Source organism: Cellulomonas sp. P1_C4 (genome assembly GCF_056406355.1).
In genome coordinates, this window is the sequence record NZ_JBFUAI010000017.1 from 57,672 (window position 1) to 106,354 (window position 48,683).

The following is a 48,683-nucleotide window of genomic DNA, read 5'->3' on the forward strand; positions in this document are numbered from 1 at the left end:
TGAGCGCGCCAACGGGCGGCGCCCCGGTGCCGCCCGCGGCCGGCTCGACCGCGGAGGCCCGGGAGCCCGTCGAGGACTGGCTGGCCCAGCGGATTGCCGACGCCCTGCCGGGCGAGCAACCCGAGGCACTGCTCCACGTCTTGCGCACGCTCGGCCGGTGGGACCGGCGCGCCTACGAGGCGGTGGCCGGGCTCTCGACGCCGCTGCTCGACGAGCCGATGCGGATCGTGGCCCAGGTGGCCAACCACTCCAAGCCCTGGATCGCGACCGCGGCGCTCCTCGCGGCCGTTGGCGGGCGCAGGCAGCGGACCGCCGCTCTGGCGGGTGTGGCGGCCATCGCTGCCACGTCCTTCGTCGTGAACCAGCCGATGAAGCGCATCGGGGCCCGACTCCGACCGGACCGGCACGCGCTGCGCGTGCCGGCGCCGCGGTGGGTGCCGATGCCGACGTCGACGTCCTTCCCGTCCGGGCACTCTGCGTCCGCCGCCGCGTTCGCCGCCGCCGTCGGGCAGGTCCTGCCCGAGCTGCGAATCCCGTTGCGCGTCGCCGCCGCCACCGTCGCACTGTCGCGCGTCTACACCGGCGTCCACTACCCCGGCGACGTTCTGGTCGGCGCCGTGACCGGCGCGGTCGTCGGCCGCTCCGCTGCGCGCCTCGTCCTGAAAGTGACCGAGCCGAGCTGAGGGCCACCGACCGCCGAGGTCCCGGCACCAAGGAGGGACGCGGTCGGCTCGATGGGGGCCGCCGCCGCTGCCCTGCACCGCCCCGTCAGGCGGACGCAGTGACGGGCGCCTCGGCGATCATGGTGATCTCCGTGATCAGACCATCGACGAGCGTGAGCACGTCGATCACCCGGATCGAGACGCGCTGGCCCGTCGGCGGGAGCACGCCGACGGGCGTCGCCAGGGGGCCGACGTGCCGCCCCTCGAGGCGGAAGGCAACGGCGACCTTCGAGCCGGCGTCGCTCACCTCGAGGACCTCGCGATGCACGTCGTCGAGGGCGCGCTGGAGCGCCGCAGCGGCGTGCACCAGGTCGCCGACGGTCAGCAGCGCGCCGTTGACCCGGACCGGGTCGGCGTAGAGCTCGCGAAACGCGTCCGCCGCCCGCGCGGGATCGGCGTGCGGTCGGGACCACAGGTCGAGCAACGCCGCCGGCTCGAAGCTCATGACCGGATCGCCGGGACGCGCAGCGCCCGCAAGACGGTGCGGACGGCCGCCGCGAGGCGGGAGGTCCGCCAGTCGACGGCGGGCAGGTCGTGCTGATGGGTGTCGTGCGTGGCGGCCCACAGCGGGAACTCGTGCGCATACATGTCGGACTCCTCTCCGTGCGCCGCATCTCGGCGCTGCCCACACGCTCGCGCCGGACGCCTGCAGGAACACTGCTGCCGAATTCGGTATCTGCAGGTTTTCTGCAGGCCCCCGTCAAAGGTGGCCTTGCACGCTCGGGCCACCGACCGAAGGGGCCCGACCATGACCGCCGCACCGCTCATCGACACCCGCCCGCTGACCCGACCGCAGGCGCCCGGCTGGCTCCCGCCGGCGGCGCTCGCGCTGGTCGCGGCGCTGTGGGGCGTGACGTTCACGGTGGCCGACGACGCGTCGACGACGATGCCGGCCGCCGACCTGGTGGTCTGGCGCTTCGGCCTCGCCTCCGTGATCCTGACGCTGTGCACCCGCGCGGCGCCGGCCCTGCCGCCGCTGCTGCGCGGGCGCGGGATCGTCCTCGGCGCGCTGCTCGGTGCCGGATTCCTCCTGCAGGCGTGGGCGCTGACGTTCACCGATGCGCTGACGTCCGGCTTCCTGACCAGCCTGCTCGTCGTCGTCGCACCGCTCGCCGCCTGGCTGATCTACCGCGAGCGGCTCGGCCGCGCGACCTGGGCCGGAGTCGGGCTCGCGACCGCCGGCGTCGCGGTGCTGAGCCTGCACAGCACCGGGCTCGGCCCCGGCGAGCTGCTGACGCTCGCCTCCGCGGCGACCTGGGGCGTGCATGTCGTGCTGCTCTCCCGCTGGTCCGTGCCGGGTCACGCCCTGCGGCTGGCGCGCGTCCAGACGGCCACGGTGGCGGCGCTGGCCATCCTCGTCGTGACCCTGCGCTCGTGCCTGAGCGGACGCACGTCCGTGCCAGCGGCTCCGCCGGACCTGGCGTCGTGGGGCAGCGTCCTGTTCCTCGCTGTCCTGGCGACCGCCGCCGCGATGGTGCTGCTCAGCTGGGCGCAGTCGAGGCTCAGCGGCACCCGGGCCGCGGTCATCCTCACCCTCGAACCGGCGATGGCCGGGGTGACCGCCGTCCTCACCGGAGCCGCGCTGACGGGTCGGATCGTGCTGGGGGCGGCGCTGCTGCTGGGCGCCATGTACGTGGTCGAGCTCGGGGGCCGGCGATGAACGACCTCGTCGAGCGGCTGGGCGGCACCGAAGCAGTGCACGCCGCCGTGGACGATCTGTACCGGCGGATCCTCGCCGACCCCGCGCTGGCGCCCTACTTCGACGGCGTCGACCTGGACCGCCAACGCGGCCACATGACCGACGTCCTGGTCGTGGTGCTTGGCGGCCACCTGCGGCCGGACCGGCTGACGGGTGTGCACGCGCACCTGCACCTCACCGACGACGTCTTCGACCGGACGGCCGGACACCTGCTCGACACCCTCGCCACTCTGGGGGTCGATCCCGCGGCCATCGACGACGTCATCGCCCAGGTCGCGGCCCTGCGGTCGAAGGTCCTCGGCTCGTGAGCCGCGTGCAAGGTTCCTGCAGGGAACCGGCAACCGGCACCGCACAGCATCAACACCACCGAGCGGCCCACACCGCCGCCCCCACCGAAAGAGGAGTCATCGTGACTGTCGTCACCCCCCAGCTCATCACCACCCCGAAGGCGTCCACCGCCGGCACGCGCCTGGTCCGTGTCGCCACGGTCAGCGCCGTTGCAGCCGGCGCGGCGATCGTCGTCGCCGGCCTGCTCGACCCCGGCTACAGCGCGCGCAGCGAGGCGATCAGCGCGCTCGCGTCGCAGGAGTCCCACTCGGCCGCGCTCATGATCGGTGGGTTCGTCCTCATGGCGACCACCCTGCTCGCGTCCGGCGCGTTCCTGTTCTCGCGGCTCCGGGGCAAGGGAGCGCGGACGGCGTCCGTGCTCATCCTCGTCTCGGGCCTGCTCACGCTGGTCGCCGGGTTCAACCGGCAGGACTGCTCGAACCTGCAGGCGGCCTGCCTGGCTCGCGAGGAGGCCGAGACGGTGTCCTCGCAGCACGTCATCCACAACCTGGTGTCGATCCCGATCTTCCTGTTCCTGATCGTCGCCACGTTCTTCCTCGCGGCGGGTCTGCGCCGGTGGGGTCGGGACGCGCGTCTCGCCCGCGCCACCCTGCTCGCGGGGTTTGCCGGGCTCGCACTGGCCGTCTGGTTCGGCTCCGGGGCGTACGGCTCCAACGGCGGGCTCGTCGAGTGCGCCCTGGTCCTCGTGACCTTCGGCTGGCCGGCCCTCGTGGCCAACCGGGTGCTCAGCCGCGACGCGGTGGCGAGCTGAGCGCGTGCCCGTCCGGGACCAGCTCCGCGACGCGCGCGAACGCGTCGGCGGAGTCCAGGGCGCGGCCCGCGTCGTAGGTCGCCGTCAGGCCGTCGTCAGCGATCCGTTGGGTGATCTCGCGCAGGTAACCGGCCGTGTCGAGCGGGTCCATGAGCTCCGGCGCGTACCCGATGTCCCTACCCTGGCGGTGGGCGATCCCCGCCAGCTCCGCCGCGGAGCGCACGTCTCCGCGGCGGAGCAGCACGTAGGCGGCGCTCACCACGCCGACCACCCAGGACGTCAGGTCGCGGTCGGCGACGGAGTTGCCGATGACGCGGGCCACCGCGGCCCGCGTCGGCTCGGTGACGTCGCCGGCCGCGATCCCGGCCTTGGCCACGACCCACTCGCACGCCACCACGCACCACGAGTACCCGCAGTCCTCCGCGACGGCGACACCTTCGGCGGCCCGCGCCCGGGCCTCGTCCAGGTCGCCGGCCCGCAGGTGCCCGGTGCTCAGCGCCAGCAGGGCGTCGGCGGCCCGTTGCGGCGACTCGACTCCGCGGGCCAGCACCAGGGCTGTCCGGGCGTCCTGCAGCGCCTTCGCCACCTGGCCGAGATTCGCCTCGAAGAACGCGATGGTGGACAGCGCGTAGCTCTTGGCCTGGGCGTCGAGCGTGCCCGCGGCCAGCTCGGCGGCCGTGCCCAGCTCGCCCACCAGGCCCGCGTAGTCCCCGGCCAGGTAGCGGAGCAGCACGACGCCGACAGACCTGCCGATGAGCAGGCGGTCGGGCACGTCCTGTGGAGCAGCGGGCGCGTCGCCGAGCGCTCGGAGGCCCTCGACCACGTGCCCGCGCCGGTACCAGAACCACAGCATTCCCACGGCGATGCGCAGGCGGGGATGGTCAGGCTCGTCGGCGCTCCAGGAGAGCGCGGCGCGGATGGTGTCCTTGTCCTGCTCCAGCCGGTGCATCCATTGCCGGCTCCGCGGCCCGCGGAGCTCGGCGTCGGTCTGGTCGGCGAGGGTCGCGGCCCAGGCGACGATCTGCCGACGAACCGCCCRCGTGCGCTCGTCGGAGCGCTGGAGCGCCGCGTACTGCCGCAGCGTCTCGAGGATCCGGTAGCGACGCGGCGAGCCGTCGAGGGCCGTGACCAGCGACTTGTCGATGAGCGAGAGCAACGTCGACAGCACGCTCCGACCGCCGGCCACCGCGGTGGCGCCCTCCAGGTCGAACGACCCTTCGAACACGGACAGCACCTCGAAGAGCGCCTTCTCGTCGGGGGTCAGCGCGTCGTGAGACCAGGCGACCGCCGCCGTCATGCTGGCGTGGCGCTGGTTCGCACGGCCCCCGCTGAGCAGGGCGAACCGGTCCCCCAGCTGGTCGGCAAGCTGGTCGACCGACAGCGCGCGGCACTGCGCCGCGGCCAGCTCGATGGCCAGGGGCAGGTCGTCGAGGCCACGGCACACCCGGGCCAGCGTGGCCCGCTCGTGCGGGTCCGGCCGCCAGCCGGGCACCACGGCCGTCGCGCGCTCCACGAAGTGCTGCTCGGCATCCACGCTCGCCAGCGCCCGCAGCTCCAGCACCAGCTCGCCGGGAACGCGCAGCGTCTGCCGGCTCGTCGCCAGCACCCGGACGTCCGGGCACCGCTCGAGCACCGCCGTGACCAGCCTTGCGACCTCGGGCGCGATCTGCTCGCAGTTGTCCAGGACCAGCAACAGGCGCCGCTCGGCCAGGACGTCGGCCAGCCCGGCCGCATCGTGCGCGCCGGTGATCGCCAGCGCGGTCACGACCGTCTCCAGCAGCAGCGAGCCGTCCTCCAGGCCGGCCAGGTCGACGAACCACGGACCGTCCGCGTCGCCCCGAGCGCGAGCCGCCTCGAGCACGAGCCGGGTCTTGCCGATGCCGCCCGGTCCGACCACCGTGACGAGCCTGCTGCGATCGAGCGCCGTCGCGACCTGCGCGAGCTCGTCGCCGCGCCCGATCAGGGCGGTGACCGGCTGGGGCAGCGTCCGGTTGCGTGCCGACGGCGCGGGCCGCGCGACGGCCTCCCCCGGCAGGTCGAGCGACGGGTCGTGCTGGAGCACCTGGGCGTGCAGCGTGCGCAGCGAGCGGCCCGGCTCGACGCCCAGCTCGTCGTCGAGCCGGCGGCGCACCTGGTCGTACGCCGCGAGCGCCTCGGCCTGGCGCCCGTCGCGGTAGAGCGCCAGGATCAGCACGGCGTGCAGGCTCTCCCGGAACGGGTGCAGCTCGACGAGCGCGCTCGCCGCGGTGGCGACCGTGGCCGCGTCCCCCAGGCTGAGCAGCGCGGACAGCCGAGCCTCCCGCGCCAGGAGCACCAGCTCCGCCAGCCGCGCGGCCTCGGCCACCGCCGCGTCTCCGAGCGACTCGACGACATCCGCCAGGGGCGCACCCGACACCAGCGCCAGCGCCTCGTCCAGGATCCGGAGCGCCGCGCCAGGGTCCGTCGCCATGCCGGCCCGCGCGTCGGCCAGCAGTCGCGCGAACCGGCGGGCGTCGACGGCGTCGTCGGCGACCTCGAGCAGGTAGCCCGGCGCCCTGCGGACGACCCGAGGACGCGGTGCCTCGTCGTCCGCCGGCACGCCCAGGTCCTCGCCCAGGCTTCGCCGCAGCCGRGAAATGTAGACCTGCAGGGTGGACGACGCCGATTCGGGCGCGTCGTCGCCCCACAGCTCGACGACCAGCCGGTCCGTTGACACGACGTGCCCCGACGACATCGCGAGCACCGCGAACACGGCCCGCTGCTTCGGGGAGCCGAGCGCGACGTCCTGGCCGCCGACCGTCGCGGCCACCGGCCCGAGGATCCGGATGAGGGTGGTCGGCGCAGGCGATGGTGCGGCCCTGCCCTGCGACCGCGCGCCCATGAGCCGGAGCCTGACCTACCGTGTCTGACCGGTCAAGGACTCCGCGCGCCACGGCGCCGTGGGAGCGAGTCCCGATTGCCCGTCGCGGGCGCGCCGAGCACCATAGCGAGGCACGACATCACGAAGACGCGCACTTGGCCGCACAGTCGCGACGCGACCAGGGATAAGTCGTGGGTGCGGCAGCGCACGCCGTAGCGTCGGACAACGTCGAGGTCCACGAGAAGAACAGCTTGCGTGGTCGCACCTGATCATCCGGGGACCTCGACGCCATCACCCCGGTACTCGTTCACCGTTGAGCCGATACCCCCACCGGAACTTCGAAGAGCCACAACTGGGACGCTTCTCATCGAGCGTGCCCGAAGGAGACCTCATGGCCGAACTTCCCCGCTTGGAGCGAGCAGGCACCCACACGCGGCTGGTCGTGGACGGCTCACCGTTCCTCTGCGTGGGCGGCGAGCTGCGCAACTCCAGCGCTTCTGATCCCGTGTACATGGCACCCGTCTGGCGCGCTATCGAGAGGTCCGGAGTGAACTCGATCATCGCTCCCGTGGGGTGGGATCAGGTGGAGCCGTCCGAGGGTGAGTTCGACTTCAGCGTCGTCGACGAACTGCTCTCAGGTGCGCGCTCGGCCGGCGTCCGCCTCGTCCTCATCTGGTTCGGTGCCTACAAGAACGCGTTGTCCACCTACGCACCGACGTGGGTTCGCCAGGACTCCGCCCGATTCGAGCGAGCCGACCGGGGACCGTCCCCCATGCGGGCTCCCTTCACCTACTCGGGCTCGATGCCTCGCCCCACCCTGTCGGTGTTCTCCGGGCCTCTGCGTGAAGCGGACGAGGCGGCCTATGGAGCGTTGATGGAGCACATCGCCCGGGTGGACGAGGATCACACCGTCATCATGATGCAGGTGGAGAACGAGGTAGGGCTCCTGGGGTCGAGCCGCGACCGGTCCTCCTCCGCACAGCTCGCGTGGCTGTCGCCCGTTCCCGAGGCCCTCGTCGAGGCCGTGGCGAGCCAACCGACCGCCTTCGACGACGACGTCGTCGATCTGTTCGGTCGCTCGCGCCCGGGCGGCGCATCGTGGCAGGAGCGATTCGGCGACGACGATCCGGTGGCCGATGAGGTCTTCATGGCGTGGGGGTTCGCCAGCTATGTCGGCGCCCTGGCCGAGAAGGGCAAGCGGATCAAGGCCCTGCCCGCTTTCGCGAACGCCTGGCTGGGTCCCCAACCAGGTCAGGACATGCCCGGCCAATATCCCAGCGGCGGTCCGACCGCACGAATGAGCGGGGTGTGGCGCGTCGCCGGACCGGCCCTCGATTTCTTGTCCCCCGACATCTACATCTCCGACAGCGAGTCGGTCATGCGCGCATACACGTCTGCCACTAACCCGCTCTTCATCCCCGAGGCGCGCGTCCTGACCGGTGACGCATTCCGCGCGTTCGGCGCATTCAACGCCATGGGTTATCACGTCTTCGGAATCGACGACGTCCGTGAAGACAGTCAGCTCTATGACGCATTCCGGAAGCTTCKCGCACTCGCCCCGCAGATCCTCGAAGCCCAGCGGGACGGTCGCGTGATGGGATTCGCGCYGGATTCGGRGACGGATTCCGCCACCGCCCGGCTCGGGTSGACMACCGTCACGKTGCGAAGCGCRCCSAAGCTCCTCGCTGACATGCTGCTCGATGCGGGTGTCCGRCTGCCCGAGCCAGCCCCGCTTCCCGACGAGACTCTGCCGACCGCCCACGCRCCCTCCCCCGCAGACTCGCGTCCGTTCGGAATCGTCCTGCAGACCGGAGATCTCCAATACATCGCACTGGGACGGCAGGCGATGATCGACTTCGGTCGGGAGGAATCCTTGCTCGAGATCGACAGCGTGCGGGAGCTTCGCCTGCACGACGGCGCCTGGGCCGAGGGCCGCATCCTCAACGGAGACGAACGACTGATGATCCTCGGCCCACACGGAGTGTCGGCCGTGAAGATCACGCTGATCGAGCGGTGAGTGCGCTTCGGCACGACGTGGTGAAGCTGAGGCGCTGGACATCGTCGAGGTCCTCGAGCTGAACAGGTTGCCTGGTCGCTGCTGATCCTTAGGACCCCGACGAGATCCACCCGTGCACTCGGCTCACGGGCGAGCCGTGACCCTCAGCGGAAGCCCGACGGAGGCCAGATTCGAAGCACCGCGAAACCTCGGTCGATCGACGCCGGCGGGCAGGTGACTGCCTGCATCCTCACCCCGCACGCTGACGCCGGCGCGGCGAGTCGGCGGCGAGGTGCAGCAGTTGCCTGCCGGTGTCGATCTCGGGAACCCTCGCGCTTCATCCCTGCGACCGGGCACAGTAAGGGGGTCCGACGACACCCGGAGGAGAGCGATGATGACCGCGACGTGGATGGTGCTCCTGTACGGCGACGAGGGGTTCTGGTCGACGGCGACACCGGAGATCAAGGACCAGATCATGGGCGAGCACCGCGCGTACGCGGCCGCCTGTTCCGAGCGGGGCCACAAGATTCTCGGCGCCTCCGAGCTCGGCTTCTCATCGAAGGCGTACAGCACACATCGCGCCGACGACGGCACCATCGACATCATGCGGGGGCCGTACAGCGAGACCGCTGAGTACCTGAGTGGCTACTACGTCGTCGAGACGGACGACCCCTGCGGGCTGGCCCGGCTCACGAGCGACATCCTCGTGACCGACGGCGAAGGCGGCGTCGAGGTGAGGCCTGTGGTCCAGCACTCGTGAAGTTCGTCGTCCTGGCGTTCGGGCCTGCTCGCACGTCGGCGACCTCCGGGCGCTCKAGCGAGCTGAGCCGGTCGTCAGCCTCATAGTTCCCTCATAGTCCCGTCGTCATTGACGTTCCTGAGGTAATACATGCAACGCTCTCGGTCGCTCCACCTCTAATTCTCTCGCAAACGCTGCATCGGCCCCCGGCCCCTCCCCACGAGCACGCCGCGACGCAGAGCGCGAGGCCGACCAGCGCGGCGCCAGCACGCAGCGCTGGGAGACGAGGTGATCGCGACGCACCTGTTCCAGGTCGACGCCGAAACGCTCGGCGACCGCCGCCCACTCCTCACGCTGTGGGTCGCTCATCGGCCGGCCGTGACCCGTTCGAGGGTCGCGCGCATCCGCTGCCGACCCGCGATGTCCTCAAGGACCTCGAGGTTGCACTCGGCCCAAAGCGCGCCGATCGCGTCCTGAGCATCGACGTCCTGCCCTCGAGGATCGGCACGGGCAAGGTCGAGGACGGTCTGCTCCGGCGTCGTAGCAAGCGCCGGGCCGAGGTCAGTCTCGACAAGAACCGCATCGAGTGCCTCGACGTCGCACATGACGAACCGGATCACGCCTTCGCGATCCGCGAACCGCAGTGGCCGACGTTGGGTCGGCACCGCGACGTACCCGGCACCGCACGCGAACTCAATTCCTGCGCCGATTCCGAGTGTTGCCGGGGGGCAGCTGCGGCCGCGATCCCCACGCGCGTGTCGTGCATTCGCGGCCGCTCCACTCGATGTATCGCCGGTGACAGCCAACCCCGGCAGGGCTATACCTGGACGTGGCAGCGCCCCGGGCACATCGACTCAGCGACCGCCCAGGCGCACAGACGCGCGAGCCTGAGATCGCGCGCGGATCCAATCAGATCCCTCCCGAACGGAGTTCCCGCATGCGCGCCGACCACGTTTCACACACTGGGCGAATGATTCCGATTGCCACGGTGCAAGGTTCGCCGCGACTATCCCCGGCCGTCGGTTCCGGCGGCTCGTCGTGGTCACCGTCGGCGCTCTCCTCGTCATTTTGTCGCTCGCCGCACCCGCCGCAGCCAAAGAATCCGTTGACCCGGGCACATTGAACCCGCCCCCGCCGGAGTCCTTCAACGCCAGTTGCTTCCGCACCGGCAGCCACATCTCCTGCAGCCTCGCGTTCAGTGACCCGGACGTCATCGACGAGCCGTCTGGCATCGTGTGCGACGGCACCGAGCTCCTCGTGGCTCAGTCACGGTCGGTGGTTGGGAAACGGCTGTACGACGCCGACGGGAGCTTGCTGCAACGGCACTTCCGTGAGTACCTCGACGGCACGTTCACCAATCCCGACACCGGCCTGGCCGCCTTGTGGAGCCAGCACGACACAGTGGTTCACAACCTGGGGACCCCTGGAGACGTCGCGTCGGGCACCACGGCGATCAGCGGCTTGGGCACGCGGGCCTGGCTCCCCGGCGGAGGGACGATCCTCACCGACGCCGGGACGACGCTCATCGACTCCGCCACCGACGAGCCGGTGAAGTTGTCTGCACATCACCCGTTCGACGAGTACTTCCGCCTCGGCGATGAGTCCGCCCTGGCGCCACTCTGCGCGGCGCTCAGCTGATCGGTCGCGTACGTCGACCTCCGTGTCGAACGGCGTAGTGTCCGAAGCATGTCGCGCGGCAAGGGGATGCGTGATGTCGAACTCGACGACGGTGGACCGGGGGCCGGCGACGAGCAGGCGCGTGCGCGCGGAGACCCAGGACATGGACAGCGCGAGTCGGGTTCAGTCGTCGCTGCCGGCGGTGGGGTCGGACCGGCGCTGTGGGCTCGTCGCCGATGGCTGCTCCTCGGGTGCGCGCTGGCACTGCTCGCCGCGGTCGTGGTCGTCGTCGGCGTCCGGGCCCGCGCTAAGGATGCTCACCTCGCCGCCGTGGCGGGCGTGCTCGAGCCGATGGACTCCTCGCTGCGGGAGGTGTGGACCCAGCCGGGCGGCTGGGGGCATCCGGCGGTGCACGGCCCCGACTTGATGGTCAGCCTCTTCGGCAACCCCCGCGAGGGCTTCCGGCTGGTCGGGAACGACATCGTGACGGGCGAGCAGCGGTGGGACGTCGCGCTTCCCGAGGTCGCCAGCGAGCTGGACGTCGGATGTCGAGCTCTTGGTCCCGACGTTCAAGGGCTGATCTCGGTGTTCCACGCCCGCTCGGGACCGCGCGCGGTGAGCTCGCACATCGTCTGCCGCTTGGTTGCCCCCGCCGCCCCAGGGACCGAGCTCCCGGCGCACGGCCCCGGATCCGAGGCCCGCTTGGTGGTGCTCGACGCGCAGACCGGGGAGAGGGTCAGCGATCGGAGCCTCGAGTACGGGTTCGGCACCGTGGAGACGCTCGGCTCCGACATCCTGGTGACCACCGTGCTCTCGGACGGACGCGTGCAGGTGACACGCGAGGACCCGCTGACCGGTCGGGTGCGGTGGACCGCCCGGAGCGAGCAACCGCTGCCCGGCGCCGGGTTTGGACGGGGGCCACAGGCACCCGAGACGAGGACTGAGCACGGCGTCATCGTGGTGAGCGGTCTCATGGCGATGGCCCTGTCCGAGGACGGTGAGGTCCTAGGTGAGTGGCCGGAGGAGGGCGGCCAGCGCCCGGTGGAGCTCACCGTGCTCGCCGACGGCCGATTCGTGGTGGGCACCCCGGACGATCAGGGCACCGTCCCGTACGGCACCGTCTCGGCCTCCGATGCCGGGGATGGTTTCCCGATCGACGGTCCTCTGCTCAGGCTCGCCGTCGACGACGGCTCGGCGAGCGACCTGCTGCTGACCACCAGCGCGAGCGCCGCCGAGGTCGTCGCGCTCGACGCCCGGACCGGTGAGCTCCGATGGAGCGCGGAGGCGACGCCTGAGGACTGGGAACTCCTGCTGGACGACCGCCTGATCACCACCTTCGGGGACGACCTCGTCGCGGTGGACACCCGCACCGGCAAACGCCTGTGGACCGCTCCGGACGATCTACGGGTCCGTCGTCCCCTGCTCACCGATGGTCACGTCGTCCTCTTCGCGACCGGGTACGACGACCAGGAGCCGATCCTCACGGCGGTCGACATCACCGACGGGCGTGTGCTCTGGACGGCTCCGGGGCCACCGGGCACCGTGGCGTTCTTCGAGATCGGCCGCCGCCTCATCGCCCTGCAGCAGGAGCAGATGACCCGCCTGGGCTGATGCACGCCAGCGGCGAGCGAGCGCGACGCCAGCGAACACGCGACCACTGCGCTCGGCATAACCTAATCGGATGTCTGGGCACGTCCGATCATCGTTCGAACCCGACCACCTCCCAGACCACACCAGGTCGCCGCGGCCGGCGCCGGCGCGCGCAGCATCAGACCCAACCACGCTGAGATCCGAAGATCCCCTGGTCCCGCCACGGCAGATCGACGACGAAAGGCCGACGGCACGGAGCGACCAGTACGCGACCGGAGTCGGCGGCTGAGCACCGAATGGCTCTGGGGGGTTGCACCTCTAGGCGCAAGAAGCGCTATCGGAGCGCTAGTGAGGCTACGGCCTGTTCCACTTGGGACGGTTTGAATCCGGCGTTGGTGAGGGACTCCCGGAGGTCCTGGACCGTGAAGTCAGGCAAGCTCGAAAGCACGTCCCAGGTAGACGTTGCTGCCTGGCGCGCTTGGGCGTCCCAGTCGACCTTGAGCCCGTCGACGACTTCCGCCCAGTCCTGATCTGCGCGGCGAAAGGCAGGCAGGCCCGACACTCGGTTGATCAGGCCGGTTCTCGAGATTCCCTCACCCAAGCCGAGCTCGTACCGGGCGGCGGCGTCCGGAGTGCCGGCGACGAGGCCGATCGCAAAGTCGACCTGCTCGGCGGTGAACTTCGCAGCGACCAACCGGTCCCGCAGCTCGGGAATGGTAGTTCCGTAGTCCAGCATGTCGTTCGCGGTGCGGTATGCATGGTCATTCCAACCGGCCCCGCCATTGAGTGAGTCGAGCGCGGCAGAAGCAACCGCGGCGTCGAATCCGTGGCGATCGACCATGAATTCGAGGGCACCCTGCCGCGACGCATCAAGGAGGTCGATGTAGTCGCTCGCTGCGGTCAGTGCCTCAGCCTCCCATTGGCTGGGGTCGATTGCGGCGACGGCTTGTGAAGCCTGGGACCAGTTGAACCCGTCGACGTTAACCAGGTGGGGTTCGAGCTCAGCCCCGGACCAGAAAGGCCGCCAGTCGATCGAGATGTTCCACTCCCCGTCGGCACCCTGCGTGGCGTCGACACCGAGGGCCGCGTCGAGCCCGGATGCGGTGAAGTCGTCGATTACGGGCGTGAGCGTCGACTCGAGCTCTGCGACGCCGGGGCTGTGCTCGGTGCCGTTCAGGTGGCTAGCCGCTGCCGCTAGGGCCTGCGCGTCCCAGTCGACCTGTCGGCGATATACGGCAGCCTCGGCACGCTGCGCCGAAAGACCGCCGTCGGTCACGAGCCTGTTGACGAGCGACGTCTCGGAGATACCGTCGGTCCCCAAGTACCGACTGAGGGCGCCGTCATCGTCTCGGCCTCGTTTCGCGTCGAGCGCGGCCAACCCGCCGACCACGAGTGCGATAGCAGCAGCCCCGGTCAGGACCTTGTGCCGCAACAACCAGCGGGTAGGAGTCACCGTCGGCTGCCGACTCCGGCGGGTAACCCCTGCGGCAGCCAGCTCGTCGTCTGTGGCGCACTCGGCCGCGTTCAGCTTCTCGATCGGCCACTCGTCAATACCCGTGAGGGTGGCGAGCGCCGCGATCCCGTACTTGGCAGCGACCAGCCTCGTGAGGGCTTCGTTGGAGTACGCGTTCGTGCCGGCGATGGCGTCATGGACCCTGGCGCGGGTCGTTTCCTCATCCCGTCCGTCCCACGGCCCACCGGGGTCGCAGATCAGTGCGACGGGACGCATGTACTCGGCGCGAAACCCGAGTCGGTGGGCGACGACCTTGCCCCTGGCTTCGACAACTGCAAGCACCGTGGGACGGTCGCTCGTGCTCGGGTAGGTCTGGATTGCTGCCGTTCCACCGTTGAAGGCGTAGAGGCCGCACCCGCAGCCGCTCGTGGGCGCTTCGCGGTGGCCCGAACGGGCGTAGTCCCGGCAGGTGGCGTGCATCCACTCCCGCGGCGGGAAAGGCTCAACGGCGATTGGCCCCGCGAGCTCCCCGTTGGGGGTGATCACGAACTGTCGGATCCCGAAGATCGTGCCCGGGTAGAGCTTGTCACCATCGTCGTCGCCCAGGCCGAACGGAAGGTCGAACCCGTCTTCGGGCGCGGGAACGTTCGACGTCGTCGAATCGTCGCTCACGCGGACAATGGCTTAGGTGCCGGGGGCGCCGGCGAAGGTGCGGCGGGTTCGATGGAACCGGGCTCGGCGCGGACCGGGAACTCGACCGGCTCGTACTGGCGAACCTCTTCCTCTTCGCCGATCGCGGCCATCGCGGTCTCCAGTCGTCTTGCTTTGGACAGTTACACGATGGTAGACGGCGGAAGTCCCGGGGAGAAGAGCGGTCGTTCACCCTTTAAGGCGTTTGTGAATGCCTCGGATTCGTGCAGCCGGCAACTCGGTATAAAGCCGACCGTCCTCGGCCGAATATCGACGACACGCGTCGACGGCGGACGCGGCGCGTGGTCCTCGGCACTATCGCGTGGTCGGATCACGGGCCGCGTGGCGTCTGCGGTGCTTGCGGTTGCGGGCATTCTTCGCGGCGGCGTCACCGTTTGTCGCGGGGTGGCGAGCCCCGCGGCAAACCCTCCTGAACGCCCCTCGGCCGCTTCCGAACCCCAAATGCGTACCGCGGGGCCGCAGGACTTCGCAACTCACCGCGCGAAGACCGACCGGCCAGCTGGAGAGGTAACGGCCTTGTCGTTCAGAAGCCGAGGGCGGTGAGGACCGACCGGATGAGCTTGTACCCGGACGATCAGGCGGCCGTCGTGCGCAGATCAAACTGGATGCGCTGCGGACCGGCACCGCTAACGGCGTCAACGATTAGCGACTTGGTCCTGCCTATTGCGAGGTCAGGGCCATGGCGTCGTGAGGTGGCGGGAATCGATCGCGAGTGCGACGAGTCCGGGCGGATGTCGGCGAACGTCTGATCTGCACATTCGTGATCGCGGATCCGTCGGTCCAGGCCCGATCGGCGGGCGGCGCTACGTGGAGCGGAGCCGTGCGGCGAGCCGTTCCGCGATCGCGTGTGCGCGGCCGACGTCGTGCGGATCCGCCGCCCGACCGCGCTGCACCACGAACAGTTTCGCTACCACCGCCTCGACTCGGAGGAGATAGCACAGCACCGTGAGCTCACCGCCCTGCCGCGACCGTGCTGGGCCACCCACCACACGGCACTCCGTCCCGACCGGCGGGGCATCGGGCACTGGCGGGAGCCCTTCACCGAGCGCCAGGAGCCGCTCGCGGTAGTAGGCAGCGGCTCGCTCAGCGTCCGGGAGCACGACACGGATGTCCACGACCCGCGAAAACGGCCCGGCGGCGTCCGCCAGCCACGCCCGCAGGCCTGTGCCCACACCGTCGCACGCAACGTACGCGTAGTCGTCAGGTTCGGGCCCGGTGTCGGCACCGTCGTGCTCGAGCGTCATGCCCGGCAGGTCCTCGTCGGCCAGGTAGAGGTGACGGATGCTCCCGCGTGGCTGCGGCGAGGGTGCCCGGGCCGCGATCGGCGCAGGGTCCCGACTGGTCGGAGGGGCGACGCCGTCCAGCGGTCCGGCCGCGGCCGCGGGGCCGGCGATCGCCTGTGCCGCACGGAACGCGTCGTCGAGACGAGCGATCACCTCCGGGCCCGCCAGCTCGACAAGGGGACCGATCCCGCGCCGCAGTCCCTCCATCAGCACCTCCCAGCCGGCGTCGAGCTCGCGGCGGGCGGTCGCGACGAGAAGCTCGACGTCGCCAGAGCGCGCGGCGACCGCGAACAGGTCCGAGAGCAGGTCGTCACGGAGGTAGGGGTTCTCGACGCGCTCCATCCAGCGCAGCGCCGTGCGCGTGAGGTCCGCCCGTCGCTGGGGTGCGGCGCTCCACGCGAGCTCGGCGAAGCCTTGGGCGACAGACCGGGGGGCGGCGTCGGAGAGGAGGGCCACAGCCCGGTCGGTCAGTTCCCCCTTCGCGTCGTCGTCGAGCGCCCGCATGGCCATGGCGGCCACACAGACTGGGTACGCCGGATCCGCGTCCGTCGGCACGTCGTCCAACAGGCGACGGGCGGCGACCGCAAGGTCGTCCGCCTCTGTGATCGACATCAAGGCGACCGACATCCTGGCGACCAGCGCCCGGCCCGGGTGGTGGATGCCCGCGAGCGTCGCGGCGAGCAGGTGGTGGTCCCACGGTGCGACCGCCACTGCCGCAGCCACCCGGACGAGCTCACGCTGGATGGGGTCGGCGTTCGCGTCCCCTTCGGCCACGATCTGCCGAACGTAGCCCGCGACCTCTGCGCCGTCTGTGTGGCATGCCACAGGCCCCCACAGGAGGTCGAAGAGCTGCTGGGCACGGACTGTGTCCAGCAGGTACCGGGACTCAGAGACCGCCATGAGTGACAGCGCCAGCGACCCGTGCTCGTCGGGGAGGAGCGTCGCGGCCTCGAACCGGGCTCGAGCGGTTGGGTCGAGGTACCGGAGCGCCGGCACTCGGTCAACAGTCGCCACGTCGAGCTCTGCCGTGTAGTGGGGCAGTCCGACGACGCTCCGACCCAGCGCGGCCAGGGCGTCACCCGCGCGCGGGTCGTCGGCGTCGGCGAGTGCCGCGACCAGTCCCGCGACCCCGATCACCCGTTCCGCAGGGTCCGCGATCCACCCGGGGAGCGCGATAGCTGCGTCCAGGTCGACGGTCGCGATCGGCACCACCGCGGCGGCCACGACGCCCGCCCACGACGCCGTGCTCCCGTTGACGCCGGGCGCCATCCGCATGCTCCGGACGACGTCGGCGGGCTCGACGAAGGGCAGCTGCTCGCGCGCGCGCGCCCAGTAGCTCACGGCGTTCTGCATGTAGACGGCGAAGTTCATGGCACGCGACATCGACAGCTCGCCCGTCGGCACGTCCGCCTCGGGCCGGAACAACCCTCCGCGCACGAACCGTGCGTCCTGCCTGCCCAGAACCAGATCGGGCTCCTGGGTCGGAACGCACTCGTCGAGGAGGTCGCCGGCGAGCAGCGGGTCGGTGGCGCAGACGTCGATGCCGAGACAAGCGAGCGCAGACAGCCGCCCGCTGAACGAATCCCACCGGGCACCGGGGATCCAGCTTCCGTGCATGCGGCGAGCCAGTCGGACGGCGCGCCCCGGGTCCCAGGTCCGGACGGCCTCGGCCGCCGAGCCGAGCGTCGCGCTGATCCTGGTCTCGTACGGGTCGGTGCTGGTAGTCGCGGCCGCGACGATGAGGTGCTCGGCCTCGTCGGCCAGTGCGCGGGCCCACGACGGGTCGACCTCGTCGACCGCGACCGCCAGTGCCGCAATCGTCGACGCAGGCCCGAACCAGCCGCGTGCCCGCTCTTCCTCCAGCAGGTGCTCGGCCAGCGCCCGGGCCTTCTCCGGTCGTCCCCGTGCGACCCAATGCCGCACGGCCGCGACGCCGTCCCAGCTCGAGGTCGGGATAACGTCGAGCAGTGCGTCCGCCAGATCGGGGTCGACGGTCGCGACGATCTCCGCCGCCGTGAGCACGTGATTCGTCTCGACCTCCCCACTCGCGATCGCTGCGCGCAGCTCGGCCGCGAACGCGTCAGCCCGCCCGGGCTCCGTCGGCCTCCAGGCGGCGACCAGCCGGGCCAGCACAACGACCGGCTCCGTGGCCCGTCCGTGCGTGACGTCGTCCTCGGCCAAGGCGAGCAGGCGCTCCCGCTCCGGGACCTCGAGCAACGAGGCAAGCTCGGCGGCGGCAGCGGCTCGCGCTCCGCGCATGCGGTCGACGAGCGGGACCCGGCCGGTCGCAGGCTGCACCTCGGCCGCTGCCAGCAGCACGCGGTCCCGCACGTCGAAGGCCTCGGGTGACTCCTCGATCTCGGCGGCCAACGCCAGCGCGCGGTCCAGGTCGTGCGTGGCGAGCGCCACGGCCGCCTCCTCGACGCAGTGCCGGCGGGTCATCCCGCCGAACAGACCGCCGTCGGCGACGGAGATCTCCGTCGCCGCGGCGACGAGCAGGTCGACCCCGTCGTGCCGCCCGAGGAGGTGCCGCTCCGCGTCGACGGTGCACTCGACGAGCGCCTGCGTCGACCGGAACCGGTGCTCGCTCGGGCGGAGCAGCTCGATCAGCGCCTGCGCCTCGGGGAAGCGTCCGACGCGCGCCATCAGGCCGAACACGGCCGGCGCGAGCAGTCGCCCAGGACTGCTCAGGGTGGTTCTGACGACGGCGAGGAAGAGCTGGTCGGCCAGCACCTCGGCCGGCGCGCGCCCGTTGTCGATGTGCGATAGCGCGCCGTCCACCAGACGCTGGAACGGCAGATCGGTGCGGAACCGCGCTCGGGCGGCGGAGCGCAGACCGGGTGTAACCAGCTCGATGACCTGCCGCTGCCCATCGATACCTAGCTCGGCGAGGTGATCCGCGGTGTGCAGCAACCCGTAGTCATCGACGGAGGCCCAGTCGACCTCCGCCCACGCTGCACGGCCCTGGTAGGACCGCACCACCCGGCGGTGCCACTCGCTGCCGTCGACGAACAGGTCTGGTGCCTCACGCTCCGCCTCGCCGGTGAGGAACTCCGCCACCGATCGATGGAAGAACTGCCATGCGCCGGCTTCCTCGTCGAGCAGGGTCCGCAGCCGCTGCATCACGCCGTCAGCTGAGCTACGCCACACACGGACCGCTCCCAACCGCATGAGCTGATCGACGGACAGTGCACCACGAGCCACCGCGAGGACCCCGACCACGCGGCGCCCGGCGCCCTCCCATGCCGGGGCCACCTCATCGTCGGGCCCACGGGGCTCCTGGACGTCGAGCGACCCCAGACGCTCGATGTCTGCACGCGCGTTGCGCAGGAACGTCGTGTAGAGGGCGCCCAGGCCGGCGGGAAGCACCTCGAGGCCCAAAAGACGGTCGGCCAGCTCGTCGTTGCCGTCGGTAACAGAGGCGACGAGGGCGCGCTGCCATGCGCGCAGGTACGCGAAGTTCCCCTCCGAGGCGACGGCGACGCGCTCGACCAGCTCCTCCGGATGCCGCACGCGCGCGGCGATAGGGGGCGCCGTGACGACCTCAGCCGCGAAGGTGCGCGCGTCGGACATGACTTCCGTGGCCGCCTCGTTGAGGTCGATTACCTCCACGGTGCCCGCGCGCACGCCCTTGACGGTCTCGAGACGGGAGTGAGGGCGCGATGAGACGACGACGCGCACGTTGGCCGGCAGCTCAGGGCTGCGCTCCAGCCAGTCGAGCACAGTCATCGCGCTTCCGTGGAAGCCCAGCACTTCGTCGGCGGCGTCCAGGAGGACCACCACCCGCGCCTCGGGCTCGCTCGCGGCCAGCGCCGTCGCCGGGTCGATCAGGGCCAGGAACTGGAGGTTCTCCTCGGCGAGCAGCCGCGGCTCGACCGTGGCTCGTGCCACCTCGACGCCGACGAGCCTCCCCCCGAGGTCCTCCACGTCCTGCTCGACGCGGATCGCCGTGCGGTGGAACGGGGACGCGACGAGATCCTCGATCTTTACGCCGACGACGTTCGCGGCGGCGCCTGCTGCCGCCACCCGCTGGTGCACGACGACCTCCAGCCGCTCGGGCGCGAACAGCCCTGGCCGGCGGGCGGCGAGCTGATGACCGACGCTGAGGAGGAACGAGACGGCATCGCCCCCGGCGAGCGGCGCGATGCTGTCCTGCCGCACGAAGTAGCGCGGCCAGTCCGGTTGGTGGGCGGCCAGACTCGCCATCACACCGCTCTTCCCCGCGCCTGGTTCGCCGACCAGCACGACGTAGCGGCACGTCGTCCGTTGCAGGCGCTCTTGAACCAAGCTTTCGAGCCATTCCCGGCGGACGTACCCGTCGTCGTCCACGTGACGGCGGACCACGCCGTCGAAGAACGGGTCGTCGTGCCGCTGCCGGGGAGACGGGCCGTCCGGCCCCAGGGTCGTCGTCACCCCAGTCGCGTGATGTCCACGCCGGTGACGTCGGACGCCCGCGTGATGTCCTGGGTGACGCGGACGCTGCCGCGCAGCATCTCGCTCACCCTCGCACCGGTGATCCCGTGCGCCGCCGCGACGGACTGGAAGACGTCGACCTGGGGACCAGCGTTCTCCAAGAGCGTCGCCAGCTCGGCCTGCATCGAGGGGTCGTCCGCGAGCTTGCGGACCAGCCGCGCTTCGACGACGGGCTGGTAGACGTCAGGCTCGGTGGCGAACTTGGCAAGGTCGTCGGAGGCGGTGGCGTCGGTGGACCACCACGTCGTGATCTTCGCGAAGATGCCCGAGGCTGCGCGTTTGGCTGCGTCCTCGACAGCTCCCAGCGCGCCGTCGCCGATCTTCCCCGCAACCTTCAACAGGGCCCCCATGACCAGCGGGACCAGCAGCTCGAGACCCATGCGGTCCTCCTTGAGGCGTTGCGGCCGCTCGTGTGCCGCGGTCACGAAGGACGCGACGGCCACGGCGGACGGTCGGACGCGCCGGCCGGCCATCTCACGATCGTCCTTCGGATTGCGCCCGCGCAAGTACCCGTCCGCTGCCACTGTCGGGCTCGAACTCGGTGCGCCTCATGGTCATCACAGATCCTCGACGGCTGTCGTCCGGGTCGAAGCGTTGCGCAGCCCAATAGGACGCGCGCGTCGACGCGGCCACGGTGGCCCTGTCGCGCTTCCAGACCGGCGCCCACGACCCGGGTGACGTGTTGTTGAGTGGCGTGACCGGCGCGGCATTCGCCCATTCCGCAGTACGCCTCGTCGCGAGAGTGGCGCCGATGAACTGAGGGCAACGACCGCCCAGGATCGCAACGTGGTAACGCGAGTGCCTCCGAGAGGTTTCCTCGCGGCACCCGGTTGACAGCATCAACGAATTCGTGCCGCCCAACCTAGTGCATTTATGCAGGTCAGGAGCGCAGCACATGTGGAGGTGGGGGAATCGAAGGCGATTCGGCGAGTCCCGACAGACAAGCGAGAACGCCTGATCTGCACGTCCGCCATCGCACATCCATCGGCTCTGACCCGATTCGAGCGGTTCTGTTGACGTGGTCAATGTAAGGCTCCCGCAGTGAACGGGTCCACCTGGGCGCAGCGGTCAGGGCACGTGCGCCCCGCCGTTGACGTTGATGACCTCGCCCATCACGAAGCTGGACTCAGGCGGGTGCCTGCTCGACCGGCTGGCTCGTCTGGCCGAGCCAGGAGGAGTCCCCGAAGCCGTTCAGCTTCTCCGTAGGTTGCCCGTCCGAGACCTGCAGTGGTGTCCATACCGGCCCGGGTGCGACGGCGTTCACCCGGATCCCGCGCGGCGCGAGGTCGTGTCGATGGACCGTGACGCTGTGAAGGGCCGCGACGGTAACCAGGACGTGGAGAACCTGCTGGTGTCGATGCTGCCGTGGGCGTGCGGTGGCGCCGAGGTGCCACCGGCAGACGATTGACTCGCACGCCGCGTGACGTTTCACTGCAGGAACGCGCTGCCCGACGACGGGGGAAGGTCATGACCGAGGGCCCGGGTGTCGCCGACGAAGGAGCGGGGGCGGCACTCTCCGACTCCGGAAGCGGCTCGCCTCTGCGCGTCGCGGTCGTCGGCCCCGGCGGGTGGGGTCGACAGCACATCCGGGTGTTCACCGAGCGGTCCGACACGACCGTCGTCGCGATCGTCGGGAGGAACGACGAGCGCGTGCGACGGCAGGCAGCAGAGGCGGCCACCACGGGCTACACCGACATCGCTGCGATGCTGGACGCCGCCCAGCCGGACCTCGTCACTGTCGCGCTGCCGAACGAGCACCACTTCGCCCCGACGCTCCAGCTGATCCGCAGCGGCGTTCCGCTCCTCGTCGAGAAGCCTTTCGTGTTCGATCTTGCCGAGGCGGACCAGCTCCTGCGCGAGGCAGCCGAGCGGGACCTGTTCCTGGCGATCAACTTCAACCACCGCTACGCCGAGCCGATGCTCCGCGCACGGGCCGCGATCACGGCCGGCACCCTCGGCGAGATCGTGTTCACGAGCTGGCGTTTCGGAGGCGAGGCGAACATCGGCACGCACCCGCACGCCCAGCTGATCGAGACGCAGTGCCACGCGTTCGACACGATCGAGCACCTGTGCGGACCGATCGTGTCCGTGATGGCCCAGATGGCGCGGCCCCACGACGGCCCATACACGACCGTCGCCATCGCGCTCGAGCTCGCGAACGGCGGCGTCGGCGGCCTCGTCGGCACCTACGACTCGTCGTACGCCTACCCCCTGACCCACCAGCTGGAGATCAACGGGCGCGCCGGACGCCTGCTGGTGGAGGACACGGTGCGCCGGCTGACGGTCTCGACCGTCGGCGACGAGACCAGCCAGGTGTGGCAGGCCGGGTACTTCAACGACGAAGCCCGGCAGTTCCAGCGCACCTTCGACCGACATGTCGACGCACTGCTGCCGGCCCTCCGGTCTGGAGGCCAACCACCGATCCACGCTCGTGCGGGCCGCCGCGCGCTTGCACTGGCCCTGGGCTGCATCGAGTCCTTCGAGACGGGCCGACGAGTGCCCGTCTGAGCGTGCTCCGGACGCGGCACGCGCCAGAGTGGTGCGGACCGTCCGGCGGCGTGCCCCCCTTCGGTCCGCCCGGCTATCGCCAGCGGACGCCGACGATCGTGGCGAGGTCGCGGCCAGCCGGACCTCCGTCGCCCGCAGCGCCGGATGCTCCAGCCGGTACCGCCGAGCGTCGTCGTGCTCCTCGGCGCAGGTCAAGCCCGAGAGTGCGAACGCCTCCCCCAGGCGGTGGGCCGAAGGGTCGATGGTGTCGCCCAAGAACGGGGAGTCATCACGTTCACCGGGTACGAGTTGGCGTTCCTCAGAACCAGGCCGGATGCGGCCGCCCTCCTCGATGTTTCCGACCTGATCGTGGACGGGCCATTCAGGGCTGCTGAGCGCGAGCACTCATGCTCCCTCGTCGGCTCGAAGAATCAGCGCTTCATCCACCTGACAGGCCGATACGCATCGGTCGACCGTCGGCGCGACGAACACCGTCGAGATCACATTTGACGAGAGCGGTCGTGCGGCGCTAGCGGGACTCTTGACAGGCCCCAACTGCGGCGGTTGACACGCCAGCGCCCCGACCAGGACGAGGGCCTGGCGGTCGACAAGGGCCTGATCGTGTTCCTCAACGAAGCGCGTGACCGCACCCGATGGCGTCGCGCTGGTCGAAGGCGCGCCGATCGGGTTGCGCTGATCGGGCTCGTGGTGGGAATCGAAAGCGATTCGGCGGGGGTTGACACGGAGGTTCGGGTGCCTGACCTGCACCTTCGCTCCATCCGGACTGACGGCTCCACAGCAAACAAGGCCGACTCGTTGACGTAGACAACGGGCGCTCGCTCGATCCCGGCCTTCGAGCCGTTCCTGTTCGGGACGGGCTGCTTCAAGCGGCACTACACCCCTCGACTGCGATGAGTCGCTTTGCGCTATGCCGCATCTGAAGTCGATCCGTGGCGCGAGAGCCGCCATTCCATGTCCCTAGTTAACCCAGTGACCGCCTGCGCGGTGACCGACGTCGCCTGGCGGTCGGTCGAAGCGCGCATCGTCATTCAGCGTCAGCCGCGCACGACCGGCCAGACCCCGTCGAGCGTGTCCGCATCCGTGCCGTAGGTCTCGAATGCGACGACGCGGATGCCGTCGAGTCGGCGTGCCACCACGAAGTGGACGGCCACACGCTCAATCTCGGAACCGTCGCCCCGTCGACGAGACCAGAGCGAGTCGATCGCCGAGCCGTCCCGGTTGAAGACGACCGTCCGGCGGTCGAGCACGACGCTGTCGCTGTAGCCGTCGGCATGAAGCCGATCGGTCATGGCCGCGAAGGCGCGAACGACGTCCTGCTCAGTCTCCGCCAGCGTCGCCGGGCCTAGATCGTTGCCGACCCACAGCGGCGAGCCCCAGTACTCGGAGATGAATCGGGGGTCGTCCCCGCCGCCGACCCCGCGAATGAACGCGGGCATGTATCGGTCTTCGAACCACGTGCTGAACTCGGCGTACGCCTCCTCTAGCTCCGGGCTCCTTCGTGCGTCGGTCATGGTCCGTTCCTTTCCGTCGTCCTCCTATTCGAGTCGATCGGGCGCGGTCGAGGGTGTCCCCGGAAGGACCTTCTTCGGCACGGACTGCGGTGCCTACGGTCACGCGGGGCTGCCGTTCGGTCGCCTCATCGCACACGACGAAAGGGAAGTCCGTTGTCCTTCTTCACGACATCAGACGGTGTAGAGCTCTACTACACCGAGCACGGCACAGGGACACCGATCGTGCTGAGCCACGGCTGGCCCCTCAATTCGGACGCGTGGCAGCTCGAGCGCAAGCTGTTCGCCGACGCTGGATACCGCGTCATCGCGCATGACCGCCGAGGTCACGGGCGCTCGACGCCCACGTATTCCGGAAACGACATCGAGACCTACGCGAAGGATCTCGCGGAGCTCGTGGAGGCGCTGGACCTGCACGACCTGATCGTGGTCGGGCACTCGACCGGCGGCGGCGAGGTGATCAAGTACGCCGCTAAGTACGGGCAGGGCCGCGTGGTCAAGGTCGTCACTGCGGGCGGGATCCCGCCGCTCATGCTGCAGACCGAGGCCAACCCGGAGGGGGCTCCGATCGACGTGTTCGACGGCATCCGCCAGGGAACGGCGAGCGATCGAGCGCAGTACTTCTGGGAGCTCTCCGCCGCCTTCTACGGCACGAATCGGGAGGGCTCCGACATCTCGGAGGGGGTCCGTCGCGACTTCGTACGGCAGGGGCTGGCGGGTGACCTCGCTGCCATGTACGACTGCATCAGGGCCTTCTCGGAGACCGATCAGACCGAGGACCTCGTCGCGCTGGACGTGCCCGTGCTCCTCCTGCACGGTGACGACGATCAGATCGTCCCCGTGCAGGCGGCCTCGGAGAAGGCGATCGGGCTGCTGAAGCACGGATCCCTCAAGCTGTACCCCGGTCGGCCGCACGGTATCGCCGGCAGCTTCCAGACGKAGCTTGATCAGGACATCCTCGACTTCGTCCGCAGCTAGCCGGGGCTGCGCCCGCCCGCCGGATCAGCGGGTCCCGTCGAGGAGGTGGAGACGATCCCCCGTCTCCTCGTCCGACGGGCGGGCCAGCACCAGCGTCGCGACGGTGCCCTCGACCGGAAGACGCACGTACTCGAGGCGCAACAAGCCGGCGACCTCGTGCTGCAGCTCGAGGTCGCCGACCCGACGGGGCCCCTGGTCGCCGTCCCACGCGCGGGCGAAGCCCCGGCTCGTCGCGACGAGCTCACCGATCAGAGCCACGTACCGGTCGTCCTCCTGGAACCGGGCCAGCCCCTCGCGCATCAGCCCGGCGAGGTCGTCGTGTGACGGACAGGTGACGACGAACCGAGCGATCGAACCGAGCGCCCCGTGTACTTCGTCCGGGCCGGTCATCGCGCATGCCGGCGAGCCGACACGACCGGGTCAAGCACTCGCCGAGGTGACGTGGTCGAAGTGCCGGGCGATCGATGAGATCGCGGACCGTGCCGCCTCGTCAGCGGGGTGGAAAGCAAGGACCGAGCAGCCGTCGACGGAGGGAACGTCTAGCGACTGGAAACGGAAGGTGAAACGACCCAGCTCCTCGAGCGTGGAGCGAATCAGACCCTCGGCAAACGGCCGGCTGTCATGGCTGGCCCAGAGGCGCCGAAAGATGGGCTCACGGATGGACAGCCGGCCGACAATCTCTTGCAAGCGGACGTCGTCGGGATCGCATCGGAACCGCAGGTCCGCCACGACCCGCTCGGCCTTCTCGAGCCAGCCATCGGCCGAGTGGTCCTGCCGTTCGAACAGCCCAAGCACCAGGTTCGATCTCGGCGACAGCAGCCCCTCGTCCAGTACCTGCGCGATGTCGTTCGCGGCCACGATGTCGAGATTGGAGTCGACCACAGCGACCGGGGTGAGCTGCCAGAAGTCCATGAGCGACCCCACAGCGCCATCGATGTCCGTCCTGCGGATGGGTGCGGCGCCCTGATTCTGCAGTTGGACGAGGCGCCGCATGTGCCGAATGCCGAAGTCGCCCACCCGGAGCGCTCGGGCCAGGGCGACGATGACCTGGTCGGACGGCTGGCGGTCACGTCCCTGCTCGAGCCGCAGGTAGTAGTCCGTGCTCACCCCCGCCAGGTCGGCGACCTCCTGGCGTCGGAGACCGCCGACGCGTCGGCCGCCGTAACGGAAGAGTCCGACGTCCTCCGGCTGGAGCATGCCGCGGCGCGCGCGCAGGTAGTCCCCGAGCAGCGAGCTCGAACGCCTCGGACCGCGGGAGCCCTGCATGGTTGTCATCTCTCATCCTCCGATCTCCATCGCGGCTGAGGCTGACACGCAGCACCGAGCGTGCGGGAGGTGCCTGCGCGCGCCCAGCAGCTCGTCAGTCGGTCAGGAACGCGATCGTCTCTGCGGCGGCCTCGTCGGCGTACTGGAAGATCGATCCGTGTGATGCGTTCGGGAAGATCCGGATACGCGCGTTCGGGATGAGGCCAGCCATCGTGTGGCTCGCCTTGGTGGGGATCATGATGTCGTCGTCGCCCTGCAGGATGAGGGTCGGCTGCGTGATGCTGCGGAGGCGCTGGACCGCAGCCCAGTCCTGCACGCCCCAGTCGAGCACCGCGCTGTACTGCGCGTTCTTCGCCTCGAGTGAAGGCTGCTCGTCGCGGCCGTCCTGCCAGCCGTAGATCCGACCGAGCGAGGCCCGGCCGGCTGCCTGGCTCGTCTCGGTCGGCGCGTAGAAGACGTAGAGCACACCTGCGGGACCGGTCTCGTCGACCACGACCGCGTTGACGACGTCCTCGGACCAGCGCTCCATCCCGGGGGCTCCCTTGGGTCCTGTACCGGCGAGGATCAGCCGGTTCACGAGTGCCGGGCGGGACAGCGCGATCTCCTGCGCTACGAAGCCGCCGAGGGAGTAACCGAACAGGTCGACGCCGGTCAGGCCGAGAGCATCGATGAACGCGACCGCGTCCTCCGCCATCGCGGTGACTGTGTTCGGCGTCGTGCCATCGGTGCCGCCGATGCCGGCGTTGTCGAAGAGGATCACGTCGCGTTCCGCGGCGATGGCGTCGATCAGCTGCGGGTCCCAGTTGTCGATGTTCCCGCGGAAGTGCTGCAAGAACACGACCGGTGTGCCGGTGGTGGTGCCCAGGCGCTTGTAGGCGTAGGTGACGCTGTTCGTGGCTGCGATGTGCCGCACCGGGGTCGTGACGATGCTCGTGGTCGTGCCGGTGGTCATGGTGGCTTCCTTCGAGGGTTGGGGACTCAACTCGGGTTCGGCGCCAGGACGGTGTCGAAGGTGAGGGAAACGAAGGCGTCGACGGCCTCGCGGGAGCCCACCGCCTGAAGGGCCGAGCTAGGCGAGGCTCGGGTAGAGCGCCTCGAGCGGCCCCGACAACGCTCCGCGGACCTGGTGCGATGTCTCGTCCGCGAGGACCTCGTGGGCCCCCGATTCGAGACCGTCGTAGATCGCTGCGACGACATCGGCCGGGTCACCCTTCGGCGCGGTGACGTCCACGGTCATCGGGGTGTCGGTGTACCCGAGGTGGGCGCCGACGACCTGGGTCCCCTGCCCCTGCAGCTCGACGCGCAGGCTGTTGGTGATAGACCAGAAGGCCGCCTTCGAGGCCGAGTAGGTCCCGGTGGCAAGCCAGCTGAGAGCCGAATGCACGTCGATGATGGCGCCGCCGCCGTTCGCGGCGAGCGTCGGGGCGAGGGCCTGCACGAGCGCGACCTGGCCGAAGACATTCGTCTCGAACAGCGCGCGCAGGTCTTGCAGGCTCGACGTCAGGACAGGGCCAGGGCCCGAGATCCCGGCATTGTTGATCAGGACGGTGGTGTCGTCCGCGGCCTTGGCGGCTGCCTCGATCGAACCCTCGTCGGTGATGTCGAGCGCCAGCGGCACGACTCGGGAATCGGTCCAGGTCCGTGGGTTCCGGGCGCTCGCGTAGACCTTCGCGGCTCCCCAGGCGAGGGCTTGGTCGACGAACTCGCGGCCGAGGCCGCCGTTCGCTCCGGTGACGAGGACGACGGCGTCGTGCAGGGTGGTCATGGGGTGTTCCCTTCGAGAACCGGGTGGTGCGAAACCTGGGTGACATTGCCGACCATCGCCGCCGGGCGGCGGACGAGCAGGGCGGCGGCGTACCCGATCGCGAGGATGACGGGGACGCCGACCACGAGCGCGGACTCCAGGCCGGCCCGCCGGGTCAGCTCGCCGAGGCCGAGGGCCGTGCCGGCCTGCAGCACATAGCCGACGACGTAGGCCGCGGACAGGACCATGGCGCGATGGTCTGCCGGAGCGCTCTGCGTGACCGCACCGAGACCGCCGGAGAACAGAAGGGCGTAGCCGGCGCCGCCGACCACGGACGAGAGCACGAACAGCGCCACCGAGTGCTGCGATCCGGCCACGATCAACGCGCCCAGTCCGACGGTCGCCAGGATCGGTCCCGACAGGAGTGCCGTGCGTGCCGGAAGGCGGCGCGCGGCGATGGCCACGGTCCCGATGGCGACCGCCGACAGCGCGATCATCGCGCCGTCCACGAAGGTGTTGCCCGAACCGAGCAGGTCCCGTGCAATGTGGGCGCCGAGCGCCAGGTAGATCGCACCCATGGAGTAGGCGGCGCCGATGCCGAGCGCACCGGCCACGAACCCAGTCCGTGCGGAGGCGGGAACCATCGGCCGCCGAGGCCTCCACGGTGGCTGCGCAGCGTCGCGCTGGTGGCGCGGCAGGAACCAGGACAGTGCGAACGCTGTCGCGGTGGCCACGGCCAGAACCCAGAAGCTGAGGTGGAGGGCGTCGGGTGCGTACTGCACCAGGGCACCGCCGACGAGGGTGGCGATGACGAGGCCGCCGGCGGTCGCTGCCGTCGTCGCCGAGCCTGCGCGCTCCGGGCGCCGGGCGTTCTCGACCATCGCGGCGGTGGCCGGGCTCAGCGCGAAGCCGACGCCGACACCCATCAGCGCGCGCCCGAGGAATGCCCAGCTGACGTCCTGGGCGAGCCCGAACGCGACAGATCCGGCCGTCAGTGCTGCCAGGCCGACCAGGATCGTCGCGCGCCGCCCGATCGAGTCGGAGAGGTTCCCGAAGATCACGAGCGTCGGGACGAGCGCCAACGGGTAGACGGCGAACAGGGCCGAGGTCGTCGCCGTCGACAGTGCCCACGCGTCGGCGTACTGCGGGTAGACCATCGTCGGTGCGGCGCTGGCCCACAGGGCGATGCCGGCGACGGCGGCCCCTGCGGCGAACGAACCGCGACGGCTGAGCTGGGGCACGGGACCGCCTTCCGAAGCTGTGTAGGAGTCGCCAAGTTAGCATGCTCGCTTGGGACTTCCAACCCAGGACGGGTAGACTGGTCTCATGCCTGCTCCTCTGACGTCTCGATGCTCGATCGCGAACAGCCTCGACGTGCTGGGGCAGAAGTGGTCGCTGCTGATCATCCGTGAGGCGATGTGGGGCCGGACCCGCTTCTCCCAGTTCCGCGAACAGCTCGGAGTCGCGCCGGACGTGCTGACCGACCGGCTAGCGCGACTGGTCGAGGCCGGCGTGTTGACGCGAAGCACCTACCGGGACGACGGTGCTCGCGAACGCGAGGAGTACCTGCTCACCCCTGCCGGTCACGCGCTGCGCCCTGTTCTGGCCGCGTTCACGCAGTGGGGCGACGAGTACCGCCGGACGGAGTTCGGTCCGGCGGCGATCCATGTCGAGGGTGCGACCGGGGAGCCGGTCCGGCTCGCCTTCATGACGGCGTCGGGTCGGGAAGTCCCGGCCCACGACGTCACGACCCTGCCCGGCCCGGGCGCCGCACGAGACAGCGTCTCCATCAATTCGCCCACTGGCTCACTTTCGCCGGCCCGGAGGGCAACGAGCTCGACCTGATCGGGCCTATGCCCCGGGCAGGGCAACCCCCAAGTACCGAGTCACTTGTACGCATCGCGGACGCCGTCGCCGGCCTCGATGCGGTGCTGCGGCGCCTCGGCGACACGCACCGACGCACCGATGTGGATGTCCGTCCTAGTGCCTCCGTTCGTCATCGGGTGGGCTGAGAGGTCCGCTTCGATCCGGTGGTCCAGGCGATCGGTCGGACCCGTGCGGCTCAGTCGGAGAGAGGTTCGGCGCGGAGGTGTTCCGCGACCATCTCGGCCACCGCGTGCATGCCGGCGAGGTTCGGGTGGTATGCGGCGCCGCCGCGCAACGTCGGATGGAACCGACGCGTCCACGGGTCCGCCGACCATGCATGGTGCTCCGCCGATGCGGTGGACACGTCGACGAACTCCGTACCCGTCGCTTGTGCCGCCGTCCGCATCACATCGGTGAGGCGCTCAGCGATGCCACGGCCCCAGTCCGCGACTGGTGCGGGCAGTACGCCCGTGTCGGTACCGCGGGGCGGTAGGAGGGTGAGGTAGCCGACCATCAGAATCCTGGCGTCCGGCGCAGTCGTGCGGAGGTCTGCGAGCAGCCCGACGAGCTCCATCGTCAGGTCGACGAACCGTCGGTCGGTCTCGGTCTGGCTCGTGAACGCCCGGACGCGAGACGGCCTCCGGAGGAGTTCGGCGAGCGGGGAAGGAAGGCTCGAGAGCGTCAGTGCAGGGAGATATCCGACGTCGTTGCCGCCGCCGGTGATCGTGACCAACGCCGTGTCCGGCGTGACCGCTCTTTGCTGAGCGGGCCGGCCGGCCGGCCCGCCGCGGCGCAGCTGCGCGACCGTCGCTCCGGAGAACGTGACGTCGGTAAGGTCCATCCGGAGGAGCCCGGCGACGAGGTGTGCATAGTTGCTCGCTGAGCGGCCCGCGGCTATGGGGCTGCCCTTCACCCGCGGTCGCAGTCCCGGTCCGGCGCCGTAGGAGCTGCCGAGAGCGACGAAGCGTCGTCCTTCGAGGCTCATCGGCCTATCACGACCAGAAGAACGTAGGCCACGGACGCGGAGAGCAGCCCGATGGCCACAAGTACAGCGGCCCGGACCGCTCGACGTCCCGCTCGCGCCCTCATTGCGTCACCTGCGCGAGGAACGCGAGCGTGGCAGTGAGAGCGGAGCGCGCCTGCGGTGTGCTGAAGTCGAACTGGTACTCATGGCCCAGGCCGCTTCCCTTCGGCCAGAACAGCGTCGTGGTGGGCACAGCCCTCGCACGCAGTGCTGCGGCGAGCTCGGCTGCCTGCGTGCGGAACGGGTCTGCGTCGCCGACCGACACGAATGTCGGCGGATAGGCGGTGGTCACCTCCATCGCGGAGGAGAGCTCGGTTGCGTGCGGGTCCAGCAGCCAGTCCCGATGACCGGTGTACGCCCAGAGGTAGGTGCGGAGACCGGGGAAACCGGTCGTGCCCACGGTCTGCATGTCGTACAGCCCGCAGAACAGCACGACCCCGCGCAGCCGCTCGTGAGCAGCTGGAACGGCGATGCCGATGGCGCTCGCAAGCGCGGGGTCGGATTCCGCGGCGGCGGTCTCGCTCGCGATCTGTGCGCCAGCGGAATCGCCGCCGATCGTGAGCGCCAGAGGATTCCCGCCGAGGCCATCGGCGTGCGCACGGAGGTAGTCGAGGGCCGCGGCCGCCTGCTGCACCTGCACCGGGTGCTTAGCGGTCGGCGCGAGCGTGTAGTCGAGGCTCCCGACGACGAAGCCGGATGATGCGAGGAGGATCGCATAGTCGGCGACGGTCGCCGACGAGCTCGACACGAACCCACCGCCGTGCACCCAGAGGATCATCGGACGGAGCTCAGCGGAGCGGCTCGCAGGTTCGTAGAGATCGAGGTGCGCCCCGGAGGCACCAAGGGCGACGCGGCGCATCGGCGCCACGGCCCTGCGGTCGGCGGCGAAACCGGCGGGCGGTATGACGAGCGGCTTCGCCTCGAACACCGACTTGATGATCAGCGCCCCGGGCTGCAGCGAGACCTGGTAGACGGACGCGCCGATCAGTGCTCCGACCGCGACCGCCACGAGAACGACGAACGCGCGACGGAGGCCCAGCGAGCCCTCGCGATGCTCGCGGTCGAAGGCGGACCCGTAGTCCTTGCCTGGAGGAAACGTCGGCTGCGTCCGTGTGTCGCTCATCCAACATCTCTCCCTCCGGCCGCACCGCTTGCGCCCGGAGTAATTCGACTCGTTGCGGCAGCGCCGTGCGTGTCCCTAAGGGGACCTCCTTCCGCGAGGCATTCGGTGCCTGCAGAGAGCACAACTAGCCGCGCCCCTCGGTACGTACCGGATCTCTTGACGGCGCCAACCAGCGGTGCCGCGGTCGCGTGCATTGGCACAGGTCAGAGGCGTTGCAAAAATCGAGGTGGCGGGAATCGAAAGCGTTGAGAGACGTCTGAAACTGTTGCGCCGGGGCCGCTACCTGCGGGTTTGCTCGCGAGCGAGTAGAGCGCATCTCGTCGGTTCGGGCCCATCCGTTGACAGAGTCAACACAGCCCCGATCGACCCATCGCGGCGCATGGAAATGCACATCGGCGACTCAAAATCTCGGCGCCAACCCGACTGCACGAAATCCCAGGGTAGTGATGCGTTCCCGCCTACGCGGCGCCTCGCCCCTGCGTCGAGAACGCCCTCAAGAGTTTGAGCATAACCCCTCGATACGTCGACGCGGTCCTGCGGATGTGGTCGATGCGCGTGGTCCGAAGTCCTGGAACGCTGATCTCGATTCAATGGACCAACGTCCGAACTCCACCGAACTCCTGCGTTCAGGTTTCCGGCGTGGCCTCTGACCGAAACTTCTCGGGGAGCCGAGGGGATTCGAGTCGGCCCACCTCGGGCGACTTCGAGGGCCTCGGTGCCGAAAAGTGTCTAATAAGTGTCCAGCGGCCACGGCAGAAGTCCGGCCATGCCGTGAACGGTCCGACGAGCAGATCGAGTGCGCACCTCATGCCGTCCGGTCCTGGCCGCCGGCCTCGGGCACATCGCTGATCGTTGCTCGTCCACAACCCTAGGCTCCTCCATCACGGGCGCTCCGCTACCCAACTGAGGTACGCGGCCACAAGGTCAGGCGCGATGAGGGGATCTCGGCAGATCCACACACCGTCACCCCCCTCGGCGACCTCCTCGAAGACGCTAAGTTCGCGTGCCTCGCTCGGTCGCGGTCCAAGGCCGGCAAGAACTGGTCTGCGCTAAGCGGTGGAGCGAAGAACGGCGCCCGTCGAGATCCGAAGCGTCCACGGGTCCTGTGGGTGCGCATCCGCTGTCACGGTTCGGCCAGAGAGTGGCTCAAACCGGCGAACCGACCCCAACTCAACCGACGTGGAAGTCCCGTTCGACGGCCTGCCCGTCGAAAGTCCAGCGAACACGGAGTACGGGCTCCTCGGCGCCACCGAACGTGTAGAGGGCGTTGAGTCGACGCGTCTGCCCCGCGTGAATTACCGTCGGTGTGCCGTCATATGCAAGGTGCAGGGCGCTGTCGCCCAGGCTCTCGAAGGTCACTTCTTCGGCGTCAGCAGATCCACGGTTTGTGATCTCGATCCAGTGCCGATTCGTGTACTGCGGCTTCCCTTGTCGATTGAAGCCCTTGACCTCACGCTCTTGCCTGGGCTGAACCAACAGGTCAACCCCGGGAGAGTCGCCCGGCGTCGCAGCACTCGCAGGCTCCAGCGTAGCGATATCGTGCTCGATGGCCTTCCAGACCTCATGCTCCAACTGGCTCGCGTTTGAGAACTCCCCCAGTAACCCTTTCCCTTCGATCTCGGCCCGGAACGCACGCAGGCCCTCGAGCTGGTCCGTGTCGACATCGTGGGGCAGCGGAGCAATGGAGAAGTACAGGTGAACGGGCTTGTCTTGGTCGAGTGCCCGCTCGATCTCGCTGACCGTGCCCGAGGCGGCTTCGGGTGTGGGCGAACCGAGGCGGCTGCCGAAGATCGCGATCACAATGTCGGAGTCGTCGACACCTTGAGAGTTGATCAGCGCCTGGGGGTGACCGCCCAATACGGGCACCGCCGACGATTCCCAGCGCCAAGGCTGCAGAATGACGCTCTTGGTGCGGGCGTTCGCGTCGTTCCACCCGCGGACTGCGTGTTCGACCGCATCGCGCGCTTCTGGAACGTCAGAGGGGGACGCGATCATCACGCGCAGTACGGTCGCTATATAGGCCACGGCGCGACCGTACCGGTGCGCGCCGACAACATGCCCAATCAGGCACGACGCGGTGCGGTCGCGGCCGTGTTCCTCGATCGCCCTCACCATCAGCGCTCGGTCTCTGGCCCCCCAGGCTTCTAGGCGCAAGGATCGCGCCACCCGATGGAGCGGCCTCGAGCGGAGCCGGATCGACGGCTCGCCGGCGTCGCATGTCCGAGTCGGTCGGCCAGAGGACTCCCCGTCGGGATAACCTCCCGACGTGGAGTCACCTCTCGGCCGTCCTGCGGTGCTCGTGGACGTCGCCCGCGAGGCGGGCGTCTCGGTGCCGACGGTCTCTCGGGTGCTGAGCGGCAACGTGCCGGTCAGCGCCGCGAAGCGAGAGCTCGTGCTCGCCGCCATCGAGCGACTGAACTACCGACCGAACGCTGCCGCACGCGCGCTCAAGCTGGGCCGTCGCTCGATGATCGGCGTCATCACGTTCAACACCGTCCGGTACGGGTACTCCCGGACGCTCCAGGGCATCCAGGAGGCAGCCCGCGAGTCGGGTTACCTCGTGCTCATCGCGGTCGTGGAGTCCGACGAGCAGGCTGACATCGACGCTGCGATCGATCTGCTTTTCGGACAGAGCGTCGCGGGGCTTGTGGTGATCGAGTTCGATCCTGTGGGCGTCGCGATCTCGAGGTCATTGTCGCCGAGCGTGCCGGTGGTCGCCGCGGCCGCCGCCGGCCGGAGCCGGAGCCCCTACCCGCACGCCTATCTCGACGACCGGGTCGCAGCCCGGGAAGCCACCGAGTACTTGCTCGGCCTGGGGCACGAGACCGTGCACTATCTGGCGATCCCGCAAACCGACACGCGCACCGGGCGCGCGCTCGGCTGGCGCCAGGCAATCCACGATGCCGGCGCACCCCTGCACGAGCCCGTGGCTGCGGCGTACGACCCGGCATCCGGGTACGAGATCGGCAGCGTCCTTGCGCAGGACGAGACGGTCACGGCCGTCCTGTGTGGAAACGACGAACTCGCCATCGGTCTGATGCGCGCCCTGGGCGAAGCGGGCCGACGAGTTCCCGACGACGTCAGCGTCGTCGGCTTCGACGACCAGCCGATCGCGGCGATGTGGATGCCAGCTCTGACCACCGTGCACCAGGACTTCGTCGGCCTGGGGCGCAGGGTGTTCGGGCTGCTCGAATCCCTGCTCTCGACCGGGGCGTCACGGCATACCTCGTCGGCGAAGCCGCGGCTCGTCCTCCGCGAGAGCGCCGCGCCGCCGGCGCATCGACGCTGACCGGCTGCCGTGTCGACGCGTCGACGCTGGATCTCTCCCCCACACCCCTTGGTCCGAGGTACCGCAGCACCGGCGGGCAGCCGATCGCCACTGCGCGCCCCTCGCGCCCACTTCGTAGCGTTACCCACTCGTTATGCAAACGATGATCAGGACGCTTGCAATTTGCTCTGATCATCGTTTTCATGGTGCCGCTCGCACAGGAATGGACCTGTGGCTCCGGGCACACCGAACGAGGGAGTGTCGCGTGTCCGAAGTCAGCGCCCGCGCTGTGGTCTATCTGCGGGCGGCCGGGGTGAGCGTGCTCCTGTCCAGTGAGGACGGTCGGTTGCCCGAGGTCTCGCACTGGGGCGGGGACCTGGGCCCGCTCGGGGAGTCGGAGCTGGACGACGTGCTCCGGGCGGGCGACGCACCGAACGCGAGCAACGGCGTGGACCGCCCGCTACCGGTGGCGTTGCTCCCCGAGGCGTGGACCGGATGGACCGGTGCCCCTGGTCTGGCGGGGCACCGGGCTGGGCGCTCCTGGTCGCCTCGGCTCACCGTCATCGCGATGCGCGTGTCGATCGCCGCCGGGTCGGTCGCGGCCGGCGAAGTAAGCCCGCTGGAGACCGGCGACGAGCGACGGGCCGGCGGGCTGGTCGTCGTCGAGGCCCGAGATGATGAGGTGGGGCTCGCCGTGCGTCTGGAGGTCGAGCTCACCGATCAGGGCGTCCTGCGTGCACGTGCGACCGTGACAAACCTGCTGCCGGAGACGTACGTCGTCGACGACGTGCTGCTCGCGCTACCCGTGCCGCCCGTGGCGACGGAGGTCCTCGACCTCGCCGGCCGCTGGGCGACGGAACGTGTCCCGCAGCGCCACCCGTTCGGTGTCGGCACACTCCTCCGCGAAGGCCGTCACGGGCGCACCGGGGCAGACGCGACCCTCGTCATGGTGGCGGGCACACAGGGATTCGGGTTCCGCAGCGGTCAGGTCTGGGGGTTGCACGTGGCCTGGAGTGGCAACCACCGGACGTTCGCTGAGCGGGTGTTCACCGGCGAGCGACTGCTGGGGGGCGGCGAGCTGCTCCTGCCGGGCGAGGTCCAGCTGGGCTGGGACGAGAGCTACACGACGCCGTGGCTCTACGGGTCGTACGGCGAGGGCATGGACGAGCTGGCCCATCGCTTCCACGCCTTCCTGCGTGCGAGGCCGACGCACCCTGCGACGCCGCGCCCGGTGACATTCAACGTCTGGGAAGCGGTGTACTTCGACCACAACCCCGAGCGGTTGCACGCTCTGGCCGAGCTGAGCGCGAAGGTGGGCGTCGAACGCTTCGTGCTGGACGACGGCTGGTTCCGGGGGCGGCGTCACGACCGGACCGGCCTCGGCGACTGGTTCGTCGACGCCGAGGTGTGGCCGCAGGGTCTCTCGGGGCTCGCGGACCACGTGCACTCCCTCGGGATGCACTTCGGGCTGTGGTTCGAGCCCGAGATGGTCAACCCCGACTCCGACCTGTTCCGGGCCCATCCCGACTGGGTCCTGCAGGTGCCCGGGCGACTGCCGGTGACCGCCCGGCACCAGCAGGTACTCGATCTGGCCAACCCCGAGGCCGCCGCCTACCTGCGCGAGCGCATCGTCAGCATCGTGCGCGAGTGCGGGGTCGACTACGTCAAGTGGGACCACAACCGCGACCTCATCGATGCGGGCACGAGCCGGACCGGGCGCGCGAGCGTGCACGACCAGACGCTCGCGATCTACTCCCTTCTCGACGAGATCCGCGCCCTGTGCCCCGGGCTCGAGATCGAGTCCTGCTCCTCTGGCGGTTCGCGCGTCGACCTCGAGATCCTGCAGCGCACCGATCGCGTCTGGGCGAGCGACTGCATCGACGCGCACGAGCGTCAACGCATCCAACGCTGGACCGCGCAGCTCGTGCCCCCCGAGCTTGTCGGGGCACACATCGGCGCACCTCGCGCGCACACCACAGGACGCACGCAGGACCTGTCGTTCCGTGCAGCGACAGCCGTGTTTGGCCACCTCGGGATCGAGTGGGACCTGACCGCGACCGACGAGGACGAGCTCGAAGAGCTCGCCGCGTGGATCGCCTTCGGCAAGCAGGTCCGGCCACTCGTGCACGGCGGCACCACGGTGCGCGCCGACCTCGACGAGGAGGTCTGGTTGCACGGGGTCGTCTCGCCCTCGCGCGACGAGGCACTGTACGCCGTCGTCGTCCTTGGCCGGCCGGCTACCTGGCCGCCGGGTCGTCTCGTGCTTCCGGGCCTCGACCCGCAACGCATGTACGACGTATCGTCCGCGGGCCCTGCAGCCGGAGCGGAGCACGACCCCAGGGTCTATCCCGCATGGTGGGCGACCGGCGTGCGCATGAGCGGCTCCGCCCTCCTTGCCGCCGGGCTGCAGATGCCAGCCCTGAATCCGGACCAGGCCGCGTTGGTGCACGTGAAGGAAGTGGCGTCGTGAGCATCCTGACTCCCGCGCGTCGCGGTGCTGCCGACCGTGCCGCACCGAGAAGGCCGCGCTTTCGCGGAGCGACGCGCGACCTACCGCTCGCGATCGCCTTCATCCTGCCCGCGGCGATCGGGTTCGGCGTGTTCCTGGTTTGGCCGACAATCCGCGGCATCTGGCTCAGCTTCACCGACTACTCGGTGTTCCAGCCGGGGAAGTTCGTCGGCCTCGACAACTACAGCAAGATGTTCGCCGACCCGGTGTTCTGGGCGTCCATGCGCACCACCGTCTACTACGTCGTCGTCAACATCGCCGTCCAGACGCTCGTCGCGCTCGTGCTGGCCGTCCTGCTCAGCCGGCTCACCAGGTCCATGTGGGTCCGCGGCATCGTCCTGACGCCGTACCTCGTCTCGAACGTCGTGACCGCGTTGCTGTGGCTCCTGCTGCTCGACTACCAGCTCGGCATCGTCAACGAGCTGCTCGAGTGGGTCGGTATCGGCCGCCAGTCGTTCTGGGGCAACCCGCACCTGGTGGTCCCGACGATCGCGATGGTCAACGTCTGGCGGCATGTCGGCTACACCGCGCTGCTGATCTTCGCCGGCCTCCAGACGATCAGCCCACAGGTCTATGAGGCCGCCAAGGTCGACGGCGCCAGCGAGTGGTCGATGTTCTGGCGGATCACGCTGCCGCTCCTTCGGCCCTACCTCGCCATGGTGCTGATCGTCACCAGCATCGGCTCATTCCAGGTGTTCGACACCGTCTCGGTCGCCACCCAGGGCGGCCCGGCGAACGCCTCGAACGTCATCCAGTACTACATCTACAACGTCGCGTTCACCCGCTACGACTTCGGCTACGCGTCGGCGATGTCGGTCGCACTGCTCGTCGTGCTGTCCGTCATCACCGTCGTGCAGTACCGACTGTCCCGCGCGGGCGACAGCGACACGAACTGAGGTGCGCACCATGACCACCCACACACTGTCCCGAGCAGCCAGCTCGTCGACGACTCCCGTCGACGTCGTCGCACCCCGTCGCCGTCGCCGCATCTCATTCGGTCGCATCCTCGCCTGGGCCGTACTGGCCCTCGTCACGCTCGTCACCCTGTTCCCGTTCTACTGGATGCTGCGCACGGCGCTGTCCACGAACGCAGGCCTGGTCACGGACCCGACGAGCCTGCTGCCCGTGAACCCGACCCTCGACGGCTTCCGTCGCGCGCTGGGTATGACCACCCGCGAGGAGGCGCTCGCGGCCGGCGGCTCGGGCGCGACCATGGACTTCTGGCGGTACCTCGGCAACTCGGTCGTCGTCGCCACCATGGTCACCGTCGGCCAGGTGTTCTTCTCCGCGATGGCCGCCTACGCGTTCTCCCGGATGCGCTGGCCAGGTCGCCAGGTGGTGTTCGGCGCGTTCCTCATCGGCCTGATGATCCCCGGCATCTTCACGCTCCTGCCGAACTTCGTCCTGATGCGAGACCTGGGCCTGCTCGACACGCTCCCGGGCATCGCACTGCCGACCATGCTGATGACGCCGTTCGCGGTGTTCTTCCTGCGGCAGTTCTTCATGGGCATCCCGACCGAGATCGAGGAAGCCGCGATGATCGACGGCGCCGGCCGAGTACGGACCTTCTTCCGCATCATCTTGCCGATGGCCGCCCCAGCCGTCACGACCCTCGCGGTCCTGACCTACATCACGAGCTGGAACGACTACCTCTGGCCGCTGCTAGTCAGCCAGACCGACAAGTCCCGGGTGCTCACCCTCGCCCTGGGCGTCTTCCGGTCCCAGACCCCCGCCTCCGCACCCGACTGGCCCGGGCTCATGGCCGCGACCCTGCTGGCCGCCCTCCCGATGCTCGTCCTCTTCCTCGTGTTCGCCCGCAAGATCGTCAACTCCGTGGGCTTCACCGGCATCAAGTAGTTCCTCCCGTAGGTCCGAACAGCACCGAGCGCGCCCCGGCACCCCGCCGCGGCGTACCCCCCCTCGGCATCACTGCCGATGTCACAGAAGGTGGTTCCCCATGCGCAAGCGCAGGATCCTCATCGCCGGCCTGGTCCCGGCCGTGCTCGCCCTCGGGGCGTGCAGCGGCGGCAGCGCCGACGACAACAGCTCCAGCACCGGCGGCTCAAAGGTCGAGCTCAGCTACTGGCTGTGGGACGCCAACCAGCAGCCGGGCTACGAGCAGTGCGCCGCCGACTTCACCGCGGCGAACCCCGACATCACGATCAAGTTCCAGCAGTACGCCTGGGACGACTACTGGACCAAGCTGACGGCCTCGTTCGTCGGCAACTCGGCACCGGACGTCTTCACCGACCACCTCGCGAAGTACGCCGACTTCGCCGGGCAGAAGCAGATCGTCCCCCTGGACGACCTCATCGCGAAGGACGGCTTCGACACCTCCGTCTTCGCCGAGGGCCTGGTCGACCCGTGGAAGTTCACCGACGGCAAGACGTACGGCATCCCGAAGGACTGGGACACCACGGCGTTCTTCTACAACGCCGACATGATCAAGGACGCCGGCTACAGCGACGAGGACCTCGCCGGTCTGACCTGGAACCCCGACGACGGCGGCACCTTCGAGCAGCTCGTCGCACGCCTGACGATCGACAAGAACGGCGTCCGCGGCGACGAGGCGGGCTTCGACAAGAGCGCGGTCGAGACCTACGGCATCGGCATCAACCCGTCCTACGACGTCACCGGCCAGATGCAGTGGGCCAACTTCACCGGTTCGCTCCCCTACGACGCCCTCGACGAGAACCCGTGGGGCACCCACTACAACCTTGACGACCCCGAGTTCCAGAAGACGATCGCGTGGTACTACGGCCTCTCCGACAAGGGCTACATGCCCAAGAGCGGCGAGTTCACCGACGAGACGCCGGCCCAGATCGGGTCAGGCAAGGCGGCGATCGGCACGAACGGCGACTGGGCGAGCAGTCAGTTCTTCGGTCTCGACGGAGTCAACATCGGCGTCTTCGCCGCACCGGTCGGCCCCAGCGGCAAGCGGGCATCCATCTTCAACGGGCTCGCGGACTCGATCAGCGCTAGCTCCAAGCACCAGGCCGAGGCGTGGAAGTGGGTCCAGTACCTCGGGTCCACGGCCTGCCAAGACGTCATTGCCGGCGAGGGCACGGTCTTCCCCGCGATCCCGTCGTCCACGGACAAGGCCCTGAAGACCTTCGCTGACAAGGGCTGGCCCGTCGAGGCCTTCCACAGCTACGTCGAGGATGGCCACACGTTCCTGCCGCCGATCACGGAGCACGCCGGTGAGATCGGTGACCTCGTCACCCCGGCCCTCCAGGGGATCCACCTCGGTCAGCAGCCCGCATCGTCCCTGACCGGCGTGAACGACCAGATCAACGCGATCCTCGGCGGCTGACGAAGGGCGAACGAATACAACGCCCAGATGTGCCCGCGGGCCCGGACCTCCCGGTCCGGGCCTGCGTGGTTGTGAAGCGCGGTCGCGTCGGGGGGCATCTTGGCTGGCGCGTCGAGACCAGACTTCTCGGGTGCCGATTCGAGTTCCTTGCAGCACAGGGGATGCGAATCTCGACCACCGCCCCTGTGACCAGCAGCGACACAGGCGCCCGGCCCCGTCGAGCCTGTCTAGTTCTTGTCCACCACATGCCAAGAGGCCGCCTCGTTTGACGGATCGCCCGTGTGCCATGCGGTTCCACCCGACGGAGTGCTCCCTCCTGCTGCGCGTCCCTCAGCAAGACGGTTTCGGGCACAGCCGGCCGGAACGTTGAAGTTGTCACCCCCGCCGCAGTAACCGAGACAAACACCAGCCCCGGCGCCGGCACGCCCTCTCCGCCAACGTCGCCGCCCGTGCCGCCGGATCCGCTTGACGGCTCCAGGCCTTCGCGTTGCCCGCCCGCGTCATGACCACGATGGTCTGGCCTACGCACAGCGGGGTTTCCCTGCGGGGGGAACCTGCGGTCATGCAGCGACCGCGGGCCGTCGATCGCCCTACAACCCGATCGCGGCCAGGACCGGTCGACGGTCGAAACCGGTCTCCCCCTCCGCGCGTTCGGATCGTCGTTGATTGAGGGAACCGGCCCGGCCTCATTTGTGGTCACGTCTCCGTCGGTCACCAAAGAGGCCAGCGAGTCTCTGACGAGGAAGTGGTCGATCACCTCGGGCCGGAACTAGCGGTGTACCGCTGCGGCTCGAGAACCGGCCAGCGAGAGTGCACAATCGCTGGCGGTCGGCCTTATCGGTACGACCCTAGCCACCGGAATCGATCTCAGAGCCGGTCGGGCCAAGCAGGATCTGAGTCGCGGCTTCACCGGGATCGTCGTTCAAGTCCCCCGACACGACGACCGCGCGACTCGCGTCCTCCGCTAGCCCGCCCACGCCTCGCGCGGCGTGAACCGCTCGACCCGCGGTCGCTGGGGCGGACGACGAAGCTATCTAGCGTCATACCGGCGATCTTGTCGTGCAGCGCGACCCTGAGGCGCATCGCCATAGGGCAGGCCCGACGCCACACGCCGCGGGCCGTAGCGATCCCCGCCATGCCCGTGGCGCGGGTCGGACGACCGAATTGTGGTCGGCTGCCCACGCTTGACGGCCTCCTCGCCTCCGACCTACACTCCCGATTACAACGTTGATATCAACGTTGTAATCCGAGGTCGACGACGCGGTCGATCACCAGAGAGGCCATTCAATGAAGAAGATGGTTGCGACGGTCGCGGCGTTCGCCGCAGGCTCGGCGCTTGCGCTCACCGGGTGCACGGGGTCCCCTGATTCCTCGAGCTCCGCCGCGCCAGAACCGGTCACCCTCACGTTCTGGCACGGCTACACCGAGGCCGACGGCAAGGTCCTCGATCAGATCGTCGAAGACTTCAACGCGTCGCAGAGCGACGTCACGATCGAGACGACCACGAAGACCTGGGCCGTCATCGGGGACACCCTGCTCACCGCGCTGTCGGCGAACCAGGGACCGGACATCGTGGCCCTGCCCGCCGAGAACCTCCCGGTCTACGCATCCAAGGGTGCGTTCGCCACGCTGGACGACTTCTACTCGAGCGATGCCACGAAGGCCGCCTCGCTCAACCCAAACGCGGTCGACATGGAGAAGGTGGACGGCTCGTACTACGGCGTGCCCACTGGGTTCGTCCCGCTGTCCGTGATCTACAACAAGGCCCTGTTTGCTGCGGCGGGCGTCACCGAGTTCCCGACCACCTGGGACGACTGGGTCGCCGCCTCGAAGAAGCTCACGATCGACGAGAACGGCGACGGCACTCCCGAGCAGTACGGACTCGCCCTGCCCGACCACGCGACGGTCGGCAACGGCGTCTGGGCAAGCCTCTTCTACGGCAACGGCGGCGAGCTCGTCGACGGGTCGAAGTCTGTCGTCGACTCCGCCGCCAACGTCGAGACTCTCAGCTACTGGGCCGACGCGGTGGCCAAGGACAAGATCTCGCCGACCGGTCTGGACGGTGTCGGCTCGGACAAGCTCTTCTCGTCGGGCAAGGCGGCGATGGAGGTCGGCGGCCCGTGGATGGCGAGCGTCGCGACCGAGAGCAACATCGACTACGGCATCGCTGCAATCCCCGCGGGCCCCAAGGAGCAGGCATCCTCGGCGATCGGCATCTCGGCGGCCGTCACGGCGAAGGCCGGGGACGCGAAGAAGGCGGCGGCGGAGAAGTTCTTTGACTACTTCTTCACGAAGGACGTCGCGACGAAGTGGTCGCTCGGCTCGGGCTGGCCGCCCCTCCGCACGGACATCCCCGCGTCCGACGTCGCGTCGAACCCTGTCGTCGCCTCACTCACCGAGATGGCCGGAACTTCCAGGCCGCTCCTGCCCGGAGTCGCCAACAGCACCGACGTGCTGAAGTCGGTCGACGAGGCCACCCAGAAGGCGCTCGCCGGCGGGGACCCCGCCGACCTGCTGAAGGCGGCCTCGACGTCCGTCCAGGACTCCCTCGACGGCTGAGCCGAGCGGACCGAACCGGCGACTGGCCGCCGCCCCGCACGCCCCGGGACGGCGGTCGGTCGCCTCGACTGAGAGAAACATCATGGTCACAAACGTCCGCGCACCTCGCGCGAAGAAGCGGTACCGCGCGCCGGCATCGCTCGGCGGCCGTCCAGTCGCCGCCGGGAGGCAGGGCCGCATCGCCGCGGTCTTCATGGCGCCAGCGCTGCTCATCCTGATCGCCTTCGTCGCGTGGCCGATGGTGTCCGCTCTCCGGCTCTCGTTCACCGACGCCAGTGGGTTCGGTGTCGAGCACTGGGTCGGCCTGGACAACTACGTGGCGATCTTCACGGACAGCCGGATCCGGGAGACGTTGGGCAACACGGCGCTCTACACCGCGCTGTTCACGCCCGCAGCGCTGATCGTGGCTCTCGGCCTGGCGCTGCTGCTCACCAACCGCGCCTTGTTCGGTCGCAACGTGTTTCGGACGGCTCTGTTCGTTCCGTTCATCGTTTCGCTGGCCGTCGCCGCGTTCGCGTGGAGCTACCTGCTCGATCCGCAGATCGGTCTTCTCACTTACTGGCTGCGCTCGGTCGGTATCCACGTYGGCAACGTGCTGCAGGACCCGGCGTGGGCGATGCCGGCCGTTGTGCTGGTGGCGATCTGGAAGAGCGTCGGCTTCTACATGGTCATCTTCATCGCCGGGATTCAGACGATCCCCGAGTCCTTGTACGAGGCGGCCAAGCTTGACGGTGCCGGCGCCGTGCGGCGGTTCGTGCACGTCACGCTCCCCCAGTTGTCCAGCACGCTGACGTTCGTGGTCGTCTTCGCGATGATCGCTGCCCTTCAGGCGTTCGACCAGATCTACGTGATGACCGGCGGCGGCCCCTTCCGCAGCACGCAAACCGTCGTCATGGAGATCTACGAAGAGGGCTTCAAGAAGCTCGACCTAGGGCTCGCCGCGGCCCTTTCCTACGTGCTGCTGTTCGCCACTCTCGTGCTCTCACTCATCCAGTTCCGGTTCTTTGGCAAGCGCGAGAAGGACGCCGCGTCATGACTACGATCCCCCTCACTCACACCCGGCTCCGCCCGAGTCGAACCCTCTCGCGCTGGCTGCTCGTCGCATCCGTCACGGTGCTCACGCTCATTGTGCTGCTGCCCGTGCTGGTCATCGTCTTCACGGCGTTCAAGCCCACGAGTGAGGTCAACGCGTTCCCGCCGACTTTGGTGCCCAGCACCTGGACGCTGGCGAACTTCAGCCGTATCTTCACCGACCTTCCGTTTGCCCGCCTGTGCCTCAACAGCTTCATCTTCGCGGGCGGAGTTACGGCGTTCGCGCTGCTCTTTGACTCCTTAGCCGCGTACGCGTTGGCGCGCTTGGACTTCCGTGGGAACCGCGTACTGCTCGTGGTGATCGTCGCGAGCCTGATGATCCCGTTCCAGGCAACCCTGATCCCCGTCTACCAACTCGTCGCACACCTTGGCTGGGTAAATACGTTCCCCGGCATGATCGCGCCGCGCGCTGCGGACGCGTTCGGGATCTTCTTTCTGCGTCAGTTCTTTGTCTCGTTGCCGCGTGATCTGGACAACGCAGCCCGGCTCGACGGGGCCAGCGAGCTGCGGATCTTCCGGTCCATCGTGCTCCCGAACGCCATCCCGGCCCTGATGACCCTGGCGATCTTCACCTTCGTCAACAACTGGAACGACCTGCTCTGGCCGCTCGTCTTCACCACGACACCTGACATGGGCACCATCACGTCCGGCCTGACCCTTCTCACCGGGCCGAGCGGGATCGTGCCCTACGGCACGATGATGGCGGGCTCCCTCATCGCGGTGCTGCCGCTGGCGGTCCTCTTCCTGCTCATGCAGCGCCGGTTCATCGAGTCGGTCGCCACGACAGGGCTCAAGTGAGCGCCCCGCGCTGGTTCGACGATGGACGACTGCACTTCGCACTGGGCATCGAGGACACCTTCGTCCCGCAGTCCCGGGCCGGAGAGCGTGCGATCGACGAGTACGAGCTCACGGAGCACACCACTCGGTTCGCAGGCGACTTCGCGTTGGCCGCCGACGTCGGCGCGGAGCTGCTTCGCTGGGGCGTGCCCTGGTACCGGGTGAGTCCCGAGCCCGGCTGCTGGGACTGGTCGTGGACCGACCGTGCCGTCGACGCGCTGCTCGGTGCCGGGCTGCGACCGATCGTCGACGTGCTGCACTACGGCACGCCGCTGTGGCTCGACAACCAGTTCGCTAACCCGGACTACCCGCAGCACGTCGCCGAGTACGCACATCGCCTGGCCGAGCGGTTCGCCGACCGCATCACCGACTACACACCGGTGAACGAGCCCGTCGTCCATGCCCTGTTCTCCGGTGAGTACGGGTACTGGCCCCCGTACCTGCAAGGGCCCGACGGGTTCGCGCGCGTTGCGGTCAACATCGCTCGAGGCTTCGTCGGTACGCAGCGGGCGATCGCCGACGCCGTCGGCCCGGCGGCGACGTTCGTGCACGTCGACGCCGCCATGGCGTTCGTCGGGGACGACGCGGCACCCGAGCACCGGGCCGAGGCGACCCGGCTACGCCACCAGGTGCATCTGGTCGAGGACTTGGTCACCGGTCGGGTCGACGAGGCGCACCCGCTGCGAGCGGTGGTCGCCGACGTGTCCGGGGACGACGCACTGGCATGGTTCGCATCAAACGCCGTGCACCCGGATGTCATGGGCGTCAACTACTACCCACGGCACTCGACCGAGCTGTTCGAGCCCGGCGTCCGGCACGTCGGCGGTTTCGCCGACCCCCGCCCGAGCGTCGACCGCGGAACTGATGGGCTCCGCGCGGCCATCACCACTTTCGCGGCTCGGTACGGCGCCCCGGTGATGATCACCGAGACCTGCCTGACAGGCACCGTGGCCGAACGCCTGCATTGGCTCGACGACTCCGTCGCCCTCGCCGACGCGATGCGTGCTGAGGGCACGAACATCGTCGGCTACACCTGGTGGCCACTCTTCGACATGTATGAGTGGACGTGGCGCCACACAGACCGACCCCGGGCTGATCACCTCCTCACGATGGGACTGCACGACCTCGTCGAGAGTCCCAGCGGACTGCTGCGGGTGGCCAATCCAGTCGCCGACCGATACCGCCAGCTTGCCTCCCAACACCGCGCGACGACCTGACCAACGGAAGAGACAATGCACACCGCACACCTCACGCTGAGGCCCGACGCCACGATCGGCCCGATCAACCCCCGGGTCTACGGCCCGCTCGTCGAGCTGTAGTGCCGCCGGGCGGAACGTGGGCTCTTGGACTGGCTCACCGAGTTCCGTGGCGCCGTTTGCGGGCGGTTCGGGCAGCAACATGCAACGTTGTAAGGTGCTTCGACTGAGAGGGAGGTACATGTCGCCGACGCTGCACGACGTCGCACGCCTGGCGGGCGTCTCCTTCAAGACCGTCTCCAACGTAGTCAACAACCGACCGATAGTCCGTGAGTCCACCCGTGAGCGGGTACTCGCGGCGATCGCCGAGCTCGGGTATAGGCCGAACATCTCCGCGAGGAACCTACGCTCCGGCCGCAGTGCTGTGATCGGCCTTGCCGTCCCCGAACTCAGCCAGGCGTACTTTGCTCAGCTTGCCGACGACGTCATCCGGGCCGCCGAGGCGCGTGGCCTGGTCGTGCTCGTGGAGCAGACCGGAGGTCAGCGCGACCGGGAGATCGAGGTGCTGCGGAGTCCGCGGCTGGCACTGACCGACGGACTTCTCTTCAGCCCTTTGGGCCTGCGCCCCGGGGATGCGCATCTGGTGACCGTCGGGACGCCGTTGGTGGTCTTGGGGGAGCGCACTTTTCCGCTCCGTGTGGACCACATCACGATGCGGAGCCGCGAGGGCGCCCGCGCGGCGACAGCGCACCTTGTGGAGCGCGGGTGTCGGCGCATCGCTCTCGTCGGGGCCCATGACGGGGAGACCGCCACTACAGCGGGTCTGCGGTTGGCGGGATACCGCGCCGCCCTCGACGACGCGGGGATCAGTTTCGACCCAACCCTGGTGGCCCCGATCGAGATCTGGCACAGGTCAAGCGGTGCGGACGCCATGAAACGGCTACTCGACGCCGGGCTCCGTCCCGACGGCGTGTTCGCGATGAACGACGACCTCGCCATGGGTGTCATCCGCGCCGTGCAAGACGCCGGCATGCGAGTCCCGCAAGACGTTGCGGTTATCGGCTTTGACGACGTCGATGAGGCGCGGTACACCGTACCCAGCCTCTCGACAGTGGACCCCGGCCGCCGCCAGATCGCCGAGACAGCGGTCGAGATGCTCCTCGAGCGCATCGAGGACCATGGCGTCGACTCCATCTCGCCGCGCGACGTCGCGCCCCCGTTCCAAATCATCGCCCGCGAGTCCACCGACCGCTGAGGCCAAGCGGATCAAGGCCTTGCCCGCCTACGCGAACGCCTGGCTGGGCCCCCAACCAGGTCAGGACATGCCCGGCCAATATCCCAGCGGCGGTCCGACCGCACGAATGAGCGGGGTGTGGCGCGTCGCCGGACCGGCGCTCGATTTCCTGTCCCCCGACATCTACATCTCCGACAGCGAGTCGGTCATGCGCGCATACACGTCTGCCACCAACCCGCTCTTCATCCCCGAGGCGCGCGTCCTGACCGGTGACGCCTTCCGCGCGTTCGGCGCATTCAACGTCATGGGTTATCACGTCCTCGGAATCGACGACGTCCGTGAAGACAGTCAGCTCTACGACGCCGTCCGGAAACTTCGCGCACTCGCCCCGCAGATCCTCGAAGCCCAGCGGGACGGTCGCGTGATGGGATTCGCGC

Annotated in this window: 40 protein-coding genes and 2 pseudogenes (2 of these 42 cut by a window edge); 24 read left to right on the forward strand and 18 right to left on the reverse strand. The window is 69.3% G+C overall.

Going from position 1 to position 48,683, the window contains the following annotated elements; translation table 11 throughout:
* On the forward strand, positions 1-3 hold the final stretch of the coding sequence (locus AC1DYZ_RS14500) for a diacylglycerol/lipid kinase family protein (RefSeq protein ID WP_477065891.1). The gene continues 1,035 nt to the left of window position 1, outside the view; only the last 3 of its 1,038 coding nucleotides appear in the window; the start codon falls outside the window, past its left edge; its stop codon occupies positions 1-3.
* Positions 1-683 carry the 3' portion of a phosphatase PAP2 family protein gene (locus AC1DYZ_RS14505; RefSeq protein ID WP_477065892.1) on the forward strand. Its footprint begins 1 nt before the window's first position, so the window shows 683 of its 684 coding nt (coding positions 2-684); the start codon is cut by the window's left edge — 2 of its three bases fall inside, at positions 1-2; its stop codon occupies positions 681-683. Before AC1DYZ_RS14500 ends, AC1DYZ_RS14505 begins: the two co-directional genes overlap by 4 nt.
* 85 nt (positions 684-768) lie before the next feature.
* Here the strand turns inward: AC1DYZ_RS14505 and AC1DYZ_RS14510 are convergent, their stop codons facing one another.
* Together AC1DYZ_RS14510 and AC1DYZ_RS14515 are read right to left on the reverse strand one after the other, a co-directional pair.
* Positions 769-1,167: an ester cyclase gene (locus tag AC1DYZ_RS14510; protein ID WP_477065893.1), complete on the reverse strand. Its 399-nt coding sequence runs from the start codon at positions 1,165-1,167 to the stop codon at positions 769-771.
* A complete protein-coding gene (locus tag AC1DYZ_RS14515; protein ID WP_477065894.1) occupies positions 1,164-1,310 on the reverse strand; it encodes a hypothetical protein in 147 nt (48 codons plus the stop codon). The genes AC1DYZ_RS14510 and AC1DYZ_RS14515 overlap by 4 nt, the downstream gene beginning before the upstream one ends.
* A 160-nt stretch (positions 1,311-1,470) precedes the next feature.
* On the opposite strand from AC1DYZ_RS14515, the gene AC1DYZ_RS14520 reads away from it, so the two are divergent.
* From AC1DYZ_RS14520 to AC1DYZ_RS14530, 3 genes are all read left to right on the forward strand, one after another.
* Positions 1,471-2,382 (forward strand): DMT family transporter, encoded by a 912-nt coding sequence (locus AC1DYZ_RS14520; protein ID WP_477065895.1) that lies wholly within the window; start codon positions 1,471-1,473, stop codon positions 2,380-2,382.
* Complete coding sequence (locus tag AC1DYZ_RS14525) at positions 2,379-2,729, forward strand: group I truncated hemoglobin (RefSeq protein ID WP_477065896.1); 351 nt, start codon at positions 2,379-2,381, stop codon at positions 2,727-2,729. Before AC1DYZ_RS14520 ends, AC1DYZ_RS14525 begins: the two co-directional genes overlap by 4 nt.
* Positions 2,730-2,830: 101 nt before the next feature.
* Positions 2,831-3,520, forward strand: a complete 690-nt coding sequence (locus AC1DYZ_RS14530; protein ID WP_477065897.1) for a DUF998 domain-containing protein — start codon at positions 2,831-2,833, stop codon at positions 3,518-3,520.
* On the opposite strand, the gene AC1DYZ_RS14535 is transcribed toward AC1DYZ_RS14530, so the two are convergent.
* Positions 3,495-6,308, reverse strand: a complete 2,814-nt coding sequence (locus AC1DYZ_RS14535) for an AfsR/SARP family transcriptional regulator (RefSeq protein ID WP_477065898.1) — start codon at positions 6,306-6,308, stop codon at positions 3,495-3,497. The two genes, AC1DYZ_RS14530 and AC1DYZ_RS14535, sit on opposite strands and share 26 nt — an antisense overlap.
* A gap of 442 nt (positions 6,309-6,750) precedes the next feature.
* Between AC1DYZ_RS14535 and AC1DYZ_RS14540 the strand changes: the two genes are divergently transcribed.
* Both AC1DYZ_RS14540 and AC1DYZ_RS14545 read left to right on the forward strand, forming a co-directional pair.
* Positions 6,751-8,376, forward strand: coding sequence for a DUF5597 domain-containing protein (locus tag AC1DYZ_RS14540; protein WP_477065899.1), 1,626 nt, complete (start codon positions 6,751-6,753; stop codon positions 8,374-8,376).
* Positions 8,377-8,749: 373 nt separating this feature from the next.
* Positions 8,750-9,115, forward strand: coding sequence for a YciI family protein (locus tag AC1DYZ_RS14545; RefSeq protein WP_477065900.1), 366 nt, complete (start codon positions 8,750-8,752; stop codon positions 9,113-9,115).
* Between the two features lie 344 nt (positions 9,116-9,459).
* Here AC1DYZ_RS14545 and AC1DYZ_RS14550 read toward each other — a convergent pair whose 3' ends face one another.
* Positions 9,460-9,714, reverse strand: a complete 255-nt coding sequence (locus AC1DYZ_RS14550) for a hypothetical protein (RefSeq protein ID WP_477065901.1) — start codon at positions 9,712-9,714, stop codon at positions 9,460-9,462.
* Between the two features lie 418 nt (positions 9,715-10,132).
* Here AC1DYZ_RS14550 and AC1DYZ_RS14555 point away from each other — a divergent pair, with 418 nt between their 5' ends.
* Together AC1DYZ_RS14555 and AC1DYZ_RS14560 are read left to right on the forward strand one after the other, a co-directional pair.
* The gene (locus AC1DYZ_RS14555) at positions 10,133-10,732 is read left to right on the forward strand and encodes a hypothetical protein (protein WP_477065902.1); all 600 of its coding nucleotides are present in this window, start codon (positions 10,133-10,135) and stop codon (positions 10,730-10,732) included.
* 48 nt (positions 10,733-10,780) lie between these two features.
* Positions 10,781-12,322 (forward strand): outer membrane protein assembly factor BamB family protein, encoded by a 1,542-nt coding sequence (locus tag AC1DYZ_RS14560; protein ID WP_477065903.1) that lies wholly within the window; start codon positions 10,781-10,783, stop codon positions 12,320-12,322.
* A 313-nt stretch (positions 12,323-12,635) separates the two neighbouring features.
* On the opposite strand, the gene AC1DYZ_RS14565 is transcribed toward AC1DYZ_RS14560, so the two are convergent.
* The 4 genes and pseudogenes from AC1DYZ_RS14565 to AC1DYZ_RS14580 all read right to left on the reverse strand — a co-directional run.
* A complete protein-coding gene (locus AC1DYZ_RS14565; RefSeq protein ID WP_477065904.1) occupies positions 12,636-14,426 on the reverse strand; it encodes a hypothetical protein in 1,791 nt (596 codons plus the stop codon).
* Between the two features lie 842 nt (positions 14,427-15,268).
* Positions 15,269-19,954 (reverse strand): hypothetical protein, encoded by a 4,686-nt coding sequence (locus AC1DYZ_RS14570; RefSeq protein WP_477065905.1) that lies wholly within the window; start codon positions 19,952-19,954, stop codon positions 15,269-15,271.
* Between the two features lie 203 nt (positions 19,955-20,157).
* On the reverse strand, positions 20,158-20,694 hold the full coding sequence (locus AC1DYZ_RS14575; RefSeq protein WP_477065906.1) for a hypothetical protein: 537 nt from the start codon (positions 20,692-20,694) through the stop codon (positions 20,158-20,160).
* A 595-nt stretch (positions 20,695-21,289) separates the two neighbouring features.
* Positions 21,290-21,509, reverse strand: a pseudogene (locus tag AC1DYZ_RS14580) (SDR family oxidoreductase); the annotation flags it as partial.
* Positions 21,510-21,688: 179 nt separating this feature from the next.
* Here AC1DYZ_RS14580 and AC1DYZ_RS14585 point away from each other — a divergent pair.
* Together AC1DYZ_RS14585 and AC1DYZ_RS14590 are read left to right on the forward strand one after the other, a co-directional pair.
* On the forward strand, positions 21,689-22,729 hold the full coding sequence (locus tag AC1DYZ_RS14585; RefSeq protein WP_477065907.1) for a Gfo/Idh/MocA family protein: 1,041 nt from the start codon (positions 21,689-21,691) through the stop codon (positions 22,727-22,729).
* A gap of 144 nt (positions 22,730-22,873) precedes the next feature.
* On the forward strand, positions 22,874-23,218 hold the full coding sequence (locus AC1DYZ_RS14590) for a 4Fe-4S cluster-binding domain-containing protein (RefSeq protein WP_477065908.1): 345 nt from the start codon (positions 22,874-22,876) through the stop codon (positions 23,216-23,218).
* Here the strand turns inward: AC1DYZ_RS14590 and AC1DYZ_RS14595 are convergent.
* Together AC1DYZ_RS14595 and AC1DYZ_RS14600 are read right to left on the reverse strand one after the other, a co-directional pair.
* Complete coding sequence (locus tag AC1DYZ_RS14595) at positions 23,114-23,476, reverse strand: hypothetical protein (RefSeq protein ID WP_477065930.1); 363 nt, start codon at positions 23,474-23,476, stop codon at positions 23,114-23,116. The two genes, AC1DYZ_RS14590 and AC1DYZ_RS14595, sit on opposite strands and share 105 nt — an antisense overlap.
* Before the next feature lie 287 nt (positions 23,477-23,763).
* Entirely contained in the window at positions 23,764-24,240 is a 477-nt protein-coding gene (locus tag AC1DYZ_RS14600; protein WP_477065909.1) for a DUF6841 family protein, read from the reverse strand.
* Positions 24,241-24,393: 153 nt separating this feature from the next.
* Between AC1DYZ_RS14600 and AC1DYZ_RS14605 the strand changes: the two genes are divergently transcribed.
* A complete protein-coding gene (locus AC1DYZ_RS14605) occupies positions 24,394-25,215 on the forward strand; it encodes an alpha/beta fold hydrolase (protein WP_477065910.1) in 822 nt (273 codons plus the stop codon).
* A 24-nt stretch (positions 25,216-25,239) separates the two neighbouring features.
* Here AC1DYZ_RS14605 and AC1DYZ_RS14610 read toward each other — a convergent pair whose 3' ends face one another.
* From AC1DYZ_RS14610 to AC1DYZ_RS14630, 5 genes are all read right to left on the reverse strand, one after another.
* A complete protein-coding gene (locus AC1DYZ_RS14610) occupies positions 25,240-25,605 on the reverse strand; it encodes an MmyB family transcriptional regulator (RefSeq protein ID WP_477065911.1) in 366 nt (121 codons plus the stop codon).
* A 30-nt stretch (positions 25,606-25,635) separates the two neighbouring features.
* Positions 25,636-26,481 (reverse strand): helix-turn-helix domain-containing protein, encoded by an 846-nt coding sequence (locus tag AC1DYZ_RS14615; protein WP_477065912.1) that lies wholly within the window; start codon positions 26,479-26,481, stop codon positions 25,636-25,638.
* 94 nt (positions 26,482-26,575) lie between these two features.
* Positions 26,576-27,433, reverse strand: coding sequence for an alpha/beta fold hydrolase (locus AC1DYZ_RS14620; RefSeq protein ID WP_477065913.1), 858 nt, complete (start codon positions 27,431-27,433; stop codon positions 26,576-26,578).
* A gap of 117 nt (positions 27,434-27,550) precedes the next feature.
* Positions 27,551-28,246 carry an SDR family oxidoreductase gene (locus tag AC1DYZ_RS14625; RefSeq protein WP_477065914.1) on the reverse strand — a complete coding sequence of 232 codons (696 nt, stop codon included), beginning with the start codon at positions 28,244-28,246 and terminating at the stop codon, positions 27,551-27,553.
* Complete coding sequence (locus AC1DYZ_RS14630) at positions 28,243-29,466, reverse strand: MFS transporter (RefSeq protein WP_477065915.1); 1,224 nt, start codon at positions 29,464-29,466, stop codon at positions 28,243-28,245. The genes AC1DYZ_RS14625 and AC1DYZ_RS14630 overlap by 4 nt, the downstream gene beginning before the upstream one ends.
* 85 nt (positions 29,467-29,551) lie before the next feature.
* On the opposite strand from AC1DYZ_RS14630, the gene AC1DYZ_RS14635 reads away from it, so the two are divergent.
* Complete coding sequence (locus tag AC1DYZ_RS14635) at positions 29,552-30,070, forward strand: winged helix-turn-helix transcriptional regulator (protein ID WP_477065916.1); 519 nt, start codon at positions 29,552-29,554, stop codon at positions 30,068-30,070.
* Positions 30,071-30,287: 217 nt separating this feature from the next.
* Here AC1DYZ_RS14635 and AC1DYZ_RS14640 read toward each other — a convergent pair whose 3' ends face one another.
* From AC1DYZ_RS14640 to AC1DYZ_RS14650, 3 genes are all read right to left on the reverse strand, one after another.
* Positions 30,288-31,076: an SGNH/GDSL hydrolase family protein gene (locus tag AC1DYZ_RS14640; protein WP_477065917.1), complete on the reverse strand. Its 789-nt coding sequence runs from the start codon at positions 31,074-31,076 to the stop codon at positions 30,288-30,290.
* Positions 31,077-31,176: 100 nt separating this feature from the next.
* A complete protein-coding gene (locus AC1DYZ_RS14645) occupies positions 31,177-32,124 on the reverse strand; it encodes an alpha/beta hydrolase (protein ID WP_477065918.1) in 948 nt (315 codons plus the stop codon).
* A gap of 1,284 nt (positions 32,125-33,408) precedes the next feature.
* Positions 33,409-34,353 carry a DUF4062 domain-containing protein gene (locus AC1DYZ_RS14650; protein ID WP_477065919.1) on the reverse strand — a complete coding sequence of 315 codons (945 nt, stop codon included), beginning with the start codon at positions 34,351-34,353 and terminating at the stop codon, positions 33,409-33,411.
* 184 nt (positions 34,354-34,537) lie between these two features.
* Between AC1DYZ_RS14650 and AC1DYZ_RS14655 the strand changes: the two genes are divergently transcribed.
* The 11 genes and pseudogenes from AC1DYZ_RS14655 to AC1DYZ_RS14705 form a co-directional block, all read left to right on the forward strand.
* Positions 34,538-35,527 (forward strand): LacI family DNA-binding transcriptional regulator, encoded by a 990-nt coding sequence (locus AC1DYZ_RS14655; RefSeq protein ID WP_477065920.1) that lies wholly within the window; start codon positions 34,538-34,540, stop codon positions 35,525-35,527.
* A gap of 244 nt (positions 35,528-35,771) precedes the next feature.
* A complete protein-coding gene (locus AC1DYZ_RS14660) occupies positions 35,772-37,976 on the forward strand; it encodes an alpha-galactosidase (protein ID WP_477065921.1) in 2,205 nt (734 codons plus the stop codon).
* A 2-nt stretch (positions 37,977-37,978) separates the two neighbouring features.
* Complete coding sequence (locus AC1DYZ_RS14665; protein WP_477065929.1) at positions 37,979-38,911, forward strand: carbohydrate ABC transporter permease; 933 nt, start codon at positions 37,979-37,981, stop codon at positions 38,909-38,911.
* 10 nt (positions 38,912-38,921) lie between these two features.
* Positions 38,922-39,872 carry a carbohydrate ABC transporter permease gene (locus AC1DYZ_RS14670; protein WP_477065922.1) on the forward strand — a complete coding sequence of 317 codons (951 nt, stop codon included), beginning with the start codon at positions 38,922-38,924 and terminating at the stop codon, positions 39,870-39,872.
* A gap of 100 nt (positions 39,873-39,972) precedes the next feature.
* Positions 39,973-41,328, forward strand: coding sequence for an ABC transporter substrate-binding protein (locus AC1DYZ_RS14675; protein ID WP_477065923.1), 1,356 nt, complete (start codon positions 39,973-39,975; stop codon positions 41,326-41,328).
* 1,287 nt (positions 41,329-42,615) lie between these two features.
* Positions 42,616-43,887 carry an ABC transporter substrate-binding protein gene (locus AC1DYZ_RS14680; protein WP_477065924.1) on the forward strand — a complete coding sequence of 424 codons (1,272 nt, stop codon included), beginning with the start codon at positions 42,616-42,618 and terminating at the stop codon, positions 43,885-43,887.
* A gap of 82 nt (positions 43,888-43,969) precedes the next feature.
* Positions 43,970-44,923, forward strand: coding sequence for a carbohydrate ABC transporter permease (locus tag AC1DYZ_RS14685; RefSeq protein WP_477065925.1), 954 nt, complete (start codon positions 43,970-43,972; stop codon positions 44,921-44,923).
* On the forward strand, positions 44,920-45,777 hold the full coding sequence (locus tag AC1DYZ_RS14690) for a carbohydrate ABC transporter permease (RefSeq protein WP_477065926.1): 858 nt from the start codon (positions 44,920-44,922) through the stop codon (positions 45,775-45,777). The genes AC1DYZ_RS14685 and AC1DYZ_RS14690 overlap by 4 nt, the downstream gene beginning before the upstream one ends.
* Positions 45,774-47,033 (forward strand): family 1 glycosylhydrolase, encoded by a 1,260-nt coding sequence (locus AC1DYZ_RS14695; RefSeq protein WP_477065927.1) that lies wholly within the window; start codon positions 45,774-45,776, stop codon positions 47,031-47,033. The genes AC1DYZ_RS14690 and AC1DYZ_RS14695 overlap by 4 nt, the downstream gene beginning before the upstream one ends.
* A gap of 220 nt (positions 47,034-47,253) precedes the next feature.
* Positions 47,254-48,267 carry a LacI family DNA-binding transcriptional regulator gene (locus tag AC1DYZ_RS14700; protein WP_477065928.1) on the forward strand — a complete coding sequence of 338 codons (1,014 nt, stop codon included), beginning with the start codon at positions 47,254-47,256 and terminating at the stop codon, positions 48,265-48,267.
* A gap of 67 nt (positions 48,268-48,334) precedes the next feature.
* Positions 48,335-48,683 (forward strand): annotated as a pseudogene (locus AC1DYZ_RS14705) (DUF5597 domain-containing protein); the annotation flags it as partial.

Bases quoted from the DNA above. Each gene is read 5' to 3' on its own strand.
- AC1DYZ_RS14510 (WP_477065893.1), bottom strand. From the start codon at position 1,167: ATGAGCTTCGAGCCGGCGGCGTTGCTCGACCTGTGGTCCCGACCGCAC.
- AC1DYZ_RS14515 (WP_477065894.1), bottom strand. From the start codon at position 1,310: ATGTATGCGCACGAGTTCCCGCTGTGGGCCGCCACGCACGACACCCAT.
- AC1DYZ_RS14520 (WP_477065895.1), top strand. From the start codon at position 1,471: ATGACCGCCGCACCGCTCATCGACACCCGCCCGCTGACCCGACCGCAG.
- AC1DYZ_RS14525 (WP_477065896.1), top strand. From the start codon at position 2,379: ATGAACGACCTCGTCGAGCGGCTGGGCGGCACCGAAGCAGTGCACGCC.
- AC1DYZ_RS14545 (WP_477065900.1), top strand. From the start codon at position 8,750: ATGACCGCGACGTGGATGGTGCTCCTGTACGGCGACGAGGGGTTCTGG.
- AC1DYZ_RS14560 (WP_477065903.1), top strand. From the start codon at position 10,781: ATGTCGCGCGGCAAGGGGATGCGTGATGTCGAACTCGACGACGGTGGA.
- AC1DYZ_RS14570 (WP_477065905.1), bottom strand. From the start codon at position 19,954: ATGGCGAGTCTGGCCGCCCACCAACCGGACTGGCCGCGCTACTTCGTG.
- AC1DYZ_RS14575 (WP_477065906.1), bottom strand. From the start codon at position 20,694: ATGGCCGGCCGGCGCGTCCGACCGTCCGCCGTGGCCGTCGCGTCCTTC.
- AC1DYZ_RS14585 (WP_477065907.1), top strand. From the start codon at position 21,689: ATGACCGAGGGCCCGGGTGTCGCCGACGAAGGAGCGGGGGCGGCACTC.
- AC1DYZ_RS14590 (WP_477065908.1), top strand. From the start codon at position 22,874: ATGCTCCAGCCGGTACCGCCGAGCGTCGTCGTGCTCCTCGGCGCAGGT.
- AC1DYZ_RS14600 (WP_477065909.1), bottom strand. From the start codon at position 24,240: ATGACCGACGCACGAAGGAGCCCGGAGCTAGAGGAGGCGTACGCCGAG.
- AC1DYZ_RS14610 (WP_477065911.1), bottom strand. From the start codon at position 25,605: ATGACCGGCCCGGACGAAGTACACGGGGCGCTCGGTTCGATCGCTCGG.
- AC1DYZ_RS14615 (WP_477065912.1), bottom strand. From the start codon at position 26,481: ATGCAGGGCTCCCGCGGTCCGAGGCGTTCGAGCTCGCTGCTCGGGGAC.
- AC1DYZ_RS14620 (WP_477065913.1), bottom strand. From the start codon at position 27,433: ATGACCACCGGCACGACCACGAGCATCGTCACGACCCCGGTGCGGCAC.
- AC1DYZ_RS14625 (WP_477065914.1), bottom strand. From the start codon at position 28,246: ATGACCACCCTGCACGACGCCGTCGTCCTCGTCACCGGAGCGAACGGC.
- AC1DYZ_RS14635 (WP_477065916.1), top strand. From the start codon at position 29,552: ATGCCTGCTCCTCTGACGTCTCGATGCTCGATCGCGAACAGCCTCGAC.
- AC1DYZ_RS14640 (WP_477065917.1), bottom strand. From the start codon at position 31,076: ATGAGCCTCGAAGGACGACGCTTCGTCGCTCTCGGCAGCTCCTACGGC.
- AC1DYZ_RS14650 (WP_477065919.1), bottom strand. From the start codon at position 34,353: ATGGTGAGGGCGATCGAGGAACACGGCCGCGACCGCACCGCGTCGTGC.
- AC1DYZ_RS14670 (WP_477065922.1), top strand. From the start codon at position 38,922: ATGACCACCCACACACTGTCCCGAGCAGCCAGCTCGTCGACGACTCCC.
- AC1DYZ_RS14675 (WP_477065923.1), top strand. From the start codon at position 39,973: ATGCGCAAGCGCAGGATCCTCATCGCCGGCCTGGTCCCGGCCGTGCTC.
- AC1DYZ_RS14680 (WP_477065924.1), top strand. From the start codon at position 42,616: ATGAAGAAGATGGTTGCGACGGTCGCGGCGTTCGCCGCAGGCTCGGCG.
- AC1DYZ_RS14690 (WP_477065926.1), top strand. From the start codon at position 44,920: ATGACTACGATCCCCCTCACTCACACCCGGCTCCGCCCGAGTCGAACC.
- AC1DYZ_RS14700 (WP_477065928.1), top strand. From the start codon at position 47,254: ATGTCGCCGACGCTGCACGACGTCGCACGCCTGGCGGGCGTCTCCTTC.